This is a genomic window from Rhodococcus sp. P4_B6 (assembly GCF_056402215.1).
The window spans coordinates 1-56,169 of sequence record NZ_JBFUHV010000049.1 but is presented as its reverse complement, the minus strand read 5'-3'; the positions used below and the strand labels follow the sequence as shown (position 1 = coordinate 56,169).

At 69.6% G+C, this 56,169-nt stretch carries 58 protein-coding genes (1 of these 58 only partly in view); 40 read left to right on the top strand and 18 right to left on the bottom strand.

Going from position 1 to position 56,169, the window contains the following annotated elements; translation table 11 throughout:
• Together treZ and AC1DWT_RS23110 are read right to left on the bottom strand one after the other, a co-directional pair.
• Positions 1-1,239, bottom strand: partial view of a malto-oligosyltrehalose trehalohydrolase gene (gene treZ / locus AC1DWT_RS23115; protein WP_206012652.1) — the 5' portion only. 495 nt of this gene lie to the left of the window's left edge; the window shows 1,239 of its 1,734 coding nt (coding positions 1-1,239); its start codon is at positions 1,237-1,239; its stop codon lies off the left edge, out of view.
• A 40-nt stretch (positions 1,240-1,279) separates the two neighbouring features.
• Positions 1,280-1,429 (bottom strand): hypothetical protein, encoded by a 150-nt coding sequence (locus AC1DWT_RS23110; protein WP_005260252.1) that lies wholly within the window; start codon positions 1,427-1,429, stop codon positions 1,280-1,282.
• Between the two features lie 109 nt (positions 1,430-1,538).
• Between AC1DWT_RS23110 and AC1DWT_RS23105 the strand changes: the two genes are divergently transcribed.
• Complete coding sequence (locus AC1DWT_RS23105; protein ID WP_005247576.1) at positions 1,539-1,727, top strand: DUF1918 domain-containing protein; 189 nt, start codon at positions 1,539-1,541, stop codon at positions 1,725-1,727.
• 91 nt (positions 1,728-1,818) lie between these two features.
• Positions 1,819-2,448 carry a TetR/AcrR family transcriptional regulator gene (locus AC1DWT_RS23100; protein WP_206012651.1) on the top strand — a complete coding sequence of 210 codons (630 nt, stop codon included), beginning with the start codon at positions 1,819-1,821 and terminating at the stop codon, positions 2,446-2,448.
• A 16-nt stretch (positions 2,449-2,464) separates the two neighbouring features.
• On the opposite strand, the gene AC1DWT_RS23095 is transcribed toward AC1DWT_RS23100, so the two are convergent.
• From AC1DWT_RS23095 to AC1DWT_RS23080, 4 genes are read right to left on the bottom strand one after another with little or no spacing between them, the layout of a single operon-like run.
• A complete protein-coding gene (locus tag AC1DWT_RS23095; RefSeq protein ID WP_072945303.1) occupies positions 2,465-3,403 on the bottom strand; it encodes an NADP-dependent oxidoreductase in 939 nt (312 codons plus the stop codon).
• 29 nt (positions 3,404-3,432) lie between these two features.
• Positions 3,433-5,814, bottom strand: a complete 2,382-nt coding sequence (gene treY / locus AC1DWT_RS23090) for a malto-oligosyltrehalose synthase (protein ID WP_206012650.1) — start codon at positions 5,812-5,814, stop codon at positions 3,433-3,435.
• Positions 5,815-5,827: 13 nt separating this feature from the next.
• Positions 5,828-8,101 carry a glycogen debranching protein GlgX gene (gene glgX, locus AC1DWT_RS23085; RefSeq protein WP_477922369.1) on the bottom strand — a complete coding sequence of 758 codons (2,274 nt, stop codon included), beginning with the start codon at positions 8,099-8,101 and terminating at the stop codon, positions 5,828-5,830.
• Positions 8,102-8,155: 54 nt separating this feature from the next.
• A complete protein-coding gene (locus AC1DWT_RS23080; RefSeq protein ID WP_072945287.1) occupies positions 8,156-9,448 on the bottom strand; it encodes an adenosylmethionine--8-amino-7-oxononanoate transaminase in 1,293 nt (430 codons plus the stop codon).
• A gap of 65 nt (positions 9,449-9,513) precedes the next feature.
• Between AC1DWT_RS23080 and AC1DWT_RS23075 the strand changes: the two genes are divergently transcribed.
• Together AC1DWT_RS23075 and bioD are read left to right on the top strand one after the other, a co-directional pair.
• A complete protein-coding gene (locus AC1DWT_RS23075; protein ID WP_072945284.1) occupies positions 9,514-10,668 on the top strand; it encodes an 8-amino-7-oxononanoate synthase in 1,155 nt (384 codons plus the stop codon).
• The gene (gene bioD / locus AC1DWT_RS23070) at positions 10,665-11,360 is read left to right on the top strand and encodes a dethiobiotin synthase (RefSeq protein ID WP_072945282.1); all 696 of its coding nucleotides are present in this window, start codon (positions 10,665-10,667) and stop codon (positions 11,358-11,360) included. Before AC1DWT_RS23075 ends, bioD begins: the two co-directional genes overlap by 4 nt.
• 9 nt (positions 11,361-11,369) lie before the next feature.
• Here bioD and AC1DWT_RS23065 read toward each other — a convergent pair whose 3' ends face one another.
• Positions 11,370-11,744, bottom strand: a complete 375-nt coding sequence (locus AC1DWT_RS23065) for a VOC family protein (RefSeq protein ID WP_167372214.1) — start codon at positions 11,742-11,744, stop codon at positions 11,370-11,372.
• Positions 11,745-11,770: 26 nt separating this feature from the next.
• Positions 11,771-12,157 (bottom strand): VOC family protein, encoded by a 387-nt coding sequence (locus tag AC1DWT_RS23060; protein WP_206012649.1) that lies wholly within the window; start codon positions 12,155-12,157, stop codon positions 11,771-11,773.
• A gap of 171 nt (positions 12,158-12,328) precedes the next feature.
• Between AC1DWT_RS23060 and AC1DWT_RS23055 the strand changes: the two genes are divergently transcribed.
• Genes AC1DWT_RS23055 through AC1DWT_RS23040 form a run of 4 tightly spaced genes read left to right on the top strand, consistent with a single transcriptional unit; the run spans position 12,329 to position 16,141 of the window.
• Positions 12,329-12,613 (top strand): hypothetical protein, encoded by a 285-nt coding sequence (locus AC1DWT_RS23055; protein ID WP_072945279.1) that lies wholly within the window; start codon positions 12,329-12,331, stop codon positions 12,611-12,613.
• Positions 12,610-13,434: a hypothetical protein gene (locus tag AC1DWT_RS23050; RefSeq protein ID WP_206012648.1), complete on the top strand. Its 825-nt coding sequence runs from the start codon at positions 12,610-12,612 to the stop codon at positions 13,432-13,434. Before AC1DWT_RS23055 ends, AC1DWT_RS23050 begins: the two co-directional genes overlap by 4 nt.
• 21 nt (positions 13,435-13,455) lie before the next feature.
• Positions 13,456-15,390 carry a fumarate reductase/succinate dehydrogenase flavoprotein subunit gene (locus tag AC1DWT_RS23045; RefSeq protein ID WP_072945275.1) on the top strand — a complete coding sequence of 645 codons (1,935 nt, stop codon included), beginning with the start codon at positions 13,456-13,458 and terminating at the stop codon, positions 15,388-15,390.
• Position 15,391: 1 nt separating this feature from the next.
• On the top strand, positions 15,392-16,141 hold the full coding sequence (locus AC1DWT_RS23040) for a succinate dehydrogenase/fumarate reductase iron-sulfur subunit (protein ID WP_095865253.1): 750 nt from the start codon (positions 15,392-15,394) through the stop codon (positions 16,139-16,141).
• A gap of 61 nt (positions 16,142-16,202) precedes the next feature.
• On the opposite strand, the gene AC1DWT_RS23035 is transcribed toward AC1DWT_RS23040, so the two are convergent.
• The 4 genes from AC1DWT_RS23035 to AC1DWT_RS23020 all read right to left on the bottom strand — a co-directional run bounded on the left by AC1DWT_RS23035 (position 16,203) and on the right by AC1DWT_RS23020 (position 19,501).
• Positions 16,203-16,874 carry a sterol desaturase family protein gene (locus tag AC1DWT_RS23035; RefSeq protein ID WP_095865254.1) on the bottom strand — a complete coding sequence of 224 codons (672 nt, stop codon included), beginning with the start codon at positions 16,872-16,874 and terminating at the stop codon, positions 16,203-16,205.
• Complete coding sequence (locus AC1DWT_RS23030; protein ID WP_083395832.1) at positions 16,871-17,608, bottom strand: FadR/GntR family transcriptional regulator; 738 nt, start codon at positions 17,606-17,608, stop codon at positions 16,871-16,873. The genes AC1DWT_RS23035 and AC1DWT_RS23030 overlap by 4 nt, the downstream gene beginning before the upstream one ends.
• Positions 17,609-17,663: 55 nt before the next feature.
• On the bottom strand, positions 17,664-18,794 hold the full coding sequence (locus tag AC1DWT_RS23025; RefSeq protein ID WP_072945268.1) for a lipase family protein: 1,131 nt from the start codon (positions 18,792-18,794) through the stop codon (positions 17,664-17,666).
• 77 nt (positions 18,795-18,871) lie between these two features.
• On the bottom strand, positions 18,872-19,501 hold the full coding sequence (locus tag AC1DWT_RS23020) for a TetR/AcrR family transcriptional regulator C-terminal domain-containing protein (protein WP_095865256.1): 630 nt from the start codon (positions 19,499-19,501) through the stop codon (positions 18,872-18,874).
• 154 nt (positions 19,502-19,655) lie between these two features.
• Here AC1DWT_RS23020 and bioB point away from each other — a divergent pair, with 154 nt between their 5' ends.
• The 3 genes from bioB to AC1DWT_RS23005 are packed head-to-tail and all read left to right on the top strand — an operon-like array spanning position 19,656 to position 21,482.
• Positions 19,656-20,669, top strand: coding sequence for a biotin synthase BioB (gene bioB / locus AC1DWT_RS23015; RefSeq protein ID WP_087556279.1), 1,014 nt, complete (start codon positions 19,656-19,658; stop codon positions 20,667-20,669).
• Positions 20,670-20,674: 5 nt separating this feature from the next.
• On the top strand, positions 20,675-20,914 hold the full coding sequence (gene bsaP / locus AC1DWT_RS23010) for a biotin synthase auxiliary protein BsaP (protein WP_072945398.1): 240 nt from the start codon (positions 20,675-20,677) through the stop codon (positions 20,912-20,914).
• A 10-nt stretch (positions 20,915-20,924) separates the two neighbouring features.
• Positions 20,925-21,482 carry a DUF2567 domain-containing protein gene (locus AC1DWT_RS23005; RefSeq protein ID WP_072945263.1) on the top strand — a complete coding sequence of 186 codons (558 nt, stop codon included), beginning with the start codon at positions 20,925-20,927 and terminating at the stop codon, positions 21,480-21,482.
• A 3-nt stretch (positions 21,483-21,485) separates the two neighbouring features.
• On the opposite strand, the gene AC1DWT_RS23000 is transcribed toward AC1DWT_RS23005, so the two are convergent.
• On the bottom strand, positions 21,486-22,298 hold the full coding sequence (locus AC1DWT_RS23000; RefSeq protein ID WP_206012647.1) for an SDR family NAD(P)-dependent oxidoreductase: 813 nt from the start codon (positions 22,296-22,298) through the stop codon (positions 21,486-21,488).
• Between the two features lie 83 nt (positions 22,299-22,381).
• Between AC1DWT_RS23000 and AC1DWT_RS22995 the strand changes: the two genes are divergently transcribed.
• Positions 22,382-22,981, top strand: coding sequence for a TetR/AcrR family transcriptional regulator (locus AC1DWT_RS22995; protein ID WP_072945261.1), 600 nt, complete (start codon positions 22,382-22,384; stop codon positions 22,979-22,981).
• Positions 22,982-23,076: 95 nt separating this feature from the next.
• A complete protein-coding gene (locus tag AC1DWT_RS22990) occupies positions 23,077-23,421 on the top strand; it encodes an SDR family NAD(P)-dependent oxidoreductase (RefSeq protein WP_095865259.1) in 345 nt (114 codons plus the stop codon).
• Positions 23,422-23,430: 9 nt separating this feature from the next.
• On the opposite strand, the gene AC1DWT_RS22985 is transcribed toward AC1DWT_RS22990, so the two are convergent.
• Positions 23,431-24,165: an NUDIX hydrolase gene (locus tag AC1DWT_RS22985; RefSeq protein WP_095865260.1), complete on the bottom strand. Its 735-nt coding sequence runs from the start codon at positions 24,163-24,165 to the stop codon at positions 23,431-23,433.
• A gap of 78 nt (positions 24,166-24,243) precedes the next feature.
• On the opposite strand from AC1DWT_RS22985, the gene nadA reads away from it, so the two are divergent.
• From nadA to nadC, 3 genes are read left to right on the top strand one after another with little or no spacing between them, the layout of a single operon-like run.
• Positions 24,244-25,281 carry a quinolinate synthase NadA gene (gene nadA / locus AC1DWT_RS22980; protein ID WP_095865261.1) on the top strand — a complete coding sequence of 346 codons (1,038 nt, stop codon included), beginning with the start codon at positions 24,244-24,246 and terminating at the stop codon, positions 25,279-25,281.
• Positions 25,278-26,846 (top strand): L-aspartate oxidase, encoded by a 1,569-nt coding sequence (locus AC1DWT_RS22975; protein WP_206012646.1) that lies wholly within the window; start codon positions 25,278-25,280, stop codon positions 26,844-26,846. Before nadA ends, AC1DWT_RS22975 begins: the two co-directional genes overlap by 4 nt.
• A complete protein-coding gene (nadC, locus tag AC1DWT_RS22970; RefSeq protein WP_095865263.1) occupies positions 26,846-27,715 on the top strand; it encodes a carboxylating nicotinate-nucleotide diphosphorylase in 870 nt (289 codons plus the stop codon). The genes AC1DWT_RS22975 and nadC overlap by 1 nt, the downstream gene beginning before the upstream one ends.
• Positions 27,716-27,766: 51 nt before the next feature.
• Here the strand turns inward: nadC and AC1DWT_RS22965 are convergent, their stop codons facing one another.
• On the bottom strand, positions 27,767-28,396 hold the full coding sequence (locus AC1DWT_RS22965; protein WP_095865264.1) for a LysE family transporter: 630 nt from the start codon (positions 28,394-28,396) through the stop codon (positions 27,767-27,769).
• Positions 28,397-28,431: 35 nt separating this feature from the next.
• Entirely contained in the window at positions 28,432-29,709 is a 1,278-nt protein-coding gene (locus tag AC1DWT_RS22960; protein ID WP_206012645.1) for a glycoside hydrolase family 1 protein, read from the bottom strand.
• Positions 29,710-29,796: 87 nt separating this feature from the next.
• Between AC1DWT_RS22960 and AC1DWT_RS22955 the strand changes: the two genes are divergently transcribed.
• From AC1DWT_RS22955 to AC1DWT_RS22895, 13 genes are all read left to right on the top strand, one after another.
• A complete protein-coding gene (locus tag AC1DWT_RS22955; RefSeq protein ID WP_072945252.1) occupies positions 29,797-31,740 on the top strand; it encodes an acyl-CoA dehydrogenase family protein in 1,944 nt (647 codons plus the stop codon).
• A gap of 230 nt (positions 31,741-31,970) precedes the next feature.
• Positions 31,971-33,293: a histidinol dehydrogenase gene (hisD, locus tag AC1DWT_RS22950; RefSeq protein WP_072945250.1), complete on the top strand. Its 1,323-nt coding sequence runs from the start codon at positions 31,971-31,973 to the stop codon at positions 33,291-33,293.
• Positions 33,290-34,432, top strand: a complete 1,143-nt coding sequence (locus AC1DWT_RS22945) for a histidinol-phosphate transaminase (RefSeq protein WP_095865267.1) — start codon at positions 33,290-33,292, stop codon at positions 34,430-34,432. The genes hisD and AC1DWT_RS22945 overlap by 4 nt, the downstream gene beginning before the upstream one ends.
• Entirely contained in the window at positions 34,429-35,043 is a 615-nt protein-coding gene (gene hisB / locus AC1DWT_RS22940) for an imidazoleglycerol-phosphate dehydratase HisB (protein ID WP_005247522.1), read from the top strand. Before AC1DWT_RS22945 ends, hisB begins: the two co-directional genes overlap by 4 nt.
• A 13-nt stretch (positions 35,044-35,056) precedes the next feature.
• On the top strand, positions 35,057-35,209 hold the full coding sequence (locus AC1DWT_RS22935; protein WP_167372216.1) for a hypothetical protein: 153 nt from the start codon (positions 35,057-35,059) through the stop codon (positions 35,207-35,209).
• On the top strand, positions 35,209-36,390 hold the full coding sequence (locus AC1DWT_RS22930; protein ID WP_095865268.1) for an MFS transporter: 1,182 nt from the start codon (positions 35,209-35,211) through the stop codon (positions 36,388-36,390). Before AC1DWT_RS22935 ends, AC1DWT_RS22930 begins: the two co-directional genes overlap by 1 nt.
• Before the next feature lie 9 nt (positions 36,391-36,399).
• A complete protein-coding gene (hisH, locus tag AC1DWT_RS22925) occupies positions 36,400-37,035 on the top strand; it encodes an imidazole glycerol phosphate synthase subunit HisH (RefSeq protein ID WP_072945244.1) in 636 nt (211 codons plus the stop codon).
• Positions 37,032-37,289: a hypothetical protein gene (locus AC1DWT_RS22920; RefSeq protein ID WP_072945241.1), complete on the top strand. Its 258-nt coding sequence runs from the start codon at positions 37,032-37,034 to the stop codon at positions 37,287-37,289. Before hisH ends, AC1DWT_RS22920 begins: the two co-directional genes overlap by 4 nt.
• A gap of 19 nt (positions 37,290-37,308) precedes the next feature.
• Positions 37,309-38,043, top strand: a complete 735-nt coding sequence (priA, locus tag AC1DWT_RS22915; protein ID WP_005247511.1) for a bifunctional 1-(5-phosphoribosyl)-5-((5-phosphoribosylamino)methylideneamino)imidazole-4-carboxamide isomerase/phosphoribosylanthranilate isomerase PriA — start codon at positions 37,309-37,311, stop codon at positions 38,041-38,043.
• Between the two features lie 9 nt (positions 38,044-38,052).
• The gene (locus tag AC1DWT_RS22910; protein ID WP_072945238.1) at positions 38,053-38,886 is read left to right on the top strand and encodes an inositol monophosphatase family protein; all 834 of its coding nucleotides are present in this window, start codon (positions 38,053-38,055) and stop codon (positions 38,884-38,886) included.
• Positions 38,883-39,656: an imidazole glycerol phosphate synthase subunit HisF gene (gene hisF, locus AC1DWT_RS22905; RefSeq protein WP_072945236.1), complete on the top strand. Its 774-nt coding sequence runs from the start codon at positions 38,883-38,885 to the stop codon at positions 39,654-39,656. Before AC1DWT_RS22910 ends, hisF begins: the two co-directional genes overlap by 4 nt.
• Entirely contained in the window at positions 39,653-39,997 is a 345-nt protein-coding gene (gene hisI, locus AC1DWT_RS22900) for a phosphoribosyl-AMP cyclohydrolase (protein WP_072945234.1), read from the top strand. The genes hisF and hisI overlap by 4 nt, the downstream gene beginning before the upstream one ends.
• Positions 39,998-40,047: 50 nt before the next feature.
• Positions 40,048-40,227 (top strand): tautomerase family protein, encoded by a 180-nt coding sequence (locus tag AC1DWT_RS22895; RefSeq protein ID WP_072945232.1) that lies wholly within the window; start codon positions 40,048-40,050, stop codon positions 40,225-40,227.
• Positions 40,228-40,306: 79 nt separating this feature from the next.
• On the opposite strand, the gene AC1DWT_RS22890 is transcribed toward AC1DWT_RS22895, so the two are convergent.
• Entirely contained in the window at positions 40,307-40,816 is a 510-nt protein-coding gene (locus tag AC1DWT_RS22890; RefSeq protein WP_072945229.1) for a MarR family winged helix-turn-helix transcriptional regulator, read from the bottom strand.
• 202 nt (positions 40,817-41,018) lie between these two features.
• Here AC1DWT_RS22890 and AC1DWT_RS22885 point away from each other — a divergent pair, with 202 nt between their 5' ends.
• On the top strand, positions 41,019-41,798 hold the full coding sequence (locus AC1DWT_RS22885) for a dioxygenase family protein (protein ID WP_072945226.1): 780 nt from the start codon (positions 41,019-41,021) through the stop codon (positions 41,796-41,798).
• Here the strand turns inward: AC1DWT_RS22885 and AC1DWT_RS22880 are convergent.
• The gene (locus AC1DWT_RS22880; RefSeq protein WP_072945224.1) at positions 41,786-42,250 is read right to left on the bottom strand and encodes a peroxiredoxin; all 465 of its coding nucleotides are present in this window, start codon (positions 42,248-42,250) and stop codon (positions 41,786-41,788) included. The genes AC1DWT_RS22885 and AC1DWT_RS22880 overlap by 13 nt on opposite strands.
• 59 nt (positions 42,251-42,309) lie before the next feature.
• On the opposite strand from AC1DWT_RS22880, the gene AC1DWT_RS22875 reads away from it, so the two are divergent.
• The 10 genes from AC1DWT_RS22875 to AC1DWT_RS22830 form a co-directional block, all read left to right on the top strand.
• Positions 42,310-43,896, top strand: coding sequence for an anthranilate synthase component I (locus tag AC1DWT_RS22875; protein ID WP_072945393.1), 1,587 nt, complete (start codon positions 42,310-42,312; stop codon positions 43,894-43,896).
• Positions 43,893-44,597, top strand: coding sequence for a TIGR02234 family membrane protein (locus tag AC1DWT_RS22870; protein WP_072945222.1), 705 nt, complete (start codon positions 43,893-43,895; stop codon positions 44,595-44,597). The genes AC1DWT_RS22875 and AC1DWT_RS22870 overlap by 4 nt, the downstream gene beginning before the upstream one ends.
• 86 nt (positions 44,598-44,683) lie before the next feature.
• The gene (gene trpC / locus AC1DWT_RS22865) at positions 44,684-45,493 is read left to right on the top strand and encodes an indole-3-glycerol phosphate synthase TrpC (protein ID WP_477922352.1); all 810 of its coding nucleotides are present in this window, start codon (positions 44,684-44,686) and stop codon (positions 45,491-45,493) included.
• A 62-nt stretch (positions 45,494-45,555) separates the two neighbouring features.
• On the top strand, positions 45,556-46,875 hold the full coding sequence (trpB, locus tag AC1DWT_RS22860; RefSeq protein WP_477922351.1) for a tryptophan synthase subunit beta: 1,320 nt from the start codon (positions 45,556-45,558) through the stop codon (positions 46,873-46,875).
• The gene (gene trpA / locus AC1DWT_RS22855) at positions 46,872-47,675 is read left to right on the top strand and encodes a tryptophan synthase subunit alpha (protein ID WP_477922349.1); all 804 of its coding nucleotides are present in this window, start codon (positions 46,872-46,874) and stop codon (positions 47,673-47,675) included. The genes trpB and trpA overlap by 4 nt, the downstream gene beginning before the upstream one ends.
• A complete protein-coding gene (gene lgt / locus AC1DWT_RS22850) occupies positions 47,672-48,754 on the top strand; it encodes a prolipoprotein diacylglyceryl transferase (RefSeq protein ID WP_206012643.1) in 1,083 nt (360 codons plus the stop codon). The genes trpA and lgt overlap by 4 nt, the downstream gene beginning before the upstream one ends.
• Positions 48,747-49,586 (top strand): TM2 domain-containing protein, encoded by an 840-nt coding sequence (locus tag AC1DWT_RS22845; protein WP_072945214.1) that lies wholly within the window; start codon positions 48,747-48,749, stop codon positions 49,584-49,586. The genes lgt and AC1DWT_RS22845 overlap by 8 nt, the downstream gene beginning before the upstream one ends.
• Positions 49,587-49,860: 274 nt before the next feature.
• A complete protein-coding gene (gltB, locus tag AC1DWT_RS22840; protein WP_477922345.1) occupies positions 49,861-54,444 on the top strand; it encodes a glutamate synthase large subunit in 4,584 nt (1,527 codons plus the stop codon).
• Entirely contained in the window at positions 54,437-55,939 is a 1,503-nt protein-coding gene (locus tag AC1DWT_RS22835; RefSeq protein WP_206012641.1) for a glutamate synthase subunit beta, read from the top strand. Before gltB ends, AC1DWT_RS22835 begins: the two co-directional genes overlap by 8 nt.
• 37 nt (positions 55,940-55,976) lie before the next feature.
• Positions 55,977-56,169, top strand: a 193-nt coding sequence (locus tag AC1DWT_RS22830; RefSeq protein ID WP_477922343.1) for a pyruvate kinase, incomplete at its 3' end; no start/stop codon positions are given.

The following is a 56,169-nucleotide window of genomic DNA, read 5'->3' as shown; positions in this document are numbered from 1 at the left end:
CAGCATCGGCGTGAACGGCGAGCAGAGCACGAGCGCCGCCTTCACGGCGAGCTGCCCGGAATCGAGATACGTGCCGGGCCGGTCGCCGGTCGCCCGGTTGCCGATCTGATCGTGCGTGCACGTGTACGTGACCAGCGAACTGGCAGGGGTCCGCCGCGTGTCCAGCGGCCTGCCGTGCGTGCGACCCCGGAACGTCGAGAACGTGCCCGCATGGAACCAGCCCTGGCGCAGCGTGTCCGCGAGGCAGGCCATCGAACCGAAATCTCCGTAATAGCCCTGCCTCTCGCCCGACACCGCAGCGTGGATGGCGTGATGCACGTCGTCGTCCCACTGGGCGTCGAGGCCGCAGCCGCCTGCCGACCGCGACGTGATCAGGCGCGGATCGTTGAGGTCGCTCTCGGCAATGAGCGTCAGCGGTCGCCTCAGGTGCGCGGACAATCGGCGGGTCTCGATGGCCAGTTCCTCGAGAAGATGGGTGGCGGTGTGGTCGACGAGCGCGTGGACGGCGTCGAGTCGGAGCGCGTCGATGTGGAACTCGCGGAACCACCGCAGCGCGTTGCCGATGATGTAGCGGCGCACCTCGCCGCTGTCCGGTCCGTCCAGGTTGATGCTGCGGCCCCAGGTGTTGGCGCCCTGCGCCAGGTACGGGCCGTACCGGTCGAGGTAGTTCCCCGACGGTCCGAGGTGGTTGTAGACGGCGTCGAGGACCACGCCGAGACCGCGGGCGTGGCACGCGTCGACGAGGGTCTGCAGCCCGTCCGGTCCGCCGTAGCCCTCGTGCACCGTGTACCAGAGGACGCCGTCGTATCCCCAGTTGTGGGTTCCGTTGAACCCGTTGACGGGCATCAGTTCGACGAAATCCACGCCGAGGCCGACGAGATGGTCGAGCCGGTCGACCGCGGCGGCGAAGGTGCCCTCCGGAGTGAACGTGCCGACGTGCAATTCGTAGACGACGGAGCCGGCGAGCTGCCGCCCGGTCCACTGCGAGTCGGTCCAGAGGCTCTCGTCGAGGGTGTGGAGCTGGGACGCGCTGTGCACGCCGTCGGGCTGGCGCGGCGACCGGGGATCGGGGAGCGGGGTGTCACTGCCGTCGAGGAGGAACGCGTACCGGGAGTCCGGTGACGCGTCGACGTCGGCCCGCCACCACCCGTCCGGTGACGGGGTCATCTCGTGGCGCCTGCCGTCGACCTCCACGGAAACCGATGTCGGGATCGGGGCCCATACCTCGAATGTGTGCACCCGATCAGCATGCCTCGGCCGGGCGGGCCGCGCAGGACAGTCAGCTCTCGGGCGTGCCGGAGTCCTCGACCTCCTCGATGATCTCGGCGCCGAGAACCGACAACCGGTGTTCCTCGGCGTCCTGTACGGTGCCGAAGTCCTGCTCCTCGAGCACGTTACGGTCCTTGTCGAGGTATCGATACGTAGCCATGTCCCCACGATGGCACACGGCGGCAGAGATGGCGGCGAGTCGGCCCTTTCGCCCCGCATCCGGAAGTAGCAAGCTGAGAGTACGGACTCGAACGTCGCGAGGAGCAGTCATGCACGTAGCAGTGGGAGACCGGTTGCACGTTCAAGGCCGGGTGGTCGGAGTGCACGAGACGACCGCCGAGGTCGTGGAGGTACACGGCGAGAACGGCGAACCGCCCTATCTCGTCCGATACGACGACGGCCACGAGGCCCTCGTGTTTCCCGGATCCGATGCCTGGGTGGAACACCCGAAGTCGTAGGCATCGGGCGTTTCGCCCGGTCCAGGCGCGGCGGATCGCCGTGCCTCATTGGTTGCACGGTCGATGAATCGAATGCGTCTATCGTGAGACCGTGCCCGACTCCGCCAAGAGGCCCTACTCTTCGCCGCTGCGTGCGGAATCGGCGCGCCGGACCCGCCTCCTCGTCCGGGATGCCGCGGCCCGGTTGTTCACCGAACGCGGATACGTCAGCACCACGGTGCGAAACGTGGCCGAAGCAGCCGGGGTGTCGACCCGCACGGTGTTCACCGTGTTTCCGGGCGGCAAGGCGGAACTGTTCCACCAGGCACTGCACGCGGCGATTCAGGGCGAGACCGACGCCGCGCGTGGTGCCCGCACACCCCGGGACGGCGACCCGGTGGAGCGGATCCTCGAACAGATGGTGGGCTACAGCACCGACGTCCTGGAGCGGGCCGGAACCCTGATGGCGACGTCGATCGAATCCTCGGGGGCGGACGAGGACATGCGGCGGTTCGCCGACGAGGGCGCGCGGGCGTCCGCCGAGAATGCGATGACCCTCGCCGAGGGACTCGCCGCCCACGAACTGCTGCGCCCCGAGATCTCCGTCCAGCGGGCCGCCGACGTGCTGTTCACGGTCGTGTCGCCGCAGGTGTATTCGATGCTGCGCGTGCAGTGCGGGTGGGATGTCGACGAGTACCGGAACTGGGTGAAGGCGACGATCCGGGCCGGTCTGCTCTACTGAGGGCCGACATCCCCGCCTACGGCAACAGGATGAATTTGCCCGCCGCGTGCGGCTTCCGGAGATCGGCGTGAGCGCGCGCCGCCTCCGACAGCGCGTACGTGCGCGCGACCCGCACCCGCACGTCACCGTTGCCGGCGAGGTCGACGAGGGCGGCTCGGAAACGTTTACGCAGTTCCATGCCTTCCGGCCCCAGCGCCCCCACGATCCGGAACCCGGCCTCGCCCGCCCGTGTCCCCGGGACGGTCGTCACCAACCGCGACCGGTCCCGCACCAGGTCCACGGACACGTCGACGGCCTCGTCGCTGCCCGCGGTATCGATGACGGCGTCCACCCCGTCCGGTGCCAGGACACGGATCCGGTCGCTCAGGCCGTCCCCGTACGACACCGGGGTCGCGCCGAGCGACCGCACGTAGTCGTGGTTGCCGGGGCGGGCAGTGCCGATGATCGTGGCGCCGCGGGCCCGGGCCAACTGCACGACGAACGACCCCACGCCGCCTGCCGCGCCGTGCACGAGCAGCAGGTCGCCGGTGCCGACGTTCGCCGTGTCGAGGGTGTCGACCGCAGTGGCACCCACCGCGAGAAGTCCGGCGGCCTCGTTCCACGGCAACGACGCCGGTTTCGGGACCACCGAATCACCGGACACCACAAGCCGGTCCGCGTAGGCCTCCGACAACGGGTACGCGATCACCTCGTCGCCCACCGCGATCGGGCCCCTCGGCCCCGTGGCGGAGTCACCCACCTCCGCGACGACGCCCGCCGCCTCGCTGCCCAGCCGCATCGGCAGGACGGCGGGATCGGCGCCGAACGCGCCGCTGTACAGCTTGTAGTCGATCGGGTTGACCCCGATCGCGCGGACCTCGATCACCACCTCACCCGGTGCCGGACCCGCCGGTTCCGCATCGACCAACGCGAGGACCTCCGGCCCTCCGTACGCCCGGGCAACCACACGTCGCATACACAGGCCAGTACCCCTGTGAGTACTTCTTAACCGCGGGCGGTTAAGAAGTACTCACGGGCCAGCAGCACCACGGGGTAGCGGGCGAACAGGGTGGACGTGTCGACGCGGCCGCCGGGGTGCGTCGCGGAGGTGAGCAGGTCGGTCCAGGTTCCGTCCGGGAGGGTCACCGCGGTGTCGCCCCAGCCGTCCTGTTGCAGCCCCACGCTGTGCCGGGTGGCCAGGGCCGCGACGTCCGGCGCCGATCCCTGGGGCCCGCGGGTGAAACCGATCAGGTGCTCGGCCGCGGTCCCCGATGCGAAGACCGGCGCGTACGTGCCGCCCACGAAGCTCCCCGGACGGTCCCGGCGCAGGCGCAGGGCCGTCTGTACGACGTGCATCTTCGCCGCGCCGGTGGCGTCGACCGGAGGGGTGCCCAGCCCCGCGAGCGCGGTCCGCCGCACGTCGTAGTCCACGGGGCGGCGATTGTCGGGGTCGACGAGCGAGTCCTCCCACAGTTCGGTGCCCTGGTACACGTCCGGGATCCCGGGCCCGCACAGCTGGAGGAGCTTCTGGCCGAGCGCATCGGACCAGGCGTGCGGCGCCAGTTGCGTGCACAGCGATCCGAGGGCCTTGCCGACGGTGCCGTCGATCACCGTGTCCAGCCAGCGGTGGAGGTCGCGTTCGAAGTCCTCGTTCACGTCGTTCCACGACGTCCGGGTCCCGGCTTCCCGGACGGCCTTCTCCGCGTACGCGTGGACGCGGTCACGGAAGCCGGGCACCTCGCCCGCGGCCCGGCCGTCGACCGGCCACACCCCGAACAGGTTCTGCCACAGGAACAGTCCGGTGGCGGGATCGGGGCTGGGGGCAATGCGCTCCCACTGGTCGACGCATTCGGCCCACAGGTCCGGCACCTGCGACAGGATGCCGATCCGGGCGCGGACGTCCTCGCCGCGTTTGGTGTCGTGCGTCGAGAGCGTCGTCATCGCCTGCGGCCACCGGGTGGCGCGCTCGGCCGCGGCGAGGTGGAATTCGGCGGGGGAGACGCCGACGTTCGCGGGGTTGCCGCCCACCTCCTGCAGCGACACCAGCCGGGCCGTGCGGTAGAACAGGCAGTCCTCCACGGATTTCGCCATCACCGCGCCGCAGACCTGCTGGAAGCGGGTGGCCGCCTCACCGCCGGCGATCAGGGCGGCGGCGAGGGCGGACAGCGCCGCGGACCGCCCCGGTTCGCGCCGCGCGGCGTCACCGATCACGCGGGTCGCGAGCCCGGCGAGCGGGCTGTAGTCGGACCGGTACACGGGCATCGCCGCGACGACGTCCACCACGGCGTCGCGCAGGTCAGGATCTGCGCAATCGGTGCCGGTCTCCGCGCGGATCGCGCGGACGAGGCGCCGGATCTCCGGGGCGAGGCCGGTGCTCGCGACGTCGCGTTTGATCGCGGTTTCGTGCCCGTGGATCCACGTCGCGTCACCCCGGTCGCCCGTGCGGGACGCCGACAGGGCGGTCAGCGCGGGAGCTCCCGACGGGTCGACGAACACGCCGCCGAGTTCGGCCAGTGCGTCGTAGCCGGTGGTGCCCTCGATCGGCAGGTGATCGTCCAGGGGTTCGGAGTGGCCGAGGATCTTCTCGATCACGAGCCAGCGGTCCGCGCCGATCACGCCGCGCAGCCGGTCGAGGTATTCGGCCGGATCGGACAACCCGTCGGGGTGGTCGATGCGCACGCCGTCGATCAACTCGTCCGCCACCCAGCTCCGCAGTTCGCGGTGCGAGGCCTCGAACACGCGGGGATCTTCCTGACGGATCCCGGCCAGTTCGCTGACCGCGAAGAATCGGCGGTACCCGATGAGCCCGGAGTTCCACGGAACCAGGCGGTACGCCTGCGCGTCGTGCACCGACTCCGGCTCGGTCGCGTCCGTGCCGGGGGCGATGGGGAACCGGTGCTCGTAGAACGCGAGCAGCGGCTCCGGTCCCGAGCGGTCGACGGTCAGCGACTCGAGGTCGGCGTCCGACCCGAGGACGGGCAGCGCGAGCCGTCCGCCCGCGCCGTTGTCTTCGCTCCAGTCGATGTCGAAGAAGTCGGCGTACCCGGAGCCGCGACCGTGCGTGAGAACGTCCCACCACCAGGCGTTCTCACGCGGATTCGCGACCCCCACATGGTTGGGGACCAAGTCGACGACGATGCCCATGCCGCGGCCGCGCAACTCCCGTGACAGCGCGGCCAGCGCCTCCCGGCCACCGAGGGCGGGGGACACGCGGGTCACGTCGGTGACGTCGTAACCGTGGGTCGAACCGGTGGTGGCCGTCAGGATCGGCGACAGGTAGACGTGCGAGATCCCGAGGTCGTCCAGATAGTCGGCGACGGCGGCGGCGTCCGCCAGGGTGAAGCAGTCTCCGCGCAGTTGCAGCCGGTAGGTCGCCGTGATCCCCATCGTCGTCCCCGGCTCAGGCGGTCCGGCGCAGCACGACCAGCGACCGGGCCTCGACCTGCAGCGAATTCCCGGCCTTGATCACCGCGTCCYTCGCCCCCGTCGGCACGGCGGTGTCGAGCACGACCGCCCACTCGTCGGCGTAATCGGAGTTCGGCGTGGAGAACTCGATCTCCTCGTCGTGCGCGTTGAAACACAGCAGGAACGAGTCGCCGACCACCCGCTCGCCGCGGTGGTTGGGTTCGGGGATGCCCTCGCCGTTGAGGAACACCGCAAGGGACTTCCCGAAACCACTGTCCCAGTCCTCGGGGGTCATCTCCTCACCGGACGGGGTGAGCCAGGCGATGTCACGGGTCTGGTCGCCGCTGCGGATGGGGGTGCCCTCGAAGAACCGGCGGCGGCGGAACACCGGATTCTTCATCCGCAGCGCGATGACCCGTTTGGTGAACTCGACGAGGTCGGCGTTGGTGTCCCCCAGCGACCAGTCCATCCACGACAGTTCCGAGTCCTGGCAGTACACGTTGTTGTTGCCCTGCTGGGTGCGGCCCATCTCGTCACCGTGCGCGAGCATCGGCGTCCCCTGGCTGAGCAGGAGGGTGGCCAGGATGTTGCGGGTCTGCCGCCCCCGCAGATCGAGGATCTCCGGATCGTCCGTGGGTCCCTCGACGCCGCAGTTCCAGGACCGGTTGTGGCTCTCGCCGTCGTTGTTGTCCTCGCCGTTGGCCTCGTTGTGCTTCTCGTTGTACGACACCAGGTCGTGCAGGGTGAACCCGTCGTGGGCGATGACGAAGTTGATGCTCGCGCCGGGGCGGCGGCCGGTCGCCTCGTACAGGTCGGAGGAGCCGGTGAGCCGGGACGCGAATTCGCCGAGCGTCGCCGGTTCGCCCCGCCAGTAGTCGCGGACGGTGTCCCGGTACTTGCCGTTCCACTCCGTCCACAGTCCGGGGAAGTTGCCCACCTGGTAGCCGCCCTCGCCGATGTCCCAGGGTTCGGCGATGAGCTTGACCTGGCTGACGATCGGATCCTGCTGGACGAGGTCGAAGAACGCGGAGAGCCGGTCGACGTCGTGCAGTTCGCGGGCGAGCGTGGACGCGAGGTCGAAGCGGAAGCCGTCGACGTGCATCTCGGTGACCCAGTACCGCAGCGAGTCCATGATCAGCTGCAGGGTGTGCGGGTGCCGGGCGTTGAGGCTGTTCCCGGTGCCCGTGTAGTCCATGTAGTGCTCGGCGTCGCCGTCGACGAGCCGGTAGTAGGCGGCGTTGTCGATGCCGCGGAACGAGATGGTCGGACCGAGATGGTTGCCCTCGGCGGTGTGGTTGTAGACGACGTCGAGGATGACCTCGATGCCCGCCTCGTGGAACGAGCGGACCATCGCCTTGAACTCCGACACCGCGGCGCCCGGCTTCTCCGCCGACGAATACCCGGTGTGCGGGGCCAGGAAGCCGAACGTGTTGTAGCCCCAGTAGTTCCGCAACCCCTTGTCGAGCAGGGTCTGATCGTGCATGAACTGGTGCACCGGCATCAGTTCGATCGCGGTGACGCCGAGGTCGACGAGGTGGTCGATGATCACCGGATGCGCGAGGCCCGCATACGTGCCGCGAAGTTCTTCCGGCACACCGGGATGCGTCGCCGTCATGCCCTTGACGTGGGCCTCGTAGATCACGGTGTCGTGGTACGGGTGCTTCGGTGCGCGGTCGGCGGCCCAGTCGAAGAACGGGTTGATCACGACCGTCGTCATCGTGTGGCCGAGCGAATCGTGTCCGGGCAGTCCCGGCGCCGAGTCGGCCTCGGCTTCCGCTGCGCGTGCGTCCTCGGCGTCCTCCGCCTCGATGTCGTCGTCGGTGTCGACGATCAGCGGGTCGTCCCCGGATTCCTCGTCCCCGGCGTCCGCGAGGGCGTCCTCCGCGGACGCGTCGATGTCGTAGGAGAACAGGGACCGGTCGCCGTCGAATTCGCCGTCGAACGCCTTGCCGTAGGGGTCGAGGAGAAGCTTGCTGGGGTCGCAGCGGTGCCCGGCCGAGGGGTTCCAGGGGCCGTGGATCCGGTACCCGTACCGCTGCCCGGGCACGACGGTCGGCAGGTATGCATGCCACACGTAGCCGTCGACCTCGTCGAGGCGCACCCGCGTCTCCGTGCCGTCCTTCGCGATCAGGCACAGATCGACCGCCTCGGCGACCTCGGAAAACAAGGAGAAGTTCGTCCCGGCCCCGTCGTAGGTGGCGCCCAGCGGGTAGGCGCTGCCGGGCCACACGGGAATGGGCGTGGTGCCGGTCGACTCGCTCGCTTCCATATCGAGAACACTAGCCCGCGTTCGCGTCGCTCTCAGCCCGACGAGAGCGCACCGTCAGCCCCGGGTGGAGGTCCGTGCGGCAGCAAGCATTCCGGTTGTGATCTTCCGCACGTCCTCGCTGGTGCACACGTACGGCGGCATCGCGTAGATCAGGTTGCGGAAGGGCCGCAACCAGGTCCCCGCCGCCACCGCGGCGTCGGTTGCGGCCCGCATGTCGACGGGCTCGGAGAGTTCGATCACTCCGATCGCGCCGAGCACCCGGACGTCCCGGACGCCGGGCAGTTCCCAGGCAGGCGCGAGACCCGATTCGAGCCCCCGGCGCACGTCCTCGACCTCGCCGCGCCAGTCGCGCGACAGCAGGAGTTCGATCGACGCCACCGCGACGGCGCAGGCCAGCGGGTTCGCCATGAACGTGGGGCCGTGCATCAGCCCGCCTGCGTCGCCGGCGCTGATGGTCTCGGCGACGTCGGTGGAGCAGAGCGTCGCGGCGAGGGTCAGGTATCCGCCGGTGAGGGCCTTGCCGACGCACATGATGTCGGGGCGGGTCCCGGCGTGGTCCGCGGCGAACAGTTCGCCGGTGCGGCCGAAGCCCGTGGCGATCTCGTCGAACACCAGCAGGAGCCCGTGCTCGTCGCAGATGCGGCGCAGCTCCGAGAGGTACCGGGGGTCGTGGAAACGCATGCCTCCGGCGCCCTGCACCACCGGCTCCACGATGACGGCCGCCAGTTCGCCGGTGTGCGCGGCCACCAGGCGCTCGAACTCCGCGACGTACCGCGGGTCGAACTCGCGCGGCGGCGGTCCCGCGAAGACCTGCCGCGCGAGAACGTCCGTCCACAGGGAATGCATGCCGCCGTCCGGGTCGCAGACGCTCATCGGCGCGAACGTGTCGCCGTGATAGCCGCCGCGCCAGGTCAGCAGCCGATGCCGCTCCGGCCTGCCGCGACTGCGCCAGTACTGCAGGCACATCTTGACGGCGACTTCGACGGACACCGAACCGGAATCGGCGAGGAACACCTTGTCGAGTCCGTCCGGGGTGATCTCCACGAGCAGCTGGGCGAGCCGCGCGGCCGGTTCGTGGGTCAGCCCGCCGAACATCACGTGGCTCATCCGGCCGAGCTGCGCGGTCGCCGCCGCGTCGAGGACGGGATGCCGGTAGCCGTGGACCGCCGCCCACCACGAACTCATGCCGTCGACGAGTTCGCGTCCGTCGGCGAGTGTGAGGCGGGTGCCGCTCGCCTCGGCCACCACGAGCGGGGTGGTCGACGCGGGAAAGGCGCCGTACGGATGCCAGAGCAGGGAGGCATCGAGGGAGGTGATGTCGTCGGCGGACAGGCTCGGGGAGGTCACGGTCTCGACCCTAGCCATCGGAGGAAAAACGGGTCCACCCGGGTTGAACACCGTTCAAGTCGCGTATGGTGCCGAGTGTGAGTACCGACCACACCTTCACCACCTGGCTCGACGACGTCGAGGAGCGGCGGCGCGCTGCGGGACTGCGCCGCGAGCTGCGTCCACGCACGCCGGGCAGCGCGCTCATCGATCTGGCGTCCAACGACTACCTCGGGCTCGTACGGCACCCCGAGGTGCTGCACGGCGCGATGACCGCGCTGCGGCGGTGGGGCGCCGGAGCCACCGGCTCGCGACTGGTCACCGGTTCGACCACCGAGCACGAACTGCTCGAAACGGAACTGGCCGAATTCGTCGGCGCCGACGCCGGGCTGGTGTTCTCCTCGGGATACACCGCCAATCTCGGCGCCGTCACCGCACTGTCCGGCGCCGGATCGCTGATCGTCTCCGACGCGGGCAGCCACGCGTCGCTGGTCGACGCGTGCCGGCTGTCCCGGGCCAGGGTCGCCGTCGCACCGCACGCCGATCTCGACTTCGTCCGCAGCGCACTGGCCACCCGGCCGGAAGAGCGGGCGCTGGTCGTCACGGATTCGGTGTTCAGCGCGGACGGTGATCTCGCGCCCCTCGTCGACCTGCACCGCGTGTGCCGCGAGTACGGCGCGTTTCTCGTGGTGGACGAGGCCCACGGTGTCGGAGTCCGTGGCGCAGGGGGCCGCGGACTCGTGCACGAGGTGGGGCTCGCGGGCGAACCCGACATCGTCGTCACGGCCACGCTGTCGAAGTCGTTGGCCAGCCAGGGCGGTGTGGTGCTGGCGTCGGAGAAGGTGCGCGCACATCTCGTCGACGCCGCGCGCACGTTCATCTTCGACACCGGACTGGCCCCGGCCGCCGTCGGTGCGGCCCGGGCCGCCCTCGCCGTTCTGCGGCGTGAACCGCACCGCGCCGACTCCGTCCTGAACCGCGCCCGGGATCTCGCGCGGTTCACCGGTGCCGCGGCACCGGAGTCGGCGGTGGTCTCGGTGATCCTCGGGGATCCGCAACGCGCCTTCGACGCTGCGGCCGCCTGCCGCGAGCAGGGGCTGCACGTCGGCTGCTTCCGGCCCCCGTCGGTGCCCGAGGGCACGTCGCGGCTGCGGCTCACCGCCCGCGCGACGCTCGATCAGGACGAACTGGCCCGGATCGAGTCCGTGCTCACCGACGTCCTGGCGGGGGCGTCGGCATGAGCATCCTCATGGTCACCGGAACGTCGACGGACGTCGGCAAGACGGTGGTGACGGCGGCGCTCGCGGCGGCCGCGCGCGAGGCGGGGCTGTCCGTCGCGGTGTGCAAGCCCGCGCAGACCGGGGTCGCGCCAGGAGAACCGGGCGATCTGGCGGAGGTGACCCGCCTGTCCGGTGTCACTGCGGTGGTGGAACTTGCCCGCTATCCGGAGCCACTGGCCCCCGACACCGCCGCCCGGCGCAGCGGCCTGCCGATGCTGCGGTGCGGCGACGTCGTCGAGTCGGTCCGCGCCCTCGCCGACCGGCACGATCTGGTCCTCGTCGAGGGTGCGGGCGGGTTGCTGGTGCGGATGGGCGCCGAGGGCTTCACGCTCGTCGATCTCGCGCTCACGCTCGGCGCACCGGCCGTCGTGGTCGCGGCGGCCGGACTCGGCACGCTCAACCACACCGAACTCACGACCCGGGCTCTGGCGGCGGCAGGGATCGCCTGCGCGGGCACGGTGATCGGGTCGTGGCCGGACGAGCCCGGACTCGCCGAGCGGTGCAATCTGGACGACCTGCCCGCGGTGACGGGCGTCGAACTGGCCGGCTCGATCCCGGCGGGCAGCGGCCGTCTCGACCCGGCGTCGTTCGCCGCGTCCGCGTCCACGTGGTTCGACGGTACGTGGCTGAAGGCGACGATCACGGCTCGCTGAGCGGGACGGTCAGGATTCCGCGAGCACCGACAGCACGTTGCCTGCCGGGTCGGTGAACCAGGCGATGTCCGGCCCGTTGCCGCGCATGATTCCCTTGTCGTCCTGATCGAAACCGTCGTACCGCAGGAACCGGATCCCGCGTTCGGTGAGCGCGTCGACGGCCTTCTCGACGTCGTCGACCGCGAAGTTCAGGATCGTGAACGTCGCAGGCGTGTGATCGGGTTTCGGGTAGATCAGCACCACGGGACCCTGGGGGAGATGCAGGCCCAGCAGGCCCATCTCCTCCTCGGTGACCTCGAGCCCCAGGGTGTCGCTGTAGAAGGATTTGGCCGCGGCGATGTCGTCGACGGCGAATCCGCTGAATGCTCTGGCGTTGTTCAACATGTCGGTCTCTCTTCCACTGCCGGTGGTCAGGACATCTCGGCGCGCGCCCGCGCGCTGAGCTGGATGATCTGAACGTAGTTGCCGTCGGGGTCGACGGCGGTGCCGAACCAGCTGCCGTCACGATCCTCGAGCGGGGACAGCCACGTCGCCCCGAGCTCGTCGAGGCGGCCGGCCGCGGCGCGGGCGTCGCCGACCTCGACGTTGAGGAGGACACGCCCGGGTTCGGGGTTCGTGTCGCCGACGTCGTCGCGCCGGTCGAGCATGATGGAGAAACCGTCGAAATCGAGGACGTCGTAGCCCGGTTCGCCGGGCGTGCGGTCGACCTTCGGCGAGAACGCGGCCGTGTACCAGTCCCGCAATCGTTCGGGGTGTGTGCTGGTGAGCAGGATGCTTCCGATGGTGGCGTCGGCCATGATTTCCTCCCGGTGAGGGTTCGGTTTGGGTTGTCCTACAGGTATCGACTCGGCCGCCCGGCGAAATTCATCGCCCCGGTTTTCCGCGGGCCGAAAGCTGCCCCGGGTTCCCGGAATATCGGTAGTGTGATTCAGGTCACGGATACATCCGGCTGGGTTGGGAGGGGTCACATGTCGACCTCCGAAATGCTCGAATTGAATCGCACCATCGACCGCCTCCGGCGCGCAGTCGGTTCGTTGCGAACGATGTACGGCGACGCCGCATCCGTGCGGCGGCTGAGCAACGATCTGGAGCGCCTCGAGATCGACGCGCGCGACCTCGACTCCTCGCCACCGAACGTCGTCCACCGCGAACCGGTGGAACGAATCAAGGTGTCGGACACCCCGTACGACGCGTCGATGTGGCTCGGTATCGATGACGAGGGGCTGGGCGGGCTCCACTACGAGCGCGGATGAGCGCGCCGCCGAAGAATTCCGAAAGTGCCGGTGTGGGGGCGCCGACGCGTGCCCGGATCGCGGAACGCACGCTCCGCACCGACCGGTGGTGGCTGGCGCCGCTGCTGACGGTGCTCGGCCTGTCCGTCTTCGTGGTGTACGCATCGGTCCGGTCGTGGGTCCGCACGGCGTACTTCGTCGAGGACTACCACTACCTGACGCCGTTCTACTCGCCGTGCCTGAGCGATTCGTGCGTGCCCGGTTCGAGCGACTTCGGGACACCCATCGGCGAGTTGCCGATGCTTATCCCGCTGGGGTTCCTGGTGCTGCCGTTCCTGCTCGGCTTCCGGCTCACGTGCTACTACTACCGCAAGGCCTACTACCGGTCGGTGTGGTTCTCGCCGCCCGCGTGTGCGGTCGCGGAACCACACGGCAAATACACGGGGGAGACGCGGCTGCCGCTGATCGTCCAGAACGCGCACCGCTACTTCTTCTACGTCGCACTCGTCGTGTCGCTGATCAACACGTACGACGCGATCCGCGCGTTCCACGGCGCCGACGGCGGCTTCGGAATCGGGCTCGGCACCCTCATCATGGTCGGCAACGTGATCCTGCTCTGGGCGTACACCGTCTCCTGCCATTCCTGCAGGCACGTCACCGGCGGCAGGCTCACCCACTTCTCCCGGCACCCGATCCGATACCGCCTCTGGACCGGGGTCAGCAAACTGAACACCCGGCACATGCAGCTCGCCTGGACCACCCTCGCCACACTGATCGTCACCGACTTCTACGTGATGCTCGTGGCGAGCGGCACCATCTCCGACCTGCGCCTGATCAACTGACTTCACCGAAGAGGGAGTGGAATGACGGAAGTCGAACGGCACCAGTACGACGTCGTGGTCATCGGTGCCGGGGGCGCCGGACTGCGAGCCGTCATCGAGGCCCGGGAGCAGGGCCTGTCCGTGGCCGTCGTCTGCAAGTCGCTGTTCGGCAAGGCGCACACCGTCATGGCGGAGGGCGGTTGCGCCGCCGCGATGGGGAACGCCAACGAGAAGGACACGTGGCAGACGCATTTCCAGGACACGATGCGCGGCGGCAAGTTCCTCAACAACTGGCGGATGGCCGAACTGCACGCCCGGGAGGCTCCCGACCGGGTGTGGGAACTCGAAACGTACGGGGCCCTGTTCGACCGGACCCCCGACGGCCGGATCAGCCAGCGCAACTTCGGCGGTCACACGTATCCGCGGCTCGCGCACGTCGGTGACCGCACCGGGCTGGAACTGATCCGCACCATGCAGCAGAAGATCGTGTCGTTGCAGCAGGAAGATTTCGCCGCCACCGGCGATTACGAGGCGCGGATCAAGATCTTCGCCGAGTGCACCATCTCCGAGCTGACCAAGGACGGCGACCGGATCTCGGGTGCCTTCGGATACTGGCGCGAGAGTGGACGTTTCGTGCTGTTCGAGGCACCCGCCGTGGTGATGGCCACGGGCGGGATCGGCAAGTCGTTCAAGGTGACGTCGAACTCGTGGGAGTACACCGGCGACGGTCACGCCCTCGCTCTCCGCGCAGGCGCCAACCTCATCAACATGGAGTTCGTGCAGTTCCACCCCACCGGCATGGTGTGGCCGCCGAGCGTCAAGGGCATCCTCGTGACGGAAGGCGTCCGCGGCGACGGCGGGGTCCTGAAGAACTCCGAGGGCGAGCGGTTCATGTTCTCGTACATCCCGCCGGTCTTCAAAGGGCAGTACGCGGAGACCGAGGAAGAGGCCGACGGCTGGTACAAGGATTCCGACAACAACCGCCGCACACCGGATCTGCTGCCCCGCGACGAGGTGGCCCGCGCTATCAACTCCGAGGTCAAGGCCGGACGGCAGACCCCGCACGGCGGCGTGTACCTCGACATCGCCTCGCGGATGCCCGCCGACGAGATCGTCCGGCGGCTGCCGTCGATGTACCACCAGTTCAAGGAACTCGCGGACGTCGACATCACCAAGGAACAGATGGAGGTCGGGCCCACCTGCCACTACGTGATGGGGGGCATCGAGGTCGACCCCGACAGCGGGTCGTCCAGCGTCGCGGGTCTGTTCGCCGCGGGGGAGTGCTCGGGCGGGATGCACGGCTCCAACCGGCTCGGCGGCAACTCGCTGTCCGACCTTCTCGTGTTCGGGCGTCGCGCCGGACTGGGGGCGGCGGAGTACGTGAAGTCGCTGCAGGAGCGGCCGGTGGTCTCCGCGGCCGCCGTGGATGCGGCGGCGCGGATGCTGTTGTCGCCGTTCGATCCCGCGGTCGGGGAGGGCGGTACCACCGAGAACCCGTACACGCTCCACACCGAACTGCAGCAGACCATGAACGACCTCGTCGGCATCATCCGGAAGGAAGACGAGATCGTCCGCGCCTTGGAGAAACTCACGGAGATCAAGGGCCGGATCGGGGGCGTGGAGGTGGAGGGGCACCGCCAGTTCAACCCGGGATGGCACCTCGCCGTGGACCTGCGGAACATGGTGCTGGTCAGCGAATGCGTCGCGCAGGCGGCCCTGCTGCGCACGGAAAGTCGCGGCGGGCACACCCGCGACGACCACCCGAGCATGGAGGCGGAGTGGCGCAACACCCTGCTGGTGTGCAGCGTCGTCGGCGACATGTCCGCGCACCCCGATTCCGTGGTCCCGGACGTCACGGTCACCCGCGAGCCGCAGCTTCCGATGCGACCGGAACTGCTGGAGTTGTTCGACATCGACGAACTGGCCAAGTACTACACCGACGCCGAACTCGCGGAACATCCGGGAAGGACGGCCTGAGATGGGATACGACGCGCAGTTCCGGGTATGGCGCGGCGACGCCGACGGCGGCGCCCTCCAGGACTACTCCATTCCCGTCAACGAGGGTGAGGTGGTGCTCGACATCATCCACCGGTTGCAGGCGACGCAGACCCCGGACCTGGCGGTGCGATGGAACTGCAAGGCGGGCAAGTGCGGGTCGTGCTCCGCGGAGATCAACGGCCAGCCGCGGCTGATGTGCATGACGCGGATGTCGACGTTCACGGAGGACGAGGTGGTGACGGTGACACCGCTGCGGGCGTTCCCCGTCATCCGGGACCTCGTCACCGACGTGTCGTTCAACTACCAGAAGGCGAGGGAGATCCCGTCGTTCACCCCGCCGCCGGGACTCGGGCCGGGCGAGTACCGAATGCAGCAGATCGACGTCGAACGGTCGCAGGAATTCCGCAAGTGCATCGAGTGCTTCCTCTGCCAGAACACGTGCCACGTCATCCGTGATCACGACGACAACAAGCCGGCGTTCTCCGGTCCCCGCTTCTTCATCCGTGTCGCCGAACTGGAGATGCATCCCCTGGACACGGCGGACCGTCGTGACGCGGCGCAGGAAGACTTCGGTCTCGGGCTGTGCAACATCACCAAGTGCTGCACCGAGGTGTGCCCCGAAGGGATCAAGATCACCGACAACGCCATCATTCCGATGAAGGAACGGGTGGTCGACCGGCGGTACGACCCGATCGTCTGGTTGGGCAACAAGCTCTTTCGCCGCCGTTAGTGCCCTTCGGGCCCGTGAGTACTTGTTAACCGCCCGACGTTAATAAGTACTCACGGGTGCGTCAGCGCACGGCGTGGAGGTTGCGGGCGGTGGGCGATTTCTCGACCGATTCGGGGTCCGGGTCGGTGCCGAGGATCCGGTCGGCGGTTCCCGAGGTGGTGACGGTGAACCAGTAGTGCTCGTTCTTGTAGTGGTGATGGCGGTGGTTGCGCCAGATCGCGCGGTAGAGGCGGGAGTTCGGCTTGTAGTCGCTGTGGATGAGGTAGTGCGTCCATTCGTAGAGGACGCCCAGGACGCTCAGCACCACGAGGAAGGTCAGCCCGAGCCCGGTGCGGGGGAACGTGAACACTGCGAGCGCCACGAGAACCGGGATCAGCCACATCAGGGTCTGCCACGGAATGAAGACGAGCGGCACGTCGCGGGGATCGACGTGGTGCTCGCGATGCTTCCGGGCGAGGAGCGAATCGACGGTCAGGCCCAGGACCTTCCGGGGCTTCCAGTGCAGGATGCAGACGTGGATGACCCATTCGGCGAACGGGAACACCGCCAGCATCACCAGCGGCACGACGGCATCGGTGACCTGCCAGTCGCCGACGACGACGCGGGCGACCGAGGCAGCGGCGAGCATGCCGCCGATCATCCACGGGGACGGGTGGCGGCGGAACTGGTCTGCGGCGTCGCGGAGGGTGATCGACCTGCGCTGGCGGCGATCTGCGGGAGGTGTCGTGGTCATGTGTCCTTCTCCGAATCGTGGTGTTGCAGTGTGTCGATCACGGCGGTCACGGCCGCCGTCCCGAGGTCGAGCAGGGTGGTGGCGGTGTGCGCCGCGAGGTCTTCGTCGTGTGCGGAGATGGCGTCCGCAAGCCGGTGGTACAGGTCGGCGCGGCCGACCTCCGCGACCATCACGGCGGCCATCGCGGTCATGGTCGGTTCGTACGCGTTGCGGAGGCTGTTGAAGATGAGCCGGAACGCGATGGAATCGGCGGTGTCGACGACGCGCTCCCAGAAGGCCAGCGCGCCGACCTGCTGCGCGACGGGATCGCTCTCGGCAGCAAGGTGATCCACGGCCTCGCGGAGAGCTGCGGCCGACTTCTCGGTCGCCCGGTCCGCGGCGAGCCGGGCGATCTGCACGCCGATCATCCGCCGGGCCTCGAGGATGCTGCGGACCACCGCCCAGTCGGGTTCACCGCCGCGGATCAGCAGCTGGGACAGCAGTTCGGGCCCGCCGTGCTGCCGGAAGTCGCGGACCGAGGTGGCGTCGCCCTGCCGGACCTCGACGAGCCCGGCCTGGGCGAGTTTCTGGATCGCTTCCCGGACCGCGGGCCGGGACACCCCGAACGCCTCGGCCAGGCGCCGCTCGCTGGGCAGGGCCTCGCCGGCGGCGAGGTCGCCGCCGAGTACGCGCGCGGTGATCTGGTCGAAGACTTCGGTGGAGGCGGATTTCCGCGCGATCGGCTCGAACATCATGACCCGACACTAGAACGGCTACAGGTAAGAGGTCAAGTGGTCTTACCAGTGAATCTCAGCCGAACAGGCTCCGGACGAACGCGGTGGTGTCGGGCAGGGACGCGGGCATGGTCGTGAGGTGGCCCGTCGGATACGTCCGGAAGAGGAACTGCTGCCCGTTCGCGGTGAGGTCGGCGGTGAACTTCCAGGTGAGGGCGATGGGGACGACGTCGTCGAACAATCCCTGACCGATGAACAACGGCCGGTCGTAGCCCCGGACGGGGACTCCGAGCGTGGTGCGCAGCGCCGCCAGGACCGCCGGGTCGTCGAGGGGGCGCGACATCAACTGCCCGATGGAGATGCCGGCGAGTTGCGGGGCCGCCTCCTCGTAGCAGAGCGACTCCACACGATTCAGGACGTCGACGCCGAGCGGGGTGAGGTAGCTGTCGACGTCCAGGTCGGGCCGCGACGCCCGCAGTCCCGCGAGCGCGTACGCCACGAACACCGTGCTCCCGGTGAGGGGGATCTGCGGGAAACCTGGGCCGACGAGGGGCGCGAGGTTCTCCAGATTGGACGGGGCACCGGTGGCGACGGTGCCGCGGAAGTCGAGATCGGGTGCGTAGGTGGTGGCCATCGAGGCGGCGACGAGAGCGGCGTGGCCGCCCTGCGATTGACCGATCGCGACCCACCGGTTCGACAGGGACGGCGTGACGGCCCGCGCCGCGCGCACCATGTCGATCACGCTGTGCGCCTCGGTGGGTCCGTCCAGGTACGGGTGCACGCCGGGTGTGCCGAGGCCGACGTAATCCGTTGCGACGATGGCGTACCCCTGGTCGAGCCAGGCCTTGACGTACGGTCCGGCGAGTTTCCCCGTCACCGTCGGCGCGCACGCGTCGGCGATGCCGACCGTTCCGTGGGCCCAGGACACCACGGGCCATCCGCCGGGTGGCGCGTCACCGGGTGGCAGCAGGACCGCGCCGGTGCTGAGCGCGGGTTCGTTCATCGGCCCTGTCGTCCAGTACGTGACGTACGTGGCCTCGGCGACACCCGCCGGCCGCGCGTCCGGCGCCACCGGGGTCTCGGCGACGACGGCACCGGGATCGCCCACCGCGGTCTGCGCCGGCGCCGGGGTGGGCGCGCCGAGAAGCGACAGTGCGAGTGCCGCCGCGAGGGCCGTTCCGGCGCGGCGGCCGAGCGAAGACGTCATCGCGTCCGTCCCTGGGCCGTGGGAGGCGCCGCGCGGTCCGCGAGTGGCCGGCGCGGTGTCCACTCAATTGTGCCCGCTCACGGGCGGTGGGCGGAGTCTTTCAGTCGCGCGCGAATTCCGTCGACGAACAGCGACAAACCGAAGTCGAACCGCACCGCCGGATCGCCGTCGAGGAGATCCTCGTCGTACGCCGCGATCTGCGACTGCGGGGCGTCGGGGGAGAGCGCGGCGCGGGTGAGAGCGCCTGCCGATTCCATCTGCGCCCGCGACTGCTCGTCGACCGTGTGGCCGAGGACGTAGTAGAGCAGCGAGTAGGACGACAGTTCGGCGTGTTCGCGGGACAGCCCGGATCGCAGACCCACGGCCGCGAAGCTTTCCCGGACCCGGGAGTTGGTCATGCGGGACGCGTAGGTGGCGGAGACCAGTTCGGCGCCGTCACGGTGGGCGAGCAGCGCTGTGCGCAGCCGATGCGCCAGTTCGGTGAACTCCGCGTCCCATCCGGGCGCCGTGACCGGGGCGTCGACGTCTTCGAGGATCTTGTCGGCGAGGGCACCGAGCAACGTCTGCTTGTTGGGGAAATGCCAGTACAGCGCGCCGGGCTGCACGCCGAGGGCCGTTGCGAGTCTGCGCATCGTGAGGTCGGCGAGGCCGAACTCGTCGAGGATGGCCATTGCGCCGTCGAGTACGTCGCCGCGTCGCAATTGCACTGTGTGATCTCCCAATCTCGTCGAAAAGCTTGCTCCGGCTTTGACAGTATTCCATCACGGATCTAACGTGAACACCGTTCAACTTGTACGGTGTTCAATTTTTCGGTTCCGTCGACTCACGGCACGTGATCGGCCCGTTTTCCAGGAGATACGTGTGACCTCGGCCCCGGTACAGACAGACATTCTCGCCCTCGCGCGTGAGCAGGTTCTCGAGCGCGGCGAAGCGCTGAACGAGAGCCAGGTGCTCGAAGTCCTGCAACTTCCCGACGACCGCCTCGAGGACCTGCTCGCCCTCGCGCACGACGTGCGGATGAAGTGGTGCGGCCCCGAGGTCGAGGTCGAGGGCATCATCAGCCTCAAGACCGGCGGCTGCCCCGAGGACTGCCACTTCTGCTCGCAGTCCGGGCTGTTCCAGTCGCCGGTGCGCGCCGCGTGGCTCGACATCCCGTCGCTCGTCGAGGCCGCCAAGCAGACCGCCAAGTCCGGTGCCAGCGAATTCTGCATCGTCGCCGCCGTCCGCGGGCCCGACGAGCGGCTGCTCGCCCAGGTCGCCGCTGGTATCGAGGCGATCCGCAACGAGGTCGACATCCAGATCGCCTGCTCGCTGGGCATGCTCACCCAGGAACAGGTCGACCAGCTCGCCGCGATGGGGGTGCACCGCTACAACCACAACCTGGAGACGTCGAAGTCCCACTTCCCGAACGTCGTCACCACCCACACGTGGGACGAACGCTGGAACACCCTCCGCATGGTCCGCGAAGCCGGCATGGAGGTGTGCTGCGGCGGCATCCTCGGCATGGGTGAGAGCCTCGAGCAGCGCGCCGAGTTCGCGGCCAACCTGGCCGAACTCGAACCCGACGAGGTTCCGCTGAACTTCCTCAACCCGCGTCCGGGAACCCCGTTCGGCGACCTCGAGGTGCTGCCGGCGAGCGAGGCTCTCAAATCGGTGGCCGCCTTCCGGCTCGCGCTGCCCCGCACCATCCTCCGCTTCGCGGGCGGCCGCGAGATCACCCTCGGCGACCTCGGTGCCAAGCAGGGCATCCTCGGCGGCATCAACGCCGTCATCGTCGGCAACTACTTGACGACCCTCGGCCGTCCGGCGGAACAGGACCTCGACCTGCTCGTCGATCTGCAGATGCCGATCAAGGCCCTGAACGACACCCTGTGACGACCATGGAGACGACCGCGGGCGACGCCGACGGTCTGGAGGAGCGCTACAACCCGTACACCGGCCGCCGCGTGGTGGCCGGTGTGGACGACACGGTCTCCACCGCCGCGCAACTCGGGCTGGAACCGCCCCGCTTCTGCGAGGCGTGCGGCCGCCGGATGGTGGTGCAGATCAGCCCCGACGGCTGGTGGGCGAAATGTTCCCGCCACGGTGTGTTCGACTCGATCTGCCGCGGACGGCGGTAGCGTCGCACGCGTGACCACGCTCCCGCGCTTCAGGGTTCGATCTGCCGCCGGAATCTTCTGCGGGACGGTGGTGGCGAGCGTGCTCGCCGGGGTGCTGTGGGGACTCCTGGCACCACCCGAACATCTGCTGGTGGTGTCCCCCGACCGCGGGGTGTCGCTGACGGGGGAGAGCGTGCACCGGTTCGACGCGATCGGGATGTTCGCGTGTGCCGGCCTGGTGGTCGGCATCCTCACCGCGGTCGCGGCGTGGACGGCGCGGCGAAGTCGCGGACCGGTGGCACTGGGCGCTGTACTCGCCGGCAGCGTGGCCGGGGCCTGTGTGATGGCCCTCGGCGGCATCGGTGTGGCGGCCCTGCGTTTCCCCGATCCCGACACCTCGACCGCCGGTGCCGTCGTGGCGGTCGCGCCGGGGATCGGGACCCCGCTGGTGCTGATCTTCCAACCGCTCGTCGCGTGCGTCGTGACGTTGGTGCTCGCCGCGCTCAACCCGTACGACGATCTCGGCGTCGGTGATGCGCCGGTCGAACTCGACGAGCCGGAGGAGCGCGACGCGACGGTGACTTCGTGACGCTTACCGGGTGACGGAGGCCTGCATCCGGACGTCACCGAGCAGGCGCCCGCTGGCGAGAGCGCCGATGCGGCGGGTCGCGAAGCGGGTGCTGACCGACGACACCCAGTTCATCAGCCCGGAGACGACGCTCGGCGGTGTGCTGCGCCGGTCCAGGGCTCGCAGCGCCGTCGCGACCACCTGGTCGGCGGTCTGCATGCGGCCGACGGCGGCGTCGTCGGAGCCGACGACGTCGAAGAATTCGGTGCGGGTGGGGCCCGGGCAGACGGCGAGCACGGTGAGGCCGGTTCCTCGCGCCTCCGCCCACAACGCCTCGGTGAAGTTCAGGACGAACGCCTTCGTCGCCCCGTAGACGGCCATGCCCGGCGTCGGCTGGAACGCGGCGGTGCTCGCCACGTTGACGAGTGCGCCGCGTCCCCGGAGCAGGTCGGGCAGGAACGTGTGCGACAACTCGACGAGGGTGGTGACGTTGAGCTGGATCTCGGAGGTCAGCCGCTCCATGTCGGCGGACGCGAAGTCTCCGTGCGTCCCGAATCCCGCGTTGTTGATCAGCGAGTCGACGCGGATGTCGCGCGCGGCGAGTTCGCTGCGCAACCGCGCGCCTGCGCCGGGTGCCGCGAGGTCGAACGGGAGCACGGTGACCGTCACGTGGTGTGCGGCGCGGAGTTCGGCGGCGAGTTGTTCGAGCCGGTCGGCGCGCCGCGCGACGAGGACGAGGTCGGCGCCGCGCCCGGCGAACCGGCGGGCGAATTCGGCACCGAGGCCCGCGCTCGCGCCGGTGATGAGGACGGTGGTTCCGGATGCGTCGAAAGGCATGTCTGCTCCTAGCGGTGGGGTGATTCCGAATGTAGTCAGTGCCATCTATGTAGTCAATGACAACATTTTGCTAGGCTTGCGCCGTGTCCGCCGCCGAACAGCCCTACCACCACGGGAGTCTTCGCCAGGTGCTGCTCGCACGCGCCGAGAGCACCCTCGAGCGGGACGGCGTCGACGGCCTGTCCCTGCGACAGCTCGCCCGAGAGGCCGGGGTCAGTCACGCCGCACCCAGCAAGCACTTCCGCGACCGTCAGGCGCTGCTCGACGCACTCGCCGAATCCGGTTTCCGGCGGCTCACCGCCGCCCTCGAACGCGCGGTCGACCAGGCCGAACCCCATGCCCGGGCCCGCTTCGCGGCGCTCGCCGACGCCTACGTGACCTTCGCGCTCGCGCACCGGGAGTTGCTGGCCCTGATGTACGGCAACAAGCACGCGCCCGGGGCCGCCTCCCAGGTCGTGGAGGCGGGCCACACCTCGATGGACCTGACGGTCCGGATCGTCACCGAGGCCCAGGCCGCGGGCGACATCGGACCCGGGGACGCCTCGCGCATCGCCCTGGTCGCGTTCGCGACCTTCCACGGGATCGCGACCCTCGCCGCCGGGGGAATGCTCGACGACGCGCCGGTGGACGAAGTGGTCACCGCCGCATCCGACACGTTCTGGCGGGGTCTCGCCCGGGCGTGACACCGTCTCCCGGCGATCTCACAGCGCACTCCCGTCGCAGTCTCGAGTACTGGCGCTTACCTGGAGTCGGAAATGTCGATCCCCAGGAGGCGAAGATGATGCGTACCGACGAAGCCGGCTCGGCCCGTGGTGTCGTGGTGGTGACTGCCGCCGGCAGCGAGCAGGGCAGGCGTACCGCGCAGGAGTTGCTCGATTCGGGCTGGTGCGTTGCGGTCACCGCACGCACGGTCGCGGAACTGGCCCGGATCATGCCGGGCATGTCCGGTCACCGACTCCTCGCGGTCGCCGCCGATCCGGACGACCCCCGCCAGGTCGAGCAGTTTCTCGACCGCGTTCTCGGCCGCTTCGGCCGCATCGATTCGGTGCTCGGCGCGGAGCCCTCGGTCGCGTCGGCGTGGCGGCGGCGCACCACGCAAGAAGGTGGATCCGCGGCCGCCTGACGATCGGATTCAGCTCGGCGGTCGAAGCGCCGCGAACTCGTCCGTCACCCGCAGGGTGGAGTCGGTGAAGCGGTAGAGGGCGGCCGGGCGACCGCCGGTGCGGCCGGACGGTGCTGTGTTGCCGGTGGGGGTCAGCACCCCGCGGCGTCCGAGGACGCGCTGGAGGTTGGTCGCATCCACCTGGTAACCGAGTGCGGCGCAGTAGATTTCGCGCAGCGTCGACATGGAGAACTCGTCGGGCGCCAGACCGAACGCGATGTTGGTGTAAGAGAGCTTGGCCGCGAGGCGGGTCCGGGCGTGCCGGACGACGGTGCCGTGGTCGAACGCCATCTCGGGCAGGGCGGACACCGGATGCCACGCGGTGTCCGGCGGCAACTGCGGGTCGGCGGGGAGGGGGACGAGCCCGAGGAACGTCGACGCGATGGTGCGCGGACCGGGCACCCGTCGCGGATCGCTGAACACCGACAGCTGCTCGAGGTGCGAGACCTCCTGCACGTCCACCTTCTCGGCCAGCTGGCGTCGCGCGGACGTCGTGAGGTCCTCGTCTTCGTGGAGGAGTCCGCCGGGCAGCGACCATGCGCCGGCCTGCGGATCGAGGGCCCGTTGCCACAGCAGCACGGCGAGCTCGCCGGTGCCCGCCGCGTGACGCGCATCACCGCTGTGACCTGCGGCGATGTGGTCGGGAAAGTGGCGAACCTGGAACACCGCGGTAAGCACTTCATGCGTGGTGTTACTATTGGGCATGTTTTCGATCCTAAGTCGAAAACCTCGATTGCGGAAATTCGGGCCAGCCCGCCCGAGTTCACGGTGAAGGAGCAAGCCATGACGACCACGACGTTGTGGGCGGGTACCAACCCGCAGATTCAGGACGGTCCCGGCGGTTACGCGGGCGTCGAGGCGAGCGAAGAGTGGGCTGCCGAGATCAAACGGCTGGCGCGTGAGCGGGGAGCAACCCTCCTCGCACACAACTATCAGTTGCCCGCCATCCAGGACGTCGCCGACCACGTCGGCGACTCGCTGGCACTCTCGCGCATCGCGGCCGAAGCCCCCGAGGACACCATCGTGTTCTGCGGCGTGCACTTCATGGCCGAGACCGCGAAGATCCTCAGCCCCGCCAAGACGGTGCTGATCCCGGACGAGCGCGCGGGCTGCTCGCTCGCCGACTCGATCACCGCCGATCAGCTGCGCGAGTGGAAGGCGGAATACCCCGACGCCGTCGTCGTGTCGTACGTCAACACCACCGCCGAGGTGAAGGGTCTGACGGACATCTGCTGCACGTCGTCCAACGCCGTCGACGTGGTCGCGTCGATCGACCCCGACCGCGAGGTCCTGTTCCTGCCCGACCAGTTCCTCGGCGCCCACGTCAAGCGCGTCACCGGTCGCAAGAACATGCAGATCTGGGCCGGCGAGTGCCACGTCCACGCCGGCATCAACGGCGACGAGCTCACCGCGCAGGCCAAGGCGCACCCCGGTGCCGAACTCTTCGTCCACCCCGAATGCGGCTGCGCCACCTCGGCGCTCTACCTCGCCGGTGAAGGATTCGTGCCCGAGGACAAGGTGAAGATCCTGTCGACGGGCGGCATGCTCGACGCCGCCCGCGCCACCGGGGCCAAGCAGGTTCTGGTGGCCACCGAGGTCGGGATGCTCCACCAGTTGCGCAAGGCCGCGCCGGAGGTCGACTTCCAGGCCGTCAACGACCGCGCGTCCTGCCCGTACATGAAGATGATCACCCCCGCCGCCCTGCTCCGCTGCCTGCTCGAGGGCAAGGACGAGGTTCACGTCGATCTCGCGACCGCCGAGCGTGCCCGCAAGTCGGTGCAGCGGATGATCGAGATCGGAAACCCGGGCGGCGGCGAGTGAGCAGCCCGGCCCGGGGGATTTCCTGGGAAGAGCACGCCGACCTCGTAGTGGTGGGCGGTGGTGTGGCCGGACTGACGGCCGCACGCACCGCCTCACTGCGCGGGCTGACCGTGCTCACCGTCAGCAAGGGTGGGGCGACGGACACCGCGACGCAGTACGCGCAGGGCGGCATCGCCGTGGTCGGTGACGCCGTCACCGATTCGGTGGACTCTCACGTCGCCGACACGTGCGAGGCCGGCGTCGGCCTGTGCGACGAGGACGCCGTGCGGTCGATCGTGGCCGGCGGCCGCGACGCCGTGGCCGCATTGACCGATCTGGGTGCGGTGTTCGACCGCGGCCGCGACGGCACCGTGTCGCGCACCCGCGAGGGCGGGCACAGCACCCGGCGGATCATCCACGCCGGCGGCGACGCCACCGGCGCGGAGGTGCAGCGCGCGCTGGGCGCGGCCGGGCTTCCGGTCCTGTTCGACAGTTCCGCGGTCTGCGTGCTCACCGATGCACGCGGAGTCACCGGGGTGCTCGTCGACTCCCCGCGCGGCCTCGGCGTGATCCACACACCCGCCGTTCTCCTGGCGACCGGCGGACTCGGGCAGTTGTACGCCTGTAGTACCAACCCGCCCGGCGCCACCGCCGACGGCATCGCCCTCGCACTCGACGCAGGCGCGGCCGTCGCCGATCTCGAGTTCGTGCAGTTCCACCCGACCGTGCTGTTCACCCCCGGCGGTCTCGGCCGGCGCCCGCTGATCAGCGAGGCCGTCCGCGGCGAGGGCGCGATCCTCGTCGACGCCAACGGCGATTCGGTGACCGCCGGCGTGCATCCGCGCGGCGACCTGGCACCCCGCGACGTCGTGTCGCGGGCCATCGCGTCGCGGCTGCGGGAACTCGGACACGACCACGTCTACCTCGACGCGCGTCACCTGTCCGGGTTCGCGCAGCGGTTCCCGACCGTGACGGCGTCCTGCCTGGAAGCCGGGATCGACCCGCGCGAACAGCTGATTCCGGTCGCCCCCGCCGCCCACTACTCGTGCGGCGGCGTGGTCACCGACGTCGACGGACGCACCTCGGTCCCCGGCCTCTACGCGGCGGGGGAGGTGGCCCGCACCGGGCTGCACGGCGCGAACCGGCTGGCCTCCAACAGCCTCCTCGAAGGCCTGGTGGTCGGCGAACGGGCCGGCGCCGCAGCCGTCGAACGCGCCGACCTACGCGTCGAGGCGGCCGATCCCGGCCGCCACGCACTGTCGTCCGCGCCGCGGGAACTGGTGCAGCAGTTGATGACCGGCAACGCCTCCGTCGTCCGGGACGGCGCAGGCCTCGAGGCGGTGGCCGCCGCCCTCGCCGCCGCGCCGCGCACGGTGCCCGAGGGACAGACCGCGCTCGAAGACGCCGCGCTGACCCTGACGGCGGCAGCGCTCGTGCTCGCCGCAGGCGCGCGCACCGAAAGTCGCGGATGCCACACCCGCAGCGACTACCCGGAGACGTCCGGCGAGTGGCGCCGCAGCACGCACGTGCGCCTGCGCGGCGGCGAACTCGAGCTTCTCCAACCCCAACTGACAGGAGTGCTGTGATGGCCGACCACGTCCTTCCCGGCGGTCTGGATGCGGACGAGGTCCGTACGCTCGTGCGCCTCGCCCTGGACGAGGACCTGCGGTACGGACCCGACGTGACGTCCGCGTCCACGGTCCCGGCCGACGCGGTCGCCAAGGCGTCCGTGGTCTCCCGTGCGCACGGTACCGTCGCCGGCCTCGACGTGGGACTGCTGGTGCTCGACGAGGTGATCGGGGCGGGCCGCTACGAGGTCCTCGACAGGGTCGCCGACGGCACCCGGATCGTGCCCGGCCAGGCCGTGCTGACGGTGTCCGCGCCCACGCAGGGACTGCTCACCGCGGAACGGACGATGCTCAACCTGGTCTGCCACCTGTCCGGCATCGCCACCGCCACATCCGCGTGGGTGGATGCGGTCGAGGGCAGCGGGGCGAAGATCCGCGACAGCCGCAAGACGCTGCCGGGACTGCGGTCGCTGCAGAAGTACGCCGTCCGGGTGGGCGGCGGCGTCAACCACCGCATGGGTCTCGGCGACGCCGCGTTGATCAAGGACAACCACGTCGCCGCCGCGGGTTCGGTGGTGGCGGCACTGCGGGCCGTCCGCGCCGCGGCGCCGGACATCGAATGCGAGGTGGAGGTCGACAGCCTCGCGCAACTCGACGAGGTACTCGCCGAGAACGTGGAACTGGTGCTGCTCGACAACTTCCCGCTGTGGCAGACCCAGATCGCCGTGCAGCGCCGCGACGCGAACGCCCCCGCCACCAGGCTGGAATCGTCGGGTGGTCTCACGCTGGACGTCGCGGCCGAGTACGCCGCGACCGGAGTCGATTACCTCGCGGTCGGCGCGCTCACCCATTCGGTGACCGTGCTGGATCTCGGCCTCGACATGTGACCCCACCCGTGAGTACTTCTCAACCGCCGGCGGTTGAGAAGTACTCACGGGTCAGACGGCACGGCGAATGGTCGCCAGGAACGTGGCCGCCACGAAGAACAACCCGGAGAACGTCCGGTTGGTGGCCCGCTGCTGGCGCGGTGAACGCATCAGCCGCAGGACCTTCGACGCCAGGCCGGTGTAGCCGGTCATGACGGCGACGTCGACCGCGACCATGGTGGCGGCGATGATCAGGTATTGGGGGAGCAGCGGCGCCGACGGGGTGATGAACTGCGGGAGCACCGCAAGCATGAAGACGACGGCCTTCGGGTTGCTGGCGTTGACGAGGAAACCGCGCAGCGTCATCGCGGGCCCGCTGGTCTCGGCGACCTCGCCGTCGACGCCGGACACATCGGTCGCGCTCGCCCGCCACTGCCGGACGCCGAGATACACCAGGTACGCGACGCCGAACCACTTGATCACGGTGAACGCGAGGGTCGAGTTCGCGAGCAGGGCTCCGAGCCCCGCGGCGACCACCGCGATCTGCAACAGCAACCCCAGCTGGAGACCGGCGATGTTCCAGTAGCCGCGCCGCAACCCGAATCGCATTCCGGTGGCCATCGACGCGATCGCGCCCGCACCCGGCGACAGGCTGATCACGCAGGACGCCCCGAGCACTGCACACCACATCTGCCACGACACGAGCTGATCGTACGTCGCGTCCCGCGGTGTTCCCGTTACGGGGGATTCGTGCAGCTGAGGGGCGGATCGACGAGGGAACAGATTCCGGCGCGACGGCCCGGTTCGTAGCCGGGCGGGAGCCCGTTCGCGACGACGTCCCGGTAGGTCGCCACCGCATCGGTCGGCCGCCGCGTGAGGGTGGGATCGGTCAGAGCGTCGACGGTGAACAGGCCGAACCGGGGACGGAACGTGCCCCACTCGTAGTTGTCGGTGATCGACCAGTAGTTGTATCCGATCACCGGTGCGCCGTCGGCCCGCGCCCGCTCCATCCAGTAGAGGTGATCGCGGAGATGATCGGACCGGGTGTAGCCGTCCGGGCGGGGTTTCCCGTCGTCGGTGGGCATGCCGTTCTCCACGACGTACAGCGGTAGTCCCGGGAACTTGCGGGTGTACCGCATCAGGGCGTGGTAGATGCCGTCCGGTTGGGGACTGATGTCGTAGAACGCGTCGGTGATCGCGCTCACCGCGGTGAGGTTGTCGAGGGAGAGGCCGTAGTAGTAGTCGACGCCGAGGAAGTCGAGTTTGTCGCGGACGCGGTCGACGAATGTGGTGTCGAGCGCGTCCATGGCGGCCGGGACGTACGCGAGATTGCTGCTGACCCGGGCGCCCGGGTCGTTCTCGTGGATCAGGTCGTATGCGCGGCGGTGGACCTCGACGAGCCGGTCGAGCATCCGCGGCGCCCGGTCGGGGCCGATGCCGCCGAACGACAGCTCCTTCTGCACGTACACGGTCGGCTCGTTGATCGTGATCCAGAGCGCGCCCACACCGGAATAGCGCTCGATCACCTTCTGCGCGTTCGCGAGCCAGTCGTCGACGATCTCCGGGTTCGCCCACCCTCCCCGGTCGGCGACCCATCCGGGGTACACCCAGTGGTCGAGGGTGATCATCGGGGTCATGCCGCGGCCGGTGATCTCGCGGACGACGTCGTCGTAGTACCGCAGCTCGGTCTCGTCCCACACGCCCGGCGCGGGCTGCAGGCGCGCCCACTCGACGCCGAACCGGAAGACGTCGACACCCAGGTCCGCTGCGCTTGTGATGTCCTCGGCGTACCGGTGCCGGAAGTCGACGGAGGTGCCGATCACGTCGTGGGTGCGGCCGGAGTCGGAATACCGCCGCCAGTTGCTGTCCGGGGAGGAACCCTCCGACTGGAACCCGGACGTCGCCACACCCCACAGGAAGTCGTCGGGGAGAGGGGCGGCGTGCACCGCGGCGGCGGGGCTCAGCAAGCACAGCAGGACCGCGCCGGCACCCAGGAGTCGCGTGGGAGTCCGCACCGGCCGAACAGTAGCGGAAACGCTGTCCCGAGTGCGCCGATTGGGGGATACTGGCGAGTAGGACTACCCGCCAGTAGGAGGCGCGTCATGGTCGACACCTCAGCTCCGAAGGTCACCGAGGAAGAAGCACGAGCAGTCGCAGAGGAGGCGAGGGAATCCGGCTGGGACAAACCCTCCTTCGCGAAAGAACTGTTTCTCGGACGGTTCCGGCTGGATCTGGTTCATCCCTTCCCACGGCCGGCTGCCGAGGACGCCGCCAAGGCCGAAGAATTCCTCGTTCGCCTCCACGCATACTGCGAGGAGATGGACGGCAGTGTCATCGAATCGCAGTCCCGCATTCCCGACGAATACGTCCGCGGCCTCGCCGACCTCGGGTGCTTCGGCCTGAAGATCTCGGAGGAGTACGGCGGCCTCGGACTCTCCCAGGTCGCGTACAACCGGGCGTTGATGCTCGTCGCGTCGGTGCACCCGAGCCTCGGCGCGCTGCTGTCGGCCCATCAGTCGATCGGCGTCCCCGAACCGCTCAAGCTGGCCGGCACCCCGGAGCAGAAGCGCGAATTCCTGCCGCGCTGCGCCCGCGGCGCCATCTCCGCGTTCCTGCTCACCGAACCCGACGTCGGGTCCGACCCGGCGCGGCTGGCGTCCTCGGCGGTACCCATCGAGGGCGGTGCCGCCTACGAACTGGACGGCGTGAAGCTGTGGACGACCAACGGCGTCGTCGCGGAACTGCTCGTCGTCATGGCGCGGGTACCGAAGAGCGAAGGCCATCGCGGCGGCATCTCCGCCTTCGTCGTCGAGGCGGACACCCCGGGAATCACCGTGGAACGGCGCAACGCGTTCATGGGACTGCACGGGATCGAGAACGGTGTCACCCGTATGTACAAGGTGCGCGTTCCGCGGGAGAACCTGATCGGGCGGGAGGGCGACGGATTGAAGATCGCACTCACCACCCTCAACGCCGGCCGGCTGGCGATTCCGGCGATGTGTGCGGGCGCAGGCAAGTGGTCGCTGAAGATCGCCCGCGAATGGTCCGGTGTCCGCGTCCAGTGGGGCAAAGCCATCGCCGAGCATGCGGCCGTCGCCAACAAGCTGTCGTTCATGGCCGCGACCACGTACGCGCTCGAGGCGGTCGTGGACCTGTCGGCGCAGATGAACGACGAGGGTCGCAACGACATCCGGATCGAGGCGGCGCTCGCCAAACTGTGGTCGTCCGAGATGGCCTGCGTCATCTCCGACGAGCTGATCCAGATCCGCGGCGGTCGCGGATACGAGACAGCGGCGTCGCTGGCCGCCCGCGGTGAACGGGCGGTGCCGGTGGAGCAGCTGGACCGCGACCTGCGCATCAACCGGATCTTCGAGGGGTCCAGCGAGATCATGCGGTTGCTGGTCGCGCGCGAGGCCGTGGACGCGCACCTCACAGCGGCGGGCGATCTCGCCGACCCGCACGCCGACACCGGTGCGAAGGCCCGGGCGGCGGCCAAGGCGAGCGGCTTCTACGCGAAGTGGCTGCCGCAACTCGTGGCGGGCAAGGGACAGGTGCCGACGTCGTTCGGCGAATTCGGCGTCCTGGCCAAGCACCTGCGTTTCGTCGAACGGCACTCCCGCAAGCTGGCCCGCTCCACGTTCTACGGAATGGCCCGGTGGCAGGCTGCCCTGGAGAAACAGCAGGGCTTCCTCGGCCGGGTCGTCGACATCGGCGCCGAACTGTTCGCGATGTCCGCCACCTGCGTCAAGGCGGAGATGCAGCGGGAGGAGAACGAGGCCGAGGGCGCCGCGGCCTACGAACTCGCCGACGTGTTCTGCCGACAGGCGGCGCTGCGGGTCGAGAAGTTGTTCGACGGTCTGTGGCACAACACCGACGACGCCGACAAGCAGGTCGCGCGCTCGATCCTCGAAGGACGGTACGCGTGGCTGGAGCGGGGAGTGGTCGACCCCAGCGAAGGCACCGGCCCCTGGATCACCGAGTGGACGCCGGGCGCGTCGACCGAGGAGAACCTGGCGAGGAGGTTCCTGCACTCGACCCGTCTCTAGGCCGCCGGATTCCCGCGGCCGGGACGACGCGCAGCACAGTGCAGCACCCGCCGGCGTCACGCCGGCGGGTGCTGTTGCATGCGCGGCCACCGAACTTGAAACCCGGTCGGCCGCCGACCGGTGAAAACGGGGTGCGCCTATCCTGGATAATCGGTGTCGAGCCCTGTTCTCCGCAGAACAGTCCGCTCGTCCGAGACACCGTGTCCCGACAGTCGCAGAGAGGACCTCTCATGCTCGCCCGCACCGACCTTCGTGGTCGTACCCCTTCCACGGCCGAACTTCGCGCCGCACTTCCTCGAGGTGGAGTGGATGTGGACGCGGTCCTGCATCAGGTTCGCCCCGTCGTCGAGGCGGTCCGTGAACGCGGCGCCGACGCCGCCCTCGAATTCAGTGAGAAGTTCGACGGCGTCCGCCCCGCGCAGGTGCGGGTGCCGCAGGCCGAGCTGGACCGCGCCCTCCACGAACTCGACCCCGCAGTCCGCGCCGCCCTCGAGGTCGCGATCGAACGCACCCGCAAGGTCCACGCCGACCAGCGCCGCACCGACACCACCACCGAGGTCGTCCCGGGTGGCACCGTCACCGAACGGTGGGTGCCCGTCGACCGCGTCGGGCTGTACGTCCCCGGCGGCAACGCCGTCTACCCGTCCAGCGTCGTGATGAACGTGGTGCCCGCGCAGGCCGCCGGCGTCCGCTCGCTCGTGGTGGCGTCGCCACCGCAGTCCGAGTTCGGCGGTCTGCCGCACCCGACCATCCTCGCCGCGGCCGCCCTGCTGGGTGTCGACGAGGTGTGGGCCGTCGGCGGCGGTCAGGCCGTCGCCCTGCTCACCTACGGCGGCACCGACACGAACGGTGCCGAACTCGCCCCCGTCGACCTCATCACCGGCCCCGGCAACATCTACGTGACCGCCGCCAAGCGCCTCTGCCGCGGCCTGGTCGGCATCGACGCCGAGGCGGGCCCCACCGAGATCGCGATCCTCGCCGACCACACCGCCGACCCGGTGCACGTCGCCGCCGACATGATCAGCCAGGCCGAGCACGACGTGATGGCCGCCAGCGTGCTCGTCACGTCCAGCGTCGAACTCGCCGACGCCGTCGACACCGCCCTGGCAGCGCAGCTCGAGATCACCAAGCACAAGGAGCGCGTCACCGCCGCGCTGTCCGGCACCCAATCGGGCACCGTCCTGGTCTCCGACGTCGAGGCCGGGCTGCGGGTGGTCAACGCGTACGCCGCCGAGCACCTCGAGATCCAGACCGAGAACGCCACCGCCGTCGCCGCGAAGGTGACCAGTGCGGGCGCGGTGTTCGTCGGGCCGTGGGCGCCGGTCAGCCTCGGCGACTACTGCGCCGGGTCCAACCACGTCCTGCCCACCGCGGGCTGCGCCCGGCACTCCTCGGGCCTGAGCGTGCAGACGTTCCTGCGCGGCATCCACGTGGTCGACTACTCCGAATCCGCGCTGAAGGAGGTTTCCGGCCACGTCATCACCCTGGCGAACGCCGAGGACCTGCCCGCCCACGGTGAGGCCGTGCGGCTGCGGTTCGAGGCGCTGCGGTGACCGCCGCGAACGTGCCCGGTTCGTCGATCGGGGTCGACGCCCTGCCGATCCGCGACAATCTGCGCGGCAAGTCGGCGTACGGGGCGCCGCAGCTGACGGTCCCCGTTCAGCTGAACACCAACGAGAACCCGCACCCGCCGACGAAGGCGCTCGTCGACGACGTCGCGGAGTCCGTGCGGGAGGCCGCACGCGAACTGCACCGCTACCCGGACCGCGACGCGGTGGCGCTGCGCACCGACCTCGCCGCGTACCTCGTTCGCCAGACCGGGGTGCCGGTCACGGTCGACAACGTGTGGGCGGCCAACGGGTCCAACGAGATCCTGCAGCAGCTGCTGCAGGCGTTCGGCGGTCCCGGTCGCAGCGCGATGGGATTCGTGCCGTCGTACTCGATGCACCCGATCATCGCGGACGGCACCGAGACCGAGTGGCTGCCGATCTTCCGGCGCGCCGACTTCGCGCTCGACGTGGAGGCCGCGACCGCGGCGATCGCCGAACGCAGGCCCGACGTCGTGTTCGTCACCAGCCCCAACAACCCGACCGGGCACAGCGTCGGCATCGCGGAACTGCGCCGTGTCCTCGACGCCGCGCCCGGCATCGTGATCGTCGACGAGGCGTACGCCGAATTCTCCGACGCACCGAGCGCCCTGACGCTGATCGACGAGTACCCGTCGAAGCTGGTGGTGTCGCGGACGATGAGCAAGGCGTTCGCGTTCGCCGGCGGCAGGCTCGGATACCTCGCGGCCGCACCGGCATTCATCGAGGCGCTGCTCCTGGTCCGGCTGCCGTACCACCTGTCGGTGGTCACGCAGGCCGCTGCCCGCGCGGCGTTGCGGCACGCGAACGAGACGCTCGGCAGCGTGCACGCCCTCGCGGCGGAGCGGGTGCGGGTGTCGAAGGCATTGGAGGACACGGGTTTCCACGTCATCCCCAGCGACGCGAACTTCATCCTGTTCGGTGAGTTCACCGACAGTGCCCGAGCCTGGCAGGCCTACCTCGACCGCGGAGTGCTGATCCGGGACGTCGGGATCCCCGGATACCTGCGCGCCACCGTCGGGCTGGCCTCCGAGAACGACGCCTTCATCGTGGCGAGCGACGAGATCGCCTCCACCGAACTCACCAGCTCAGGAGACCGAGGATGACCGACCGCATCGCCCGCGTGGAGCGCACCACCAAGGAATCGAGCATCACCGTCGAACTGAACCTCGACGGCACCGGCATCGTCGACGTCTCCACCGGGGTTCCGTTCTTCGACCACATGCTGACCGCGCTCGGCTCCCACGCGAGTTTCGACCTCACCGTCCACGCGAAGGGCGACATCGAGATCGAGGCGCACCACACGGTCGAGGACACGTCGATCGTGCTCGGACAGGCGCTCGGGCAGGCCCTCGGCGACAAGAAGGGCATCCGCCGGTTCGGTGACGCGTTCATCCCGATGGACGAGACGCTCGCCCACGCGTCGGTCGACGTGTCCGGGCGACCGTACTGCGTCCACACCGGCGAACCCGAGCACCTGCTGCACGCCGTCATCGGCGGGTACCCGGGGGTGCCGTACGCGACCGTGATCAACCGGCACGTGTTCGAGTCGATCGCACTCAACGCGCGCATCGCCCTGCACGTGCGCGTGCTCTACGGGCGCGATCAGCACCACATCACCGAGGCCGAGTTCAAGGCCGTCGCCCGTGCACTGCGTGAGGCCGTCGAACCCGATCCCCGCGTCACGGGCGTGCCGTCCACCAAGGGCAGCCTGTGAACCGGACGCATTCGTGAGCGTCGTCCTCGTCTACGTCCTGTTCATCGCCGCGGGTATCGCGGCGGGCGGCGCGTACTCCATGTGGAAGTTCAACAAACTGGCCTCGGGCGTGCTGCTGGCACTGGCGGTGCTGGCAGCCGTGGCGGGCGTTCTCAGGTTGCTGTAGTGCCGGTCGCAGTGGGGGAGCGCCGCGGCCTGCTCCGCACCCGCGGTCTGCCCACCGCGATGGTGATGGGCGCCGCGGCGTTCGGCGGCTGGGCGGTGCTGCTGCCGGTGGTTCCGCTGATCGTCTCGCTGTCCGGCGGCTCGGACACTCTCGCCGGCAGCGTGACGGCCGTGTTCATGGCCGCGACCGTCGCCACCCAACTCGGCGTGCCCCGGCTCCTGCGTAGATGGGGGCACCGGTGGGTGCTCGCCGCGGGCTGCATGCTGCTGGGGCCGCCGTCGCTTCTCCTCCTGCTCTCCACCGAGGCGATCCCGGTGCTGGCGGTGTCGGCCGTCCGGGGATCGGGCTTCGGCATGCTCACCGTCGCGAGCAGTGCGCTGGTCGCGGAACTCGTTCCGCGGCAGATGCTCGGCCGCGCGACGGGTGCGCAGGGAATCGCGGTGGCCGCCGCGCAGATGGTCGGGTTGCCGGCGGGGCTCGCGATCATGGCGCACTGGTCCGCGACCCCCGTCTTCGTGATCGGCGCTCTCATTCCCGCGCTCGCGGTCGTCGCGGTCACGCGGCTCCCCGCGATCCACGCCCCCGCGGATCGCGCGTCGCACGATCGCATCCCGCTCGCCGCCGTGTTGACCCCGTGGCTGTCGATCGCGATCGTGGCGGCCGCGTTCGGCGGTCTGTCCAGCCTGCTGCCGATCGCGATCTCGGAGCGGGCGTCGCTCGCGGGGGTGATCCTCGCCGTGTCGAGCGGGGCGACGCTGATCGGGCGGTACGCCGCGGGATCGTTCTCCGACCGGCTCGGGGTGGGCCGTGCCCTGATTCCCGCCCTGACGTTCGTGTGCCTCGGCCTGGTCCTGTTCGCCGTCGCCGCGGCGGCAGCGGCGCCCGTGCCGCTGCTCGTGTGCGCGGCGCTGGCATTCGGGTTCGGGTTCGGTGCGGTGCAGAACGAGTCGCTCGTCATGATCTTCACCGCCGCGGGACCGGCCCGATTCGGCTCGGCGAGCGCCGGATGGAACATCGGGTTCGACGCCGGCACCGGGTTCGGTTCCCTCGCGCTCGGAGCCGTCGCGTCGGTGGCCGGGTATTCCTGGGTGTTCGGGGTCGCGGCGACGGCGGTCGCGGTGGTCCCGGCCGCCGGAACGGTCGTCGGCCGCGCCCTCCGGCGTCGTTCGGCCGCCGGATAAGGTTGTGTCATGACCGTCTCCACGATTGCCGTCCTCGACTACGGCTCCGGCAACTTGCATTCGGCCACCCGCGCTCTGGCCCGGACCGGCGCGCGCGTCGAGGTCACGTCCGATCACAAGGTCGCACTCGCGGCCGACGGTCTCGTCGTTCCCGGCGTCGGCGCCTTCGCGGCGTGTATGGAGGGGCTCCGCGCGGTGCGGGGGGAGCGGATCATCGGTCAGCGTCTGGCCGGCGGACGGCCGGTCCTGGGGATCTGCGTCGGCATGCAGATCCTCTTCGAACGCGGCGTCGAGTTCGGCGTCGAGGCGGAAGGCTGCGGCGAATGGCCCGGCACCGTCGAACGGCTCCAGGCCGACGTGCTGCCGCACATGGGGTGGAACACCGTCGAGGCACCGGGCAACAGCACGCTGTTCGCCGGTATCGATCCCGACACCCGGTTCTACTTCGTCCACTCGTACGCTGCCCAGACCTGGGAACTGCCGACGCCGGAGCGGCTGGCGCCGCCCGCCCTGACCTGGGCCGATCACGGCGGCAAGTTCCTCGCCGCCGTCGAGAACGGCGCACTGTCCGCCACCCAGTTCCACCCCGAGAAGTCCGGCGACGCGGGCGCTGAACTGCTCCGCAACTGGGTTCGCAGTCTGTGACCGAACCCGGGGACGGGCGCGGCGACCTGTCGATCGGCAGGCTCGCCGTGTACGCGATGGGCGCCGCGACCGCGGTCCTGGTCCTCGCGACCGTGATCATTCTGGTGCTGAAACCGGGCCCCGTCCTCGGGCTGATCGTCGGGTTGCTCGGCGTCGCCGGTGCGATCGCCGCCATGGGTTACGTGTCGAAACGCATGACCCGCAACGCCTACGGCCGCGACCCCGAGGACCCGAAGCCGGGTTCCGACCGCTGAGCGACTAGGGTTGTCGCACGTGAGCCTGGTCCTTTTGCCTGCTGTAGATGTCGTCAACGGTGAAGCTGTTCGCCTCGTCCAGGGGGAGGCAGGAAGCGAGACCGGATACGGCTCGCCTCGTGATGCCGCCCTCGCATGGCAGAACGACGGTGCCGAGTGGGTCCACATCGTCGACCTCGACGCCGCCTTCGGTCGCGGCTCGAACCGTGAACTCCTCGCCGACGTGGTGGGGGAACTCGACGTTCAGGTGGAACTGTCCGGCGGAATCCGCGACGACGCGTCGCTCGAGGCCGCACTGGCCACCGGCTGCGGTCGCGTCAACCTCGGCACCGCCGCCATCGAGAACCCCGAGTGGTGTGCCCGCGCCATCGCCAAGTACGGCGAGAAGATCGCCGTCGGTCTCGACGTGCGCCTCGTCGACGGTGAGTACCAGCTTCGCGGCCGCGGGTGGGTCACCGAGGGCGGGAACCTGTGGGAGACCCTCGCCCGGCTCGACAAGGACGGCTGCTCCCGCTACGTCGTCACCGACGTGAGCAAGGACGGCACTCTCACCGGCCCCAATCTCGAACTCCTCGCGCAGGTCTGCGCGGCCACCGACGCCCCCGTCGTCGCCTCGGGTGGTGTGTCCACCATCGACGACCTCCGGGCGATCGCCGGACTCGTCGACCAGGGCGTCGAGGGATCCATCGTCGGCAAGGCGCTGTACGCGGGGCGGTTCACCCTCCCCGAGGCGCTCGCCGCGGTCTCGGGCTGAGTTCGCGCCATGGCCCTGTCCCGCGATCCCCGGGAACTCCTCGCCGTCGCCAGTGAGCTGCTCGACGGAGTGCACGACCGGTTCGTCTCCGGGGTGGGTGCGCCCAGCGCCGTCCACAAGGGCCCCGACGATTTCGCGACCGCCGTCGACCTCGAACTCGAGAAGCGGCTGACCGGCGAGTTGCGTGACCGGACCGGCATCGACGTCCACGGCGAGGAGTTCGGCGGACCCGACCTCGACAGTGGACCCGTCTGGGTGCTCGACCCCATCGACGGCACCTTCAACTATTCGGCCGGTCTGCCCACCGCGGGCACGCTGCTCGCGCTCCTCGACGACGGGGTTCCCGTTCTCGGTCTCACGTGGCTGCCGCTCGTCGGGCGGCGCTACGCGGCCGTCGCGGACGGCCCGTTGCTCGAGGGCGGTCAGCCGCTGCCGAGTCTCGGCCGCACGTCGCTGGCGTCRTCGATCGTGGGCTTGGGGGCGCTGAACATCGACAGTCGCGGGCGGATCCCCGGCGCGTACCGGCTGCAGGTCCTCGCGCAGCTCAGCCGGGTGTCCTCGCGGATCCGGATCCACGGGTCCACCGGGGTCGACCTCGCGTTCACCGCGGCCGGAATACTCGGCGGTGCGGTGGTGTTCGGCCACAATGCGTGGGACAACGCGGCCGGTGTGGCGCTGGTGCGCGCCGCGGGCGGTGTGGTGACCGATCTGGGCGGCAAGCCCTGGACGGTGATGTCCGATTCGGTGCTCGCCGGAGCGCCCGGGGTGCACGGCGAAATTCTCGATATCCTCGGATCACTGGGTGATCCCCGTTCCGAGCCTTCAGGAGGGCGTACGCAATGACTCTGGCGGTTCGAGTGATCCCGTGTCTGGACGTCGATGCCGGACGCGTCGTCAAGGGCGTCAACTTCGAGAACCTGCGGGACGCGGGCGACCCCGTCGAACTGGCGGCCGCGTACGACGCCCAGGGCGCCGATGAGCTCACGTTCCTCGACGTCACCGCGTCGACCGCTGACCGGGGCACCATGCTCGACGTGGTCAGCCGGACGGCGGAACAGGTGTTCATCCCGCTCACGGTCGGCGGCGGTGTCCGCACCGTCGAGGACGTCGACCGGTTGCTGCGTGCCGGCGCCGACAAGGTGAGCGTCAACACCGCCGCGATCGCGCGGCCCGAGTTGCTCCGCGAACTGAGCGAACGCTTCGGCTCCCAGTGCATCGTGCTGTCGGTGGACGCGCGCACCGTGCCGCAGGGCCAACCGGACACCCCGTCGGGGTGGGAGGTCACGACCCACGGCGGCAAGCGCAGCACCGGCATCGACGCGGTCGAGTGGGCGGTCCGCGGCGCCGAACTGGGCGTAGGGGAGATCCTGCTCAACTCGATGGACGCGGACGGCACGAAGGCCGGTTTCGACCTGCCGATGATCCGCGCGGTCCGCGCTGCCGTGCACGTGCCGGTGATCGCCAGCGGGGGAGCGGGCGCCGTCGAGCACTTCGCACCCGCCGTCGGAGCCGGCGCGGACGCCGTCCTCGCCGCCAGTGTCTTCCACTTCGGCGACATGACGATCGGCGACGTCAAGAAGTCCATGCGTGCAGAAGGGATCACCGTCCGATGAGTCTCGACCCGGCCATCGCGTCACGGCTCAAGCGCAACGAGGCGGGACTGTTCAATGCCGTCGCGCAGGAAAGGTCGACGGGCGACGTCCTGATGGTGGCGTGGATGGACGACGAGGCCCTCGCACGCACCCTCGAGACCCGTAAGGGCACGTACTATTCCCGCTCCCGTCAGCAGTACTGGGTGAAGGGCGAGACGTCCGGTCACACGCAGTACGTCCACGAGGTGCGGCTCGACTGCGACGGCGACACCGTGCTGCTCGTCGTCGACCAGGAGGGGGCGGCGTGCCACACGGGCACGCACACCTGCTTCGACTCGGACGTCCTGCTCGCCGCCGACTAGCGCAGCGGCCCTCGGCGGGATGTTCGTATGCCCTCGGGCAGGATGTCCGCATGCCACTTATTCAGATCAGTCAGACGCCGGGGCTCACGGCGGAGCAGAAGCGTGCCACGATCGAGGCCGTCACGAAGGCGTACGCCGACGCGACGGGTAAGAATGCGGCGACGGTGTGGGTGACGATCACCGAGGTGCCGCGCGACAGCTGGGGAGTCGGCGGGACGCCGCTGGGGTGAGCTGTCGGGACGCCGCTGGGGTGAGCTGTCGGGACGCCGCTGGGGTGAGCTGTCGGGACGCCGCTGGGGTGAGCGGCGGTCAGGCCTTGCCGGTTCCCGAGGCGATGCTCTTGTCGAGTTGGGTAAGCATGGCGCCGGACAGTTCGGACAGTTGACGGACCTGGTCGGCGGAGAGGCCGTCGAAGATCAGTGACCGGACGGATTCGACGTGCGGCGGCGCGGCCTCGACGACCTTGGCCATGCCTTCGTCGGTGAGGACGGCGTCGGAGCCGCGGCTGCCGCGGATGCTTTCGCGGCGCACCCAGCCGGCTTTCTCCATTTTGGTGACGACGTGGGACAGCCGGGACAGGGACGCGTTGGCGCGCTGTGCGAGCAGGGACAGCTGCAGGCGCCGGTTCGATTCGCCGGACAGTGAGGCGAGGACGAAGTACTCGAAGTGGGTGAGTGCCGAGTCGCGTTGAAGCTGGGTGTCCAGTGCGGCGGGGAGCCGGGTGACCAGTGCGATGAGGGTGAGCCAGGCCTCCTGCTGCTCTGCGTCGAGCCATCGGGTGCCGGGCTCTGTCGACGTGCCCTCGTCGTTACCACTCATCGGTGGTGTCCTCCGTCCGTACGTCGCTCCACGCGTGTGCAGCGTGTCCTCCATAGTTAGCACGCCGCGGGRCCGATTCGTGCCCGGGGAATAGTTGCCGCGCCCACGGGTTGACTCCTATAGTAACTTGAAGGTTCAACATTGAGGCGGCGGTGATCCGGCCGGCGTCCTCGATGAGGGATCTCGATCCGAAGGAGTCGCGATGACCGCCACCATGCCCGCACTGTTCCTCAGCCATGGTGCGCCACCGCTGGTGGACAGCGACCTGTGGGTGTCGCAGCTGGCGAAGTGGGCGGGCGACCTGCCACGGCCCAAGGCCATTCTCATGGTGTCGGCACATTGGGAATCGGCGCCGCTCACGATCGGATCCACCACCACCGGCACCCCCCTCGTCTACGACTTCGGGGGCTTCCCCGAACGGTTCTACCGGACCACGTACGAGTCGCCCGGCGCCCCCGAACTCGCGGCGCAGGTCGTGTCCCTGATGCCGGACGACGAGACCGTGTCGCACCAGCCGCATCGCGGCCTCGACCACGGCGCCTACGTGCCGTTGACGGTCATGTACCCCGATGCCGACATCCCGGTCCTCCAGATCTCGCTACCGACCCTCGATCCGCAACGGCTGTTGCACCTCGGTGAGCGGCTGCGTCCCCTGCGCGAGCAGGGCGTGCTGATCGTCGGGTCCGGATTCACCACCCACGGACTGCCGTTCCTGCGCGACCCGTCACCCGACGCGAAGGCGCCGGGCTGGTCCTCGGAGTTCGACGCCTGGGCGGACGAGCGTCTCGCCGCGGGCGACGTGGATTCGCTGATCGATTTCCGCTCGCTCGCGCCGGGCATGCCCTACGCACACCCGACGATCGAGCACTTCGCGCCGCTCTTCGTCACGCTCGGCGCGTCGAGCGACCCCGAGCAGATTCCCCGGCAGGTGATCGACGGTTTCTGGATGGGACTGGCCAAGCGGTCGATTCAGGTGTCCTGACGCGTCCGGAGGAAGGCCAGTGCCTGATCACCGTGCGTGTTCGCGCGGAACTCGCTCGAGATGACCTCGAGCACGGTGCGGTCGGTGTCGATGACAAACGTCGACCGCTTGACCGGGGCGAGTTTGCCGAGCAGTCCGCGGCGCACGCCGAACTGCTCCGCGACGGCTCCGTCGGCGTCCGACAGCAGCGGGTAATCGAAGGACTGCGCCTGCGCGAACGACGCCTGCTTCGCCACCGCATCGGTGCTGATCCCGGCGCGCGACGCCCCCACGGCGGAGAACTCCGTTCCGAGGTCCCGGAAGTGGCAGGCCTCGGCGGTGCAGACCGGCGTCGACGCCGCGGGGTAGAAGAACAGCACGAGGGGGCCGTCCTCGAGGAGGCTCGACAGCGATCGTTCGATGCCGTCCTGATCGGGCAGGGTGAATTCCGGTGCGAGCTGACCTGGCTTCATGGGTGCCGAGGCTACCCGCGCACGCAGACGGTGCGAGTGCGCCTGGGATGATGGTCGGCATGCACGGCGAGCCCACCACGATTCCCGCACCCGAGTCCGCCGCCACCCCGGCCGACGGCGGGTCCGACTCGACCACCACACGTGAGCAGTTCCACGCTCTCGCCGCCGAACACCGGGTCGTCCCGGTGACGCGCAAGGTGCTGGCAGACGCGGAAACACCGTTGTCTGCTTACACCAAGCTGGCGGCGAACCGGCCCGGCACCTTCCTGCTCGAGTCGGCGGAGAACGGCCGATCGTGGTCGCGATGGTCGTTCATCGGCGCGGGCAGTCCCGCCGCACTGACCGTCGTCGACGGTGAAGCAGCCTGGTACGGCAACGTTCCCGCGGGCGCGCCGTCCGGCGGCGATCCGATCGCCGCCCTCGGCCAGACCCTCGAACTACTCCGAAGCGAGCGGCTGCCCGATCTGCCGCCGCTGACCGGCGGCATGGTCGGCTTCCTCGGGTACGACGCGGTGCGGCGCATCGAGCGCATCGGCGAGCACGCCACCGACGACCTGCAGATCCCCGAGATGGTGATGCTGCTGGCGACGGATCTCGCGGCCGTCGACCACCATGAGGGCGCCATCACCCTGATCGCCAACGCCGTCAACTGGGACGGCACGGACGAACGCGTCGACGAGGCCTACGACTCCGCGGTGGAGCGGCTGGACCGGATGACACACGCCCTGTCGGCCCCGGCGTCGTCGACCGTGTCCACGTTCGCGAAACCCGCCCCCGACTACCGCCGTCAGCGCACCACCGAAGGGTTCGGCGCCGACGTGCAGAAACTCGTCGGCGACATCGAGGCCGGCGAGGCCTTCCAGGTGGTGCTGTCGCAGCGCTTCGAGATCGACTGCACCGCCGACCCGATCGACGTCTACCGGATGCTGCGCGCGTCCAACCCCAGCCCGTACATGTACCTCCTCAACGTGCCGAACGGCGACGACGAGACCGCGTTCTCGATCGTCGGCTCGAGCCCGGAGGCGCTGGTGACCGTGTCGGAAGGCGTGGCCACCACGCACCCGATCGCGGGCACCCGGTGGCGCGGGCACACCGAGGAGGAGGACATCCTGCTCGAGAAAGACCTGCTCGCCGACGAGAAGGAGAACGCGGAGCACCTGATGCTCGTGGACCTGGGTCGCAACGACCTGGGGCGCGTCTGCGAACCGGGCACGGTGAAGGTCCACGACTACCGCCACATCGAGCGGTACAGCCACGTGATGCATCTCGTCTCCACCGTCACCGGTCACCTCGCGGACGGCAAGCAGGCCCTCGACGCCGTCACCGCCTGCTTCCCGGCGGGCACCCTGTCGGGAGCGCCGAAGGTCAGGGCGATGCAGCTGATCGAGGAACTCGAACCCACCCGCCGCGGCATCTACGGCGGCATCATCGGGTACCTCGACTTCGCGGGTGACGCCGACACGGCCATCGCGATCCGCACCGCCCTGATCAAGGACGGCATCGGGTACGTCCAGGCAGGCGCGGGCGTCGTCGCCGACTCGAACCCCGAATACGAGGACACCGAGGCGCGGAACAAGGCGATGGCTGTGCTCAGCGCGATCGCGGCGGCGCACACGCTGAAGACCCTGGGAGGCGACACGCAGTGAGCGACGCGTCGGAGCCGGCCCGGGACCCCGCGCGGGCGGGGCGCCGCCGATCGATGATCGCGGTGCTGCTCCTCGCCGTCGCCGCAGTGTGCCTGTGGGGCGCCTCACGGATGACGTGGGTGGAGGTCACCTCCTCCGACGGGCTCGGCGAGGAACGCACGTCGGTGCTCGTGGGCGGCACGTGGGCGGCGGCGCTCACGCCGCTGGCGCTGACCCTGGTCGCCGCGATCGCCGCGTCGTTCGCCGTGAAGGGCTGGGCCCTGCGCGTGCTGGGTGTGCTCGTCGCGGTGGTGGCCGTCGCGGCCGCCGTCCCGGCGGTGGGGTTGCTCGTGTCCGGCGCCTCCGACGACGAGGCGGCTCGGCTGGCCGAGCTGCCGGGCCGGGCCGAGGTCCAGTCGGTGTCCGTGCACGCCGGACCCGCCGTTCTCGTGCTGGTGGGGGCCCTGGCGGCGCTCGCCGCCGCGGTGGAACTGGTCCGCAGGCCGAGGGTGCGGGCGGGGTTGTCCTCCAAGTACGACAGCCCGGGTGCGCGACGTGACGCAGCGAAGAAGGCCGGTGCCGATTCCGCCGACGGTCCCGTCACCCAGCGCATGCTCTGGGACGCCCTGGACGCGGGGGAGGACCCCACGGTGGAAGACAAGAAAGCCGAACCTGTCGACCAAGTTGACGGTTCGGACGAAGACCCGGGTACCCGGACGTAAACACAATCAGAGTGCCATCTAGGCTGGCTTCACCCCTGATGATGTTCCTCACATCGGGTTTCTGCCCAGAAAGGACTCGGGCCACGATGACCGTTCTCGACTCGATTCTCGACGGGGTGCGCGCCGACGTCGCCGCCCGCGAAGCCGTCCTTGACTTCGCCRCAGTCAAGGCTGCCGCCGCCGCCGCACCGCCGGCCCTCGATGCCGCGGCCGCCCTGCTCGAGCCGGGCATCGGAGTCATCGCCGAGGTCAAGCGCGCCAGCCCCTCGAAGGGTGCGCTCGCCGACATCGCCGATCCCGCCGAACTGGCCGCCGCCTACCAGGCCGGTGGCGCCCGCGTGATCAGCGTGCTCACCGAGGAGCGCCGGTTCCAGGGGTCCCTCGCGGACCTCGACGCCGTCCGCCGCGCGGTGAGCATCCCGATCCTCCGCAAGGACTTCATCGTCGGGCCCTACCAGATCCACGAGGCCCGCGCGCACGGCGCCGACATGGTGCTGCTCATCGTCGCCGCCCTCGAGCAGGACGCGCTCGCGTCGCTGATCGACCGGACGGAGTCGCTGGGCATGACGGCCCTCGTCGAGGTCCACACCGAGGAAGAAGCGAACCGGGCGATCGAGGCGGGCGCCAAGGTCATCGGTGTCAACGCGCGCAACCTCAAGACGCTCGAGGTCGACAAGAACACGTTCGGCGAGATCGCTCCCGGGCTGCCCACCGAGATCATCAAGATCGCGGAGTCCGGGGTGCGCGGCACGGCCGACCTGCTGGCGTACGCCGGTGCGGGAGCCGACGCGGTGCTGGTCGGCGAAGGCCTCGTCACCAGCGGTGATCCGCGCAAGGCGGTGGCCGATCTGGTCAACGCCGGCGCGCACCCGTCCTGCCCCAAGCCGTCGCGCTGAGGTCGCCCCGGCGGACCTGACCCGGACGGCGGCGGAACCCGGCCTCGAGGCAGACTGGACCTGTGACTTCACGTAATCAGGAAACCGTCTTCAAGGGTGGCAATCTGCCGCCTGCCAGCGCCGGAATCGCCGAGCGTACGACGCACGACCCCGATGCCGGAGGACACTTCGGCGTGTACGGCGGACGGCACGTGCCGGAGGCACTGATGGCGGTGATCGAGGAGGTCACCGCCGAGTACGAGAAGGCGCGCGGCGACGAGTCGTTCCTGAACGAACTCGACCGCCTCCAGCGCGACTACACCGGCCGTCCGTCCCCGATCTTCGAGGCGACGCGGATGAGCGAGTTCGCCGGTGGGGCGCGGCTGATCCTCAAGCGCGAAGACCTCAACCACACCGGCTCGCACAAGATCAACAACGTGCTCGGGCAGGTGCTGCTCGCCAAGCGCATGGGCAAGACCCGCATCATCGCAGAAACCGGTGCCGGCCAGCACGGCGTGGCCACCGCCACCGCCTGCGCGCTCCTCGGTCTGGAATGCATCATCTACATGGGCGCCGTCGACACCGAGCGGCAGGCGCTGAACGTCGCCCGCATGCGGCTGCTCGGGTCGGCGGTCGTGTCCGTCGAGTCGGGGTCGAGGACCCTGAAGGACGCGATCAACGAGGCGCTGCGCGACTGGGTCACCAACGCCCACAACACCTACTACTGCTTCGGCACCGCCGCCGGACCGCACCCGTTCCCGACCATCGTCCGCGACTTCCAGCGCGTCGTCGGTCTGGAGACGCGGGTCCAGGTGCAGGCGCTGACCGGCCGGCTGCCCGACGCCGTGACGGCGTGCGTCGGCGGCGGGTCCAACGCCATCGGCATCTTCCACGCCTTCCTCGACGACCCGTCCGTGCGACTGGTCGGGTACGAGGCCGCCGGTGACGGCGTCGAGACCGGAAGGCACGCCGCCACGTTCGCGGGAGGCACCCCGGGCGCGTTCCAGGGCGCGTACTCGTACCTGCTGCAGGACGAGGACGGCCAGACCATCGAGTCGCACTCGATCTCCGCGGGCCTCGACTACCCCGGGGTCGGCCCGGAACACGCGCTCCTCAAGGACATCGGCCGCGCCACCTACGAGCCGGTCACCGACTCGGAGGCCATGGACGCGCTGCGTCTGCTGTCCGAGCGTGAGGGCATCATCCCGGCCATCGAGTCCGCCCACGYCGTCGCCGGTGCACTGCGACTGGGCCGCGAACTGGGGGAGGGCGCGATCATCGTCGTCAGCCTGTCCGGGCGCGGCGACAAGGACATGGACACGGCAGCCAAGTGGTTCGGACTGTTCGATCCGGACGACTCGACCGAGACCACCACGACTGACAAGGAAGGTTCGGCCAAGTGAGCGAACGACTCTCGCGCCTCGACCCGACGTTCGCGCAGTGCCGCGAGGAGAAGCGTGCCGCGCTCGTCGGGTACCTCCCGGCCGGGTTCCCGACCGTGCAGGAATCCATCGACGTGTTCAAGGCGATGGTCGAATCCGGTTGCGACATCGTCGAGGTCGGCATCGCCTACTCCGACCCGGTGATGGACGGACCCACCATTCAGGCGGCGGCCGAGACGGCGCTGAAGAACGGCGTCCGGGTACGCGACGTGTTCACGGTGGTCGAGGCGATCGCCTCCGCCGGCGGCAAGGCAGTCGTGATGACGTACTGGAATCCGGTTCTGCAGTACGGCGTCGACAAGTTCGCCCGCGATCTGGCGAGCGCAGGCGGCCTCGGGCTGATCACCCCCAACCTCATCCCCGAGGAAGCCGGTGAGTGGATCGCGGCGTCGAAGGAACACGACCTCGACCGGATCTTCCTCGTCGCGCCGTCGTCGACCGAGGAGCGTCTCGCGATCACCCTCGACGCCAGCAGCGGGTTCGTCTACGCCGCGTCCACGATGGGTGTCACCGGCGCCCGTGACGCCGTGTCGTCGATGGCACCCGAACTGACGGCCCGCATCCGTGCCCACTCGGACATTCCGGTGGGTGTCGGACTGGGTGTCCGCTCCGGCGCGCAGGCCGCCGAGATCGCCGCCTACGCCGACGCGGTCATCGTCGGATCCGCGCTGGTCACCGCGGCGGAGAGCGGTCTGGACGCGGTGCGCTCGCTGACGGAGGAACTCGCCGAGGGCGTTCGCTCCGCTACCGTGGCGTCGTGACTTCCACCGTGGACGTACTGGCCTACATTCCGAGTCCGCCCCAAGGTGTCTGGTATGTCGGACCGGTGGCCCTGCGCGCGTACGCGCTGTTCATCATCGTCGGGATCGTCGTCGCGATCGTGTGGGGCGACCGTCGCTGGGTCGCCCGCGGCGGCGAGAAGGGCACCGTCCTCGACATCGCCATCTGGGCGGTGCCGTTCGGCCTGATCGGCGGCCGCCTCTACCACGTGATGACCGACTGGCCGACGTACTTCGGGGAGGGCGGCGACCCCGTCGACGCCCTGAAGGTGTGGCAGGGCGGCCTCGGCATCTGGGGCGCCGTGGCGCTCGGCGGTGTCGGTGCCTGGATCGGTTGCCGGCGCCGCGGCATCCCGCTGCCGGCGCTCGGCGATGCGGTCGCGCCCGCCATCCTGCTCGCGCAAGCGATCGGACGGCTCGGAAACTACTTCAACCAGGAACTCTACGGTCGCGAGACCGACGTTCCGTGGGGGCTCGAGATCTTCGAGCGCCGCAACGACGTCGGCCAGGTGTCTCCGCAGCTGATCGACGGGGTGTCCACCGGCGAGGTCGCGTTCGTGGTGCATCCGACGTTCCTGTACGAGGCACTGTGGAACGTGCTGATCGTGATCCTGCTCGTGTGGGTCGATCGCCGATTCCGCATCGGGCACGGCCGCCTCTTCGCCCTGTACGTAGCCGGGTACTGCGCCGGGCGCTTCTGGATCGAATTGATGCGCAGCGACCACGCGAGCCTCATCGCCGGTGTCCGCGTGAACTCGTTCACCTCCGCCCTGGTGTTCGTCGCGGCCGTGGTGTACTTCTCCGCTGCCACGAAGGGGCGCGAGGATCCGGCCGACCTGCGGCCTGTCGACGGCGAACCGGTCGCGGACGGCACCGCACCGGCGGAGCCGGACGAGACCGCACCGGCGAAGGGGGAGAAGAAGGTCGAGGGCAGGGACGAGGACGGGAAGGCGTCCGCATCGGAGTCGGTATCGGACGACAAGGCCGCGAGCACTGCGAGTGCCGGCGGGGATGCGGGCACGAAGACCATCGACAGCAAGAAGGATGACGCGAATGACTGAACCGGGGAAAGCATCCGACGATTCCGGCAAGGGTGCATCCGAGGACGCACACAAGGTCGACCTGGGTAAGAGCAGCGACGGCACCGAGAACAGCAGCGACTCGAGCCTGCCGCCCGAATTCGGCTCGCCCTTCGACTACGACGCCACCGCCGAGGCCTCGCTGTCCCAGCCGCCCGCCACGTCCGACGCGACGCCGTCACCGGGGTCGTCCGGAACGGGACCGGGCTGGGACACCTATTCGGGTGTCGGTAACGGCCCGGGCTGGGGGTCGACGCCCACCTACCCGTCGCCGGGCGGAACCGAGCCGACGGCCCCGTTCCCGAACGTGGGCGAGCCGACTTCGCCGACCGCGCCGTACACCGGGTACGAGAAGCCCCAGCAGCCGGACGGTCCGACCTACGGGGCGCCGGATCCGAATTACGGCGCGCAGTACGGGGCTGCTCCGCAATCGCCGCAGGACTACCAGCAGCCCGGGTACCAGCAGCCGGGGTACGGACAGCAGCAGGGTTACCCCCAGCAGGGGTACCCGCCGCCCGGGTACGCCCCCGGCTACAACGCGTACGCCGATCCGTCGGCGCCGTTCGGCAGGCACCCGCTGACGGGTGAGCCGTACTCCGACAAGTCCAAGTTGACCGCCGGGCTGCTGCAGATCTTCCTCGGCGCGTTCGGCGTCGGGCGGTTCTACCTGAACCAGCCCGGCATCGCCGTGGCGCAGATCGCCGTGACGTGGCTGACCTGTGGAATCGGCGGTATCTGGCCGCTGGTCGACGGCATCATGATGCTGACCGGGAGCGTGAAGGACCAGTACGGACGGCCCCTGCGGGACCAGTGACGATCCCCGGACACCGTGTGGCCCGTGTTGCTGATGCGACACGGGCCACCGCCCGTTCCGGGCCCGATTCGGCATATCTTGCCGGGTATCGGTCCTGGTAAGCTGAGCGCGCCGGATGTATGTCCGGTAACAACCTTCACGGGCCGATGCTGTCCCGGTAGACCCCCGAAAAGCAGTTAGCGCCCGTCGTGGCGACCCCGCTAGCGGAGGCCGCCGACAGCACGTGCGGAGCGCACACACTGGTGGTCTTCCCGGCCGATGTGGAGGTATATCGGTGCTGTTCTCGCAGTTGCCCGGTCCCCAGGGCTTGTACGACCCGGACCAGGAAGTCGATTCCTGCGGTGTCGCCATGGTCGCGGACGTGCACGGCCGCCGCTCCCACTCCATCGTCTCCGACGGCCTCCTCGCTCTCGAGAATCTCGAGCACCGCGGCGCGGCGGGATCCGAACCGAACAGCGGCGACGGCGCCGGCATCCTGCTCCAGCTCCCCACCGAATTCTTCGGGGCTCTCGCCTCGTTCGACCTCCCCGCGCCCCTGGACGACGGCAGCAGCACGTACGCGGCGGGCATCTGCTTCCTCCCGCGGGACCCGCAGGCGCGGGCGGCCGCGCAACGACGCGTGTCCGACCTCGCGGACGAGGAGGGCCTCCAGATCCTCGGCTGGCGTCCGGTGCCCGTCGATCCGGACGGCGCGGATGTCGGCTCGACGGCCCGCGCCTGTGCTCCGCACATGAGCCAGTTGTTCGTCGCTGGACCCGCCGTCGGCGGGATCCGGCCCGGCGGGCTCGACCTCGACCGTCTGGTCTACCCGCTGCGCAAGCGGGCCGAGCAGGTCACCCCCGACATCGAGTCGGAGGGCAGCGGCGTGTACTTCCCGTCGCTGTCGAGCCGGACGATCGTCTACAAGGGAATGCTGACCACGTCCCAGTTGGCGCGGTACTTCCCGGACCTGCGCGACCCGCGGATGGCGAGCGCGATCGCGATCGTGCACAGCCGGTTCTCGACCAACACGTTCCCGTCCTGGCCGCTCGCGCACCCGTTCCGGTTCGTCGCGCACAACGGGGRGATCAACACGGTCCGCGGCAACCGGAACCGCATGCGCGCCCGCGAGGCGTTGCTGTCGAGTGCGGTGATCCCGGGCGACCTGCGCAGGCTGTATCCGATCTGCACCCCCGACGCGTCGGATTCGGCGTCGTTCGACGAGGTGCTCGAACTGCTGCACCTCGCCGGCCGCAGCGTGGCGCACGCGGTGATGATGATGGTGCCGGAGGCGTGGGAGAACGACACGTCGATGTGCCCGGACCGGCGGGCGTTCTACCAGTACCACGCGTCGCTGATGGAGGCGTGGGACGGACCGGCGTGTGTGACGTTCACCGACGGGACCGTGGTCGGCGCCGTGCTGGACCGCAACGGCCTGCGCCCGGGACGCTGGTGGCAGACCGTCGACGGGCGGGTGGTCCTCGCGAGCGAGAGCGGTGTCCTCGACGTCCCGCAGTCGGAGGTCGTGGCCAAGGGCCGCCTCGAGCCGGGGCAGATGTTCCTGGTCGACACGTCCGAGGGCCGCATCGTGCCCGACGAGGAGATCAAGATGCGGCTCGCGGCGGAGTGGCCGTACGCCGAGTGGCTGTACGCCGGTCTGCTCGAACTGAAGACGCTGCCGGATCGCCCGCACGCGCAGCACAACCACGAGTCGGTGGTGCGGCGGCAGGTGGCGTTCGGGTACACCGAGGAGGATCTGCGCATCCTGCTCGCCCCGATGGCCACGTCCGGCGGCGAGCCACTCGGTTCGATGGGGACGGACACGCCGATCGCCGTCATGTCGCAGCGGTCGCGGCTGCTCTACGACTACTTCGTCGAACTGTTCGCGCAGGTCACGAACCCGCCGCTCGACGCGATCCGCGAGGAGATCGTGACGTCGCTGTCGCGGGTCATGGGTCCGGAGCAGAATCTGCTCGAGCCGACCGCGGCGTCGTGCAGGCAGATCGTGCTGCCGTGGCCGGTGCTCGACAACGAAGAGCTGAACAAGATCATCCACGTGAACGCGGACGGCARCCATCCCGGGCTCGCCGCGGCGGTGCTGCGCGCGCTGTACGACGTCGAGCGCGGCGGTGCGGGGATGGCCGAGGCGATCGAGGAGTTGCGGGCGCAGGCGAGCGCCGCCATCGCGGACGGCTACCGGACGCTGGTGATCTCGGACCGCGACTCCGACCACACCCGCGCGCCGATCCCGTCGCTGCTCGCGGTCGCCGCGGTGCACCATCACCTGGTGCGGACGAAGGAACGCACCAAGGTGGCGCTGGTCGTCGAATCCGGGGACGCCCGCGAGGTCCACCACCTGGCGCTGCTCATCGGGTACGGCGCCGCGGCCGTCAACCCGTACCTCGCGATGGAGTCGATCGAGGACCTGGTGTCCGAGGGCGAACTCACCGGCGTCGAGCACACGATCGCCGTGCGGAACTACCTCACCGCGCTCGGCAAGGGTGTGCTCAAGGTGATGTCGAAGATGGGCATCTCCACCGTCGGTTCGTACACCGCGGCGCAGGTGTTCGAGGCGATCGGCCTGGACCGCGACCTCGTCCAGGAGTACTTCACAGGCACCGTCAGCAAGCTGGGCGGCGCCGGTCTCGACGAGATCGCCCGCGAGGTCACCGTCCGCCACCGGCAGGCGTACCCGGACAACCCGGCCGAGTTCGCCCACCGGCGGCTCGAGGACGGCGGCGAGTACCAGTTCCGCCGCGACGGCGAACTGCACCTGTTCACCCCGGAGACGGTCTTCCTGCTGCAGCACGCCACCCGCACCGGTCGGCACGAGGTGTTCGCGAAGTACAGCGAGGAGGTGAACAGGCTGGCCGAGGCCGGTGGCGCACTGCGCGGCCTGTTCACGTTCCGCGAGGGCGTGCGCCCGCCCGTGCCGCTGGACGAGGTGGAACCGGTCGAGCGGATCGTCACCCGGTTCAACACCGGCGCGATGAGCTACGGCTCCATCTCCGCCGAGGCCCACGAGACGATGGCCGTCGCGATGAACAATCTCGGCGGACGCTCCAATACGGGCGAGGGCGGCGAGAACGTCGACCGTCTGTACGATCCGTCGCGCCGCAGCGCCGTCAAGCAGGTGGCGAGCGGGCGGTTCGGCGTCACCAGCGACTACCTGATCAACGCCAGCGACATCCAGATCAAGATGGCGCAGGGCGCCAAGCCCGGTGAGGGCGGCCAGCTGCCGGCGTACAAGGTGTATCCGTGGGTCGCGGAGACCCGGCACTCGACGCCGGGGGTCGGGCTGATCTCCCCGCCGCCGCACCACGACATCTACTCGATCGAGGATCTCGCGCAGCTGATTCACGATCTGAAGAACGCCAACGATCGGGCCCGGGTCCACGTGAAGCTGGTCAGTTCGGTGGGGGTGGGAACCGTCGCCGCCGGGGTCAGCAAGGCGCACGCGGACGTGGTCCTCATCTCCGGTAACGACGGCGGTACCGGCGCCACCCCGCTGACGTCGATGAAGCACGCCGGGGCGCCGTGGGAGATCGGGCTGGCCGACGCCCAGCAAACACTCGTGCTCAACGGTCTCCGCGACCGCATCACCGTCCAGTGCGACGGCGGGATGCGGACCGGACGGGACGTCGTGGTCGCGGCGCTGCTGGGTGCGGAGGAGTTCGGGTTCTCGACGGCCCCGCTGATCGTGGCGGGCTGCATCATGATGCGGGTGTGCCACCTCGACACCTGCCCGGTCGGTGTCGCCACCCAGAACCCGGAGCTGCGCAAGCGGTACACCGGCAAACCGGAATTCGTGGAGGAGTTCTTCCGGTTCGTCGCCGAGGACGCGCGCCGGTACCTGGCGAACCTCGGGTTCCGCAGCATCGACGAGGCCGTCGGTCACGCCGACGTCCTCGAGACCGCGCAGGGGATCGCCCACTGGAAGAACCGCGGACTCGACCTCACCCCGATCTTCGCCGTGCCCACCGGGCCGGACGGGGAGCCGCTGCCGCAGCGACGCCGGGACCGCGACCAGGACCACGGTCTGGACCGGGCACTGGACCGCACGCTCATCCAGCTGGCGGAGGGTGCCCTCGAGGACGCCCACGCCGTGGAGATCGAGATGCCGGTGCGCAACGTCAACCGGACCGTCGGCACGCTGCTCGGCGCGGAGGTCACCCGCCGCTACGGCGCCGCCGGGCTGCCGGACGACACGATCCGGCTCACGTTCACCGGCTCGGCGGGGCAGTCGCTCGGCGCGTTCCTGCCGCCGGGCATCACCATCGACCTGACCGGGGACGCCAACGACTACGTCGGCAAGGGATTGTCGGGTGGGCGGATCGTGGTCCGTCCCGCCGACGACGTCCTGTTCGTCCCGGAGACGCAGGTGATCGCGGGCAACACCCTGCTCTACGGCGCCACCTCCGGGGAGGTCTATCTCCGCGGACGCGTCGGCGAACGCTTCTCGGTGCGCAATTCCGGTGCGTCCGCCGTCGTGGAGGGTGTCGGCGACCACGCCTGCGAGTACATGACGGGTGGGCGGGTCGTGATCCTCGGACCGACCGGACGGAACATGGCGGCCGGCATGTCCGGCGGCATCGCGTACGTCCTCGACCTGGACCCGGAGGACGTGAACCAGGCGATGGTGAAGCTGATGCAACCCGACCCGGACGATCTGGACTGGTTGCGCGGCGCCGTCACCCGGCACCACCGGTGGACCGGTTCCGCGGTCGCGGCGTCGGTGCTCGCCGACTGGCCCCGGCGGTCCGCGCTGTTCACGAAGGTGATGCCGGTGGACTACCAGCGGGTGCTGGACGCGACCCGGATGGCGAAGGCGGAGGGACTCGACGTCGACACCGCGATCATGGAGGCGGCACGTGGCTGATCCCCAGGGCTTTCTGCACATCGTCAAGAAGGAGGCGCGCAAGCGTCCGGTCGCGGAGCGGATACACGACTGGAACGAGGTGTACGCGCCGCAGAGTTCCGCGGAGCGGTCCGCCGAGGTGTCCGAACAGGCCGCGCGGTGCATGGACTGCGGAATCCCGTTCTGCCACTCGGGAAGTGCGGGCTGCCCGCTGGGCAACCTGATCCCGGAGTGGAACGACCTCGTGCGGCGCGGCCGCTGGTCGGCGGCGAGCGAGCGGCTGCACGCCACCAACAACTTCCCTGAGTTCACGGGCCGGGTGTGCCCGGCGCCGTGTGAGTCGGCGTGTGTGCTTTCGCTCGCCGACACGCACACGACGGGCAGTGTCACGATCAAGCGGATCGAGCAGGCCATCGCGGACGTCGCGTGGGAGTCGGGGACGGTGGTGCCCACACCGCCGATGATCGCCACGGGACGGAAGGTCGCGGTGGTCGGTTCCGGTCCGGCCGGTCTGGCGGCGGCTCAGCAGCTGACCCGGGCGGGGCACGACGTCACCGTCTACGAGCGCGACGACCGGCTCGGGGGACTGCTGCGGTACGGCATCCCGGAATTCAAGATGGAGAAGGCAATTCTCGATCAGCGCCTGATGCAGATGCGCGCCGAGGGAACCCACTTCGTCACCGACTGCGAGGTCGGCGTCGACCTCACCGTGGAGCAGATGAGCGCGAACTTCGACGCGGTCGTGCTCGCGATCGGTGCGCTGCGGGCCCGCGACAACACCACCGTCGAGGGCCGGGAGCTGAACGGTATTCATCTCGCGATGGAGCACCTCGTCACCTCGAACAAGGAATGCGAGGGCGACGGTCCCGCGGACATCACCGCCAAGGGCAAACACGTCGTCATCATCGGCGGCGGCGACACCGGCGCCGACTGCCTCGGAACGGCGCACCGCCAGGGCGCGCTGTCGGTGACCCTGCTGGACTACAACCCGGAGTTGCCGACCGAACGGGACGAGGAGGCGACGCCGTGGCCGGCGTGGCCGATGGTGCTGCGGACGTCGCCCGCGCACGCCGAGGGCGGTGTCCGCCGGTACCAGGTCGCGGTGCAGCGGTTCCTCGGCGATGCGAACGGGAACGTCCGGTCCATGGTGCTCGCCGAGGTCGAAGTCACCCGCGAGGACGGCAAACGCATCATCACGCCGGTCGGCGAGGAGATCGAATTGCCGTGCGAACTGGCACTTTTCGCGATTGGCTTCGAGGGCGTCGATCTCGGTCCGCTGCTCGACGACTACGGGTTGTCGCCGACCCGGCGCGGAGCGCTCTCCTGCGGCCCGGGCTGGCAGACCACCGCACCCGGGGTCTTCGTCTGCGGGGACGCACATCGCGGCGCATCGCTCGTCGTGTGGGCGATCGCGGAGGGCCGGTCCGCGGCGCACGCCGTCGACGTGTACCTGACAGGGGCGTCGGACCTCCCGTCGCCGGTGCATCCGACGGCGCTTCCGCTGGCAGTCGTCTAAATGGAGAAGGGCGCGCGGGGCGACTAGGCTCGAGGCCGTGAACCGACGCACGAAGATCGTATGCACACTTGGACCTGCTACCGCCACCGGTGACCGTATTCGCGAACTCGTCGAAAGCGGTATGGACGTGGCGCGGCTGAACTTCAGCCACGGCGAACACGCCGATCACGAGGAGAACTACAAACGCGTGAGGGCGGCCTCGGACGCGACGGGCAAGGCGGTCGGTGTCC

Coding starts and splice junctions, on each gene's coding strand:
- AC1DWT_RS23110 (WP_005260252.1), bottom strand. CDS start 1,429: ATGGCTACGTATCGATACCTCGACAAGGACCGTAACGTGCTCGAGGAG.
- AC1DWT_RS23105 (WP_005247576.1), top strand. CDS start 1,539: ATGCACGTAGCAGTGGGAGACCGGTTGCACGTTCAAGGCCGGGTGGTC.
- AC1DWT_RS23095 (WP_072945303.1), bottom strand. CDS start 3,403: ATGCGACGTGTGGTTGCCCGGGCGTACGGAGGGCCGGAGGTCCTCGCG.
- treY (WP_206012650.1), bottom strand. CDS start 5,814: ATGGGGATCACGGCGACCTACCGGCTGCAACTGCGCGGAGACTGCTTC.
- AC1DWT_RS23075 (WP_072945284.1), top strand. CDS start 9,514: ATGGTGCCGAGTGTGAGTACCGACCACACCTTCACCACCTGGCTCGAC.
- bioD (WP_072945282.1), top strand. CDS start 10,665: ATGAGCATCCTCATGGTCACCGGAACGTCGACGGACGTCGGCAAGACG.
- AC1DWT_RS23065 (WP_167372214.1), bottom strand. CDS start 11,744: ATGTTGAACAACGCCAGAGCATTCAGCGGATTCGCCGTCGACGACATC.
- AC1DWT_RS23060 (WP_206012649.1), bottom strand. CDS start 12,157: ATGGCCGACGCCACCATCGGAAGCATCCTGCTCACCAGCACACACCCC.
- AC1DWT_RS23055 (WP_072945279.1), top strand. CDS start 12,329: ATGTCGACCTCCGAAATGCTCGAATTGAATCGCACCATCGACCGCCTC.
- AC1DWT_RS23050 (WP_206012648.1), top strand. CDS start 12,610: ATGAGCGCGCCGCCGAAGAATTCCGAAAGTGCCGGTGTGGGGGCGCCG.
- AC1DWT_RS23045 (WP_072945275.1), top strand. CDS start 13,456: ATGACGGAAGTCGAACGGCACCAGTACGACGTCGTGGTCATCGGTGCC.
- AC1DWT_RS23040 (WP_095865253.1), top strand. CDS start 15,392: ATGGGATACGACGCGCAGTTCCGGGTATGGCGCGGCGACGCCGACGGC.
- AC1DWT_RS23035 (WP_095865254.1), bottom strand. CDS start 16,874: ATGACCACGACACCTCCCGCAGATCGCCGCCAGCGCAGGTCGATCACC.
- AC1DWT_RS23030 (WP_083395832.1), bottom strand. CDS start 17,608: ATGATGTTCGAGCCGATCGCGCGGAAATCCGCCTCCACCGAAGTCTTC.
- AC1DWT_RS23025 (WP_072945268.1), bottom strand. CDS start 18,794: ATGACGTCTTCGCTCGGCCGCCGCGCCGGAACGGCCCTCGCGGCGGCA.
- bsaP (WP_072945398.1), top strand. CDS start 20,675: ATGGAGACGACCGCGGGCGACGCCGACGGTCTGGAGGAGCGCTACAAC.
- AC1DWT_RS23000 (WP_206012647.1), bottom strand. CDS start 22,298: ATGCCTTTCGACGCATCCGGAACCACCGTCCTCATCACCGGCGCGAGC.
- AC1DWT_RS22990 (WP_095865259.1), top strand. CDS start 23,077: ATGATGCGTACCGACGAAGCCGGCTCGGCCCGTGGTGTCGTGGTGGTG.
- AC1DWT_RS22985 (WP_095865260.1), bottom strand. CDS start 24,165: ATGCCCAATAGTAACACCACGCATGAAGTGCTTACCGCGGTGTTCCAG.
- nadA (WP_095865261.1), top strand. CDS start 24,244: ATGACGACCACGACGTTGTGGGCGGGTACCAACCCGCAGATTCAGGAC.
- nadC (WP_095865263.1), top strand. CDS start 26,846: ATGGCCGACCACGTCCTTCCCGGCGGTCTGGATGCGGACGAGGTCCGT.
- AC1DWT_RS22955 (WP_072945252.1), top strand. CDS start 29,797: ATGGTCGACACCTCAGCTCCGAAGGTCACCGAGGAAGAAGCACGAGCA.
- hisD (WP_072945250.1), top strand. CDS start 31,971: ATGCTCGCCCGCACCGACCTTCGTGGTCGTACCCCTTCCACGGCCGAA.
- hisB (WP_005247522.1), top strand. CDS start 34,429: ATGACCGACCGCATCGCCCGCGTGGAGCGCACCACCAAGGAATCGAGC.
- hisH (WP_072945244.1), top strand. CDS start 36,400: ATGACCGTCTCCACGATTGCCGTCCTCGACTACGGCTCCGGCAACTTG.
- hisF (WP_072945236.1), top strand. CDS start 38,883: ATGACTCTGGCGGTTCGAGTGATCCCGTGTCTGGACGTCGATGCCGGA.
- hisI (WP_072945234.1), top strand. CDS start 39,653: ATGAGTCTCGACCCGGCCATCGCGTCACGGCTCAAGCGCAACGAGGCG.
- AC1DWT_RS22895 (WP_072945232.1), top strand. CDS start 40,048: ATGCCACTTATTCAGATCAGTCAGACGCCGGGGCTCACGGCGGAGCAG.
- AC1DWT_RS22890 (WP_072945229.1), bottom strand. CDS start 40,816: ATGAGTGGTAACGACGAGGGCACGTCGACAGAGCCCGGCACCCGATGG.
- AC1DWT_RS22885 (WP_072945226.1), top strand. CDS start 41,019: ATGACCGCCACCATGCCCGCACTGTTCCTCAGCCATGGTGCGCCACCG.
- AC1DWT_RS22880 (WP_072945224.1), bottom strand. CDS start 42,250: ATGAAGCCAGGTCAGCTCGCACCGGAATTCACCCTGCCCGATCAGGAC.
- AC1DWT_RS22875 (WP_072945393.1), top strand. CDS start 42,310: ATGCACGGCGAGCCCACCACGATTCCCGCACCCGAGTCCGCCGCCACC.
- AC1DWT_RS22845 (WP_072945214.1), top strand. CDS start 48,747: ATGACTGAACCGGGGAAAGCATCCGACGATTCCGGCAAGGGTGCATCC.